Origin of the sequence: Roseibium sp. SCP15, assembly GCF_040329435.1 — a bacterium.
Lineage (GTDB): Bacteria > Pseudomonadota > Alphaproteobacteria > Rhizobiales > Stappiaceae > Roseibium.
The window spans coordinates 970,394-1,026,677 of the sequence record NZ_JBDZYI010000001.1; the positions used below are offsets into that span (position 1 = coordinate 970,394).

At 54.3% G+C, this 56,284-nt stretch carries 53 protein-coding genes, 1 tRNA gene and 1 riboswitch (2 of these 55 cut by a window edge); of the genes, 26 read left to right on the forward strand and 28 right to left on the reverse strand.

All coding sequences use genetic code 11. The annotated features are described in order from the left end of the window. Window positions 1-1,898 carry the 3' portion of a BTAD domain-containing putative transcriptional regulator gene (locus ABLO27_RS04375; RefSeq protein WP_353030730.1) on the forward strand. 52 nt of this gene lie to the left of the window's left edge, so only the last 1,898 of its 1,950 coding nucleotides appear in the window; the start codon falls outside the window, past its left edge; its stop codon occupies window positions 1,896-1,898. 358 nt (window positions 1,899-2,256) lie between these two features. Here the strand turns inward: ABLO27_RS04375 and ABLO27_RS04380 are convergent, their stop codons facing one another. Beyond that, on the reverse strand, window positions 2,257-2,547 hold the full coding sequence (locus ABLO27_RS04380) for a hypothetical protein (protein WP_353030732.1): 291 nt from the start codon (window positions 2,545-2,547) through the stop codon (window positions 2,257-2,259). A 248-nt stretch (window positions 2,548-2,795) separates the two neighbouring features. On the opposite strand from ABLO27_RS04380, the gene ABLO27_RS04385 reads away from it, so the two are divergent. Continuing rightward, window positions 2,796-4,205, forward strand: a complete 1,410-nt coding sequence (locus ABLO27_RS04385) for a YcaO-like family protein (RefSeq protein WP_353030733.1) — start codon at window positions 2,796-2,798, stop codon at window positions 4,203-4,205. A gap of 170 nt (window positions 4,206-4,375) precedes the next feature. Here the strand turns inward: ABLO27_RS04385 and ABLO27_RS04390 are convergent, their stop codons facing one another. After that, the gene (locus ABLO27_RS04390; RefSeq protein ID WP_353030734.1) at window positions 4,376-4,924 is read right to left on the reverse strand and encodes a CAP domain-containing protein; all 549 of its coding nucleotides are present in this window, start codon (window positions 4,922-4,924) and stop codon (window positions 4,376-4,378) included. Then, window positions 4,924-5,760: a phosphodiesterase gene (locus tag ABLO27_RS04395; protein WP_353030735.1), complete on the reverse strand. Its 837-nt coding sequence runs from the start codon at window positions 5,758-5,760 to the stop codon at window positions 4,924-4,926. Before ABLO27_RS04395 ends, ABLO27_RS04390 begins: the two co-directional genes overlap by 1 nt. 178 nt (window positions 5,761-5,938) lie before the next feature. Between ABLO27_RS04395 and ABLO27_RS04400 the strand changes: the two genes are divergently transcribed. From ABLO27_RS04400 to ABLO27_RS04415, 4 genes are read left to right on the forward strand one after another with little or no spacing between them, the layout of a single operon-like run. Continuing rightward, window positions 5,939-7,786: an ArnT family glycosyltransferase gene (locus ABLO27_RS04400; protein ID WP_353030736.1), complete on the forward strand. Its 1,848-nt coding sequence runs from the start codon at window positions 5,939-5,941 to the stop codon at window positions 7,784-7,786. Then, window positions 7,770-8,681 (forward strand): phosphatase PAP2 family protein, encoded by a 912-nt coding sequence (locus ABLO27_RS04405; protein ID WP_353030737.1) that lies wholly within the window; start codon window positions 7,770-7,772, stop codon window positions 8,679-8,681. Before ABLO27_RS04400 ends, ABLO27_RS04405 begins: the two co-directional genes overlap by 17 nt. Then, window positions 8,678-9,439 (forward strand): glycosyltransferase family 2 protein, encoded by a 762-nt coding sequence (locus ABLO27_RS04410; RefSeq protein ID WP_353030738.1) that lies wholly within the window; start codon window positions 8,678-8,680, stop codon window positions 9,437-9,439. The genes ABLO27_RS04405 and ABLO27_RS04410 overlap by 4 nt, the downstream gene beginning before the upstream one ends. A gap of 58 nt (window positions 9,440-9,497) precedes the next feature. Further along, a complete protein-coding gene (locus ABLO27_RS04415) occupies window positions 9,498-9,812 on the forward strand; it encodes a lipid-A-disaccharide synthase N-terminal domain-containing protein (protein WP_352944163.1) in 315 nt (104 codons plus the stop codon). Window positions 9,813-9,977: 165 nt separating this feature from the next. Here ABLO27_RS04415 and metC read toward each other — a convergent pair whose 3' ends face one another. Continuing rightward, on the reverse strand, window positions 9,978-11,156 hold the full coding sequence (gene metC, locus ABLO27_RS04420; RefSeq protein ID WP_353030739.1) for a cystathionine beta-lyase: 1,179 nt from the start codon (window positions 11,154-11,156) through the stop codon (window positions 9,978-9,980). A 465-nt stretch (window positions 11,157-11,621) separates the two neighbouring features. On the opposite strand from metC, the gene ABLO27_RS04425 reads away from it, so the two are divergent. From ABLO27_RS04425 to ABLO27_RS04445, 5 genes are all read left to right on the forward strand, one after another. Further along, window positions 11,622-12,638, forward strand: coding sequence for an amino acid ABC transporter substrate-binding protein (locus ABLO27_RS04425; RefSeq protein WP_353030741.1), 1,017 nt, complete (start codon window positions 11,622-11,624; stop codon window positions 12,636-12,638). A gap of 238 nt (window positions 12,639-12,876) precedes the next feature. Beyond that, a complete protein-coding gene (locus ABLO27_RS04430) occupies window positions 12,877-14,085 on the forward strand; it encodes an amino acid ABC transporter permease (protein WP_417714750.1) in 1,209 nt (402 codons plus the stop codon). A gap of 10 nt (window positions 14,086-14,095) precedes the next feature. Further along, window positions 14,096-15,250, forward strand: a complete 1,155-nt coding sequence (locus ABLO27_RS04435) for an amino acid ABC transporter permease (protein WP_417714738.1) — start codon at window positions 14,096-14,098, stop codon at window positions 15,248-15,250. A 72-nt stretch (window positions 15,251-15,322) separates the two neighbouring features. Beyond that, entirely contained in the window at window positions 15,323-16,126 is an 804-nt protein-coding gene (locus tag ABLO27_RS04440; RefSeq protein ID WP_352944155.1) for an amino acid ABC transporter ATP-binding protein, read from the forward strand. Between the two features lie 21 nt (window positions 16,127-16,147). Continuing rightward, window positions 16,148-16,852: a TIGR02117 family protein gene (locus tag ABLO27_RS04445; RefSeq protein WP_353030744.1), complete on the forward strand. Its 705-nt coding sequence runs from the start codon at window positions 16,148-16,150 to the stop codon at window positions 16,850-16,852. Between the two features lies 1 nt (window position 16,853). On the opposite strand, the gene ABLO27_RS04450 is transcribed toward ABLO27_RS04445, so the two are convergent. Further along, window positions 16,854-17,477, reverse strand: a complete 624-nt coding sequence (locus ABLO27_RS04450; protein ID WP_353030745.1) for a TetR/AcrR family transcriptional regulator — start codon at window positions 17,475-17,477, stop codon at window positions 16,854-16,856. 91 nt (window positions 17,478-17,568) lie between these two features. Here ABLO27_RS04450 and ABLO27_RS04455 point away from each other — a divergent pair, with 91 nt between their 5' ends. Further along, window positions 17,569-18,360, forward strand: a complete 792-nt coding sequence (locus tag ABLO27_RS04455; protein ID WP_353030746.1) for an HD domain-containing protein — start codon at window positions 17,569-17,571, stop codon at window positions 18,358-18,360. A 60-nt stretch (window positions 18,361-18,420) separates the two neighbouring features. On the opposite strand, the gene sseA is transcribed toward ABLO27_RS04455, so the two are convergent. The 6 genes from sseA to ABLO27_RS04485 form a co-directional block, all read right to left on the reverse strand. Next, complete coding sequence (gene sseA / locus ABLO27_RS04460) at window positions 18,421-19,260, reverse strand: 3-mercaptopyruvate sulfurtransferase (protein WP_353030747.1); 840 nt, start codon at window positions 19,258-19,260, stop codon at window positions 18,421-18,423. Window positions 19,261-19,269: 9 nt separating this feature from the next. Continuing rightward, window positions 19,270-19,743 (reverse strand): GFA family protein, encoded by a 474-nt coding sequence (locus ABLO27_RS04465; RefSeq protein WP_353030748.1) that lies wholly within the window; start codon window positions 19,741-19,743, stop codon window positions 19,270-19,272. Window positions 19,744-19,781: 38 nt separating this feature from the next. Continuing rightward, window positions 19,782-20,498, reverse strand: a complete 717-nt coding sequence (locus ABLO27_RS04470) for an alanyl-tRNA editing protein (RefSeq protein ID WP_353030749.1) — start codon at window positions 20,496-20,498, stop codon at window positions 19,782-19,784. Between the two features lie 124 nt (window positions 20,499-20,622). Further along, window positions 20,623-21,519, reverse strand: a complete 897-nt coding sequence (locus ABLO27_RS04475; protein ID WP_353030750.1) for an NAD(P)/FAD-dependent oxidoreductase — start codon at window positions 21,517-21,519, stop codon at window positions 20,623-20,625. A gap of 104 nt (window positions 21,520-21,623) precedes the next feature. Further along, window positions 21,624-23,138, reverse strand: a complete 1,515-nt coding sequence (gene cls, locus ABLO27_RS04480) for a cardiolipin synthase (RefSeq protein WP_353030752.1) — start codon at window positions 23,136-23,138, stop codon at window positions 21,624-21,626. A 24-nt stretch (window positions 23,139-23,162) separates the two neighbouring features. After that, window positions 23,163-24,197, reverse strand: coding sequence for a cysteine synthase A (locus ABLO27_RS04485; RefSeq protein ID WP_353030753.1), 1,035 nt, complete (start codon window positions 24,195-24,197; stop codon window positions 23,163-23,165). A gap of 315 nt (window positions 24,198-24,512) precedes the next feature. Here ABLO27_RS04485 and ABLO27_RS04490 point away from each other — a divergent pair, with 315 nt between their 5' ends. Together ABLO27_RS04490 and ABLO27_RS04495 are read left to right on the forward strand one after the other, a co-directional pair. Beyond that, window positions 24,513-25,169, forward strand: coding sequence for a ChrR family anti-sigma-E factor (locus ABLO27_RS04490; RefSeq protein WP_353030754.1), 657 nt, complete (start codon window positions 24,513-24,515; stop codon window positions 25,167-25,169). Between the two features lie 35 nt (window positions 25,170-25,204). Next, entirely contained in the window at window positions 25,205-26,035 is an 831-nt protein-coding gene (locus tag ABLO27_RS04495) for an SDR family NAD(P)-dependent oxidoreductase (RefSeq protein WP_417714739.1), read from the forward strand. 39 nt (window positions 26,036-26,074) lie between these two features. Here ABLO27_RS04495 and ABLO27_RS04500 read toward each other — a convergent pair whose 3' ends face one another. From ABLO27_RS04500 to ABLO27_RS04540, 9 genes are all read right to left on the reverse strand, one after another. Next, entirely contained in the window at window positions 26,075-27,304 is a 1,230-nt protein-coding gene (locus ABLO27_RS04500) for a cyclopropane-fatty-acyl-phospholipid synthase family protein (protein ID WP_353030755.1), read from the reverse strand. A gap of 19 nt (window positions 27,305-27,323) precedes the next feature. Continuing rightward, on the reverse strand, window positions 27,324-28,175 hold the full coding sequence (locus ABLO27_RS04505; protein ID WP_353030756.1) for a DUF1365 domain-containing protein: 852 nt from the start codon (window positions 28,173-28,175) through the stop codon (window positions 27,324-27,326). Further along, window positions 28,172-29,470, reverse strand: coding sequence for an NAD(P)/FAD-dependent oxidoreductase (locus ABLO27_RS04510; protein ID WP_353030757.1), 1,299 nt, complete (start codon window positions 29,468-29,470; stop codon window positions 28,172-28,174). Before ABLO27_RS04510 ends, ABLO27_RS04505 begins: the two co-directional genes overlap by 4 nt. A gap of 284 nt (window positions 29,471-29,754) precedes the next feature. Then, entirely contained in the window at window positions 29,755-30,351 is a 597-nt protein-coding gene (locus ABLO27_RS04515; RefSeq protein ID WP_353030759.1) for a hypothetical protein, read from the reverse strand. 1,036 nt (window positions 30,352-31,387) lie between these two features. Further along, window positions 31,388-32,845 carry a M81 family metallopeptidase gene (locus ABLO27_RS04520; protein ID WP_353030760.1) on the reverse strand — a complete coding sequence of 486 codons (1,458 nt, stop codon included), beginning with the start codon at window positions 32,843-32,845 and terminating at the stop codon, window positions 31,388-31,390. A gap of 21 nt (window positions 32,846-32,866) precedes the next feature. Further along, window positions 32,867-34,777 carry a beta-N-acetylhexosaminidase gene (locus ABLO27_RS04525; RefSeq protein ID WP_353030761.1) on the reverse strand — a complete coding sequence of 637 codons (1,911 nt, stop codon included), beginning with the start codon at window positions 34,775-34,777 and terminating at the stop codon, window positions 32,867-32,869. A gap of 3 nt (window positions 34,778-34,780) precedes the next feature. Next, window positions 34,781-35,581 carry an SDR family oxidoreductase gene (locus ABLO27_RS04530; RefSeq protein ID WP_353030762.1) on the reverse strand — a complete coding sequence of 267 codons (801 nt, stop codon included), beginning with the start codon at window positions 35,579-35,581 and terminating at the stop codon, window positions 34,781-34,783. Then, window positions 35,574-36,440: a MurR/RpiR family transcriptional regulator gene (locus tag ABLO27_RS04535; RefSeq protein ID WP_353030763.1), complete on the reverse strand. Its 867-nt coding sequence runs from the start codon at window positions 36,438-36,440 to the stop codon at window positions 35,574-35,576. Before ABLO27_RS04535 ends, ABLO27_RS04530 begins: the two co-directional genes overlap by 8 nt. A 4-nt stretch (window positions 36,441-36,444) precedes the next feature. Further along, window positions 36,445-36,831: a RidA family protein gene (locus ABLO27_RS04540; protein WP_353030765.1), complete on the reverse strand. Its 387-nt coding sequence runs from the start codon at window positions 36,829-36,831 to the stop codon at window positions 36,445-36,447. Between the two features lie 87 nt (window positions 36,832-36,918). Here ABLO27_RS04540 and ABLO27_RS04545 point away from each other — a divergent pair, with 87 nt between their 5' ends. The 3 genes from ABLO27_RS04545 to ABLO27_RS04555 are packed head-to-tail and all read left to right on the forward strand — an operon-like array spanning window position 36,919 to window position 40,031. After that, entirely contained in the window at window positions 36,919-37,446 is a 528-nt protein-coding gene (locus ABLO27_RS04545; RefSeq protein WP_353030767.1) for a hypothetical protein, read from the forward strand. Next, window positions 37,443-38,960 carry a M81 family metallopeptidase gene (locus ABLO27_RS04550; RefSeq protein WP_353030769.1) on the forward strand — a complete coding sequence of 506 codons (1,518 nt, stop codon included), beginning with the start codon at window positions 37,443-37,445 and terminating at the stop codon, window positions 38,958-38,960. The genes ABLO27_RS04545 and ABLO27_RS04550 overlap by 4 nt, the downstream gene beginning before the upstream one ends. A 3-nt stretch (window positions 38,961-38,963) precedes the next feature. Continuing rightward, window positions 38,964-40,031: a D-TA family PLP-dependent enzyme gene (locus tag ABLO27_RS04555; protein ID WP_353030771.1), complete on the forward strand. Its 1,068-nt coding sequence runs from the start codon at window positions 38,964-38,966 to the stop codon at window positions 40,029-40,031. An 86-nt stretch (window positions 40,032-40,117) separates the two neighbouring features. Here the strand turns inward: ABLO27_RS04555 and ABLO27_RS04560 are convergent, their stop codons facing one another. From ABLO27_RS04560 to ABLO27_RS04590, 7 genes are all read right to left on the reverse strand, one after another. Next, window positions 40,118-41,245, reverse strand: a complete 1,128-nt coding sequence (locus ABLO27_RS04560) for an ABC transporter ATP-binding protein (protein ID WP_353030773.1) — start codon at window positions 41,243-41,245, stop codon at window positions 40,118-40,120. Between the two features lie 73 nt (window positions 41,246-41,318). Further along, window positions 41,319-42,530 carry an ABC transporter substrate-binding protein gene (locus ABLO27_RS04565; RefSeq protein WP_353030775.1) on the reverse strand — a complete coding sequence of 404 codons (1,212 nt, stop codon included), beginning with the start codon at window positions 42,528-42,530 and terminating at the stop codon, window positions 41,319-41,321. A 34-nt stretch (window positions 42,531-42,564) separates the two neighbouring features. Beyond that, window positions 42,565-43,407, reverse strand: coding sequence for a carbohydrate ABC transporter permease (locus ABLO27_RS04570; RefSeq protein ID WP_353030777.1), 843 nt, complete (start codon window positions 43,405-43,407; stop codon window positions 42,565-42,567). Next, window positions 43,397-44,293, reverse strand: a complete 897-nt coding sequence (locus ABLO27_RS04575; RefSeq protein WP_353030779.1) for a carbohydrate ABC transporter permease — start codon at window positions 44,291-44,293, stop codon at window positions 43,397-43,399. Before ABLO27_RS04575 ends, ABLO27_RS04570 begins: the two co-directional genes overlap by 11 nt. A gap of 9 nt (window positions 44,294-44,302) precedes the next feature. Next, a complete protein-coding gene (locus ABLO27_RS04580) occupies window positions 44,303-45,469 on the reverse strand; it encodes a Gfo/Idh/MocA family protein (RefSeq protein WP_353030781.1) in 1,167 nt (388 codons plus the stop codon). Then, entirely contained in the window at window positions 45,466-46,212 is a 747-nt protein-coding gene (locus ABLO27_RS04585) for a copper homeostasis protein CutC (protein ID WP_353030783.1), read from the reverse strand. The genes ABLO27_RS04580 and ABLO27_RS04585 overlap by 4 nt, the downstream gene beginning before the upstream one ends. Beyond that, window positions 46,209-47,120: an ROK family protein gene (locus ABLO27_RS04590; protein WP_353030785.1), complete on the reverse strand. Its 912-nt coding sequence runs from the start codon at window positions 47,118-47,120 to the stop codon at window positions 46,209-46,211. Before ABLO27_RS04590 ends, ABLO27_RS04585 begins: the two co-directional genes overlap by 4 nt. A 684-nt stretch (window positions 47,121-47,804) precedes the next feature. Here ABLO27_RS04590 and ABLO27_RS04595 point away from each other — a divergent pair. From ABLO27_RS04595 to ABLO27_RS04620, 6 genes are all read left to right on the forward strand, one after another. Further along, the gene (locus tag ABLO27_RS04595; RefSeq protein ID WP_353030787.1) at window positions 47,805-48,566 is read left to right on the forward strand and encodes a GntR family transcriptional regulator; all 762 of its coding nucleotides are present in this window, start codon (window positions 47,805-47,807) and stop codon (window positions 48,564-48,566) included. Between the two features lie 4 nt (window positions 48,567-48,570). Then, entirely contained in the window at window positions 48,571-49,611 is a 1,041-nt protein-coding gene (locus ABLO27_RS04600) for an SIS domain-containing protein (RefSeq protein ID WP_353030789.1), read from the forward strand. Then, complete coding sequence (gene nagA, locus ABLO27_RS04605) at window positions 49,608-50,753, forward strand: N-acetylglucosamine-6-phosphate deacetylase (RefSeq protein WP_353030791.1); 1,146 nt, start codon at window positions 49,608-49,610, stop codon at window positions 50,751-50,753. The genes ABLO27_RS04600 and nagA overlap by 4 nt, the downstream gene beginning before the upstream one ends. 298 nt (window positions 50,754-51,051) lie before the next feature. Continuing rightward, window positions 51,052-51,127: transfer RNA gene (locus ABLO27_RS04610), tRNA-Asn, on the forward strand. Between the two features lie 390 nt (window positions 51,128-51,517). Further along, window positions 51,518-51,868, forward strand: coding sequence for a 4-fold beta flower protein (locus ABLO27_RS04615; RefSeq protein ID WP_353030793.1), 351 nt, complete (start codon window positions 51,518-51,520; stop codon window positions 51,866-51,868). 714 nt (window positions 51,869-52,582) lie between these two features. After that, a complete protein-coding gene (locus tag ABLO27_RS04620; protein ID WP_353030795.1) occupies window positions 52,583-53,104 on the forward strand; it encodes a hypothetical protein in 522 nt (173 codons plus the stop codon). A gap of 11 nt (window positions 53,105-53,115) precedes the next feature. Here the strand turns inward: ABLO27_RS04620 and ABLO27_RS04625 are convergent, their stop codons facing one another. After that, a complete protein-coding gene (locus tag ABLO27_RS04625) occupies window positions 53,116-53,802 on the reverse strand; it encodes an SOS response-associated peptidase (protein ID WP_353030797.1) in 687 nt (228 codons plus the stop codon). Window positions 53,803-54,045: 243 nt separating this feature from the next. Between ABLO27_RS04625 and ABLO27_RS04630 the strand changes: the two genes are divergently transcribed. The 3 genes from ABLO27_RS04630 to cobW all read left to right on the forward strand — a co-directional run. Continuing rightward, on the forward strand, window positions 54,046-55,389 hold the full coding sequence (locus ABLO27_RS04630; RefSeq protein WP_353030799.1) for an FAD-dependent oxidoreductase: 1,344 nt from the start codon (window positions 54,046-54,048) through the stop codon (window positions 55,387-55,389). Between the two features lie 51 nt (window positions 55,390-55,440). Then, window positions 55,441-55,653, forward strand: a riboswitch (cobalamin riboswitch). Window positions 55,654-55,686: 33 nt separating this feature from the next. Next, a complete protein-coding gene (cobU, locus tag ABLO27_RS04635) occupies window positions 55,687-56,238 on the forward strand; it encodes a bifunctional adenosylcobinamide kinase/adenosylcobinamide-phosphate guanylyltransferase (protein ID WP_353030802.1) in 552 nt (183 codons plus the stop codon). Further along, window positions 56,235-56,284 carry the 5' portion of a cobalamin biosynthesis protein CobW gene (gene cobW, locus ABLO27_RS04640; protein WP_353030804.1) on the forward strand. 1,063 nt of this gene lie beyond the right edge of the window, so only the first 50 of its 1,113 coding nucleotides appear in the window; it begins with the start codon at window positions 56,235-56,237; the stop codon falls past the right edge of the window. The genes cobU and cobW overlap by 4 nt, the downstream gene beginning before the upstream one ends.

Sequence of the window (56,284 nt, forward strand, 5' to 3'; positions counted from 1 at the left end):
TCATGGGGTATTTGAGCCGAATGGGGAGCATGAATGCTCCCAGAGAGGCTTTGGCTGACCTGCTTTGGAGCAGCAAGGATAGAACCAAGGCCATGCAATCCCTCCGTCAGGCGTTACGCCAACTGAAGACAGCGGAGCAAGAGGCCGGCTTTGATGTCGTGATTTCCTCAAGCGGACATGTGCAGCTCGATCAAAATGTTTTTTCATCCGACTACATGCAGATCATGTCTTTGCTCGAAAAGGGGCGAGCTGACGACTTTCAGGAAGCGGAGGAACTTTGGCGAGGAGATTTTCTCGCCGGCTACGAAGACATTGATTCGGAATTCTCGGACTGGCTCAGGGTAGAGCGCGAACGGGTACGCTCTGAAGTGACCGGCGCAGCTCTCCGCCATCTCAATCAGATATCGACTGAAGACGGCGGTGTGCGGGTGGAAGCCGGTGGTCGATTTCTGCTGAAAGTGGACCCTGCCTTGGAAGCAGCACACAGGGTTCTGATACGTCTTTACCTGAACCTGGGTCAGAAGGAACGGGCAGAGCAGCAGTACAGAGCATGCGAACGCGAGATGCGATTGCTCCTGGATGCCGAACCTGATCAGGAGACCAGAAACCTGCTCAAGCAGGACGAACCGGTTGCACAGCCCGAAAATGTCTTTCGAAGCCCCGGAGAAGCGAGCGTATCGTCAAACTTTCTTCCAAACAGTGAAGACGTCGTTCTGCTGCCGGAAATATCGATCATCTCTTCGTCCCTTCTGAAGAAAGGGCTCAACGACGCTGTCCACCTGCGGGAAGAAATCGTTTCCGGTCTATCATCCTTTCGTTCGTTCGATTTGTATGAGTCCGAATATTTCGGCGATGCTGACATGCCCAAGCCAATGCGCGTCGAGGGGCATGAGCTCGGGAGTTATCTGCTGCGGTTTCGGCATGATGAACGATCCGGCAAGATCGTAGTCCAGTTCGAAGACCGGACGATCGGGCAGATTGTTTTTAACGAAATTGTGGACCTGAGGCTCTGGGACGGACTTACACCGGCGGCCAGCCAGATCGTCAGTCGTGTCTATGGTCATGTGATCGGCAAGCTGAGAAATCCGGCAAACAGCAACTTGTTTGCGCGTTGGTGCCAGGCGGACGCACTTATGTGGGATTTCACGCCCCAGTCTGATGAAAAAGCCCTGCGTCTTCTGGACGAGATCGAGCGGACAAATCGCTCATTTTCCAAGATATACTCCGCTCGGGCCTCTATCATCATGAAGAGGGAACTGCATTTTCCTCTTCATGAGACGAATTCGGCGGACGGCATGAACAACCTTTTGAGTCTTGCTGAAAAGTCCATCATGCTTGACCCTTGGCAGGCAATGAATCAACGCATCTATGGCTGGGCATTGATCCTTTCGAACTTGCCGGAAGACGCGCGCCGCGCTTTTCAGAACGCAGGCAGACTAAGTTCCTCGGACCCGGCAAACCTCATGTCGGTGGCTGAAGGACTTGCGTTTTCAGGGGACGTTTCCGAAGCGCTCGCGACTGCAGAAAGAGCTTTTTCTCTCTTTGCCTTCGTACCGCGTGTTTTTTACGAGTATCTTGCAAACATCTACTTCGCCGCCGAGGATTACGAAGCCGCGATCTCTCAGATTGAGCGGGGAGCCGGCGTAGGGGTTACTGGATTGACCACTCGCGTAGCGGCTTTGCTGTGCACGGGCCGCGAAAGCGAGGCCTTACAAACGCTTCAAAGGTTTATCGAGCAGGCTTCCAATAACTCTAGTGGAGCATCTCTTGCGTTGAGCGATCCAGAAAGTTGGCGAAAGAAAGTCAATTTCTTCCAAGGCGAGAAAGCGCGACAGGATTATGATCGCGGGGCTGCTTTGGTGCAGCGCTTTTTGTTTGAAGGATCCGGATCAGTTTAGCGAGAAGTTTCTAGAAATACCCGTTAGGTAACTTGAGTCCTCTCGTCTCAACTTTTCTGCATTGAGCTTAAATGGCAAAGCGGTCGCGTTAGGATGTCTATTCTGGTCGACTACACGGAACGTCAGGAGTTCGGTTGTCTGTTTGGGCAATCCAATTTCTGCAAGTCGCTCTGCTGGATTTGCTTGGAGTGCTGAGTTGCATTTTTCGTCCAACGCGGCCATCGCCAAAAGTCGACCGAGTTCTCTTACGTTGCTCCTGTGATACGGAAATCGTGCCATTTTGCACACTCCTCGATATTCGCCCGAGTGCGTGAATGAAGGACGCTACTCGGGCGATATTGTGTTGCTGGTTAGCGAGTTATTCGGGTATGTCTTCGTAGTAGCAGCTACCAAGTGCAGCGCGGCCAAGTTCTTCAAAATAGGCATCGTCGCCGGCCGCGACACGCTCAGCGTCGACATTGGCCGGAATAATCAGGTGCACAAGATCCGAAGTATCGGCAAAAATCGTCACATCAGAATTGATTCCAACCCCGCCCAAAATCTCGGCCGGTTTCTCGATCAACTGTGCTCGAGAATTCGCGTCCTGGATGATCGCGCCAAGTTTTGCGCCGATTTCCAAATCATTTTTTGAAGTAGTGCTGGCGTGCATTGTCAGCCTCCAGAAGTTAAGGTTGCGAGAAAATTTAGCTGGTGGTGGGATGGTCACGCGGCTAAACTGAAATAAGTCAAACTTTAGTAAAAGTATTCACATGAGCGGTATTTACTGATGTTTGACTGCTTTCGATGAAGAGAATAGGTCGATATTTCGACCTTTCTCAATAGTAGTTGCCGAAATCTACGCTGGTTGCAATTGTTGGGTGTGTCTAAGTATTTCGATGATACTTGGGTGGGAAATTCATGAGAGCTGATGAGGAAATGTGTTCCGTCGAAGTCGGAACTGAAGAGGTGCTGTTGCCAACCCGGATGGTGGACGATTTGCAGCGCGTCGGTTTGGTGACCGCTGAACGGAAAAACTCGCGTGCTGTAATGAAGTCGGCGACAGCAGATTTGTTGCTCTTTCTGCCGCTCTTGAGTTCGTTCGATTTCAGACTCGTTCCTCAAGTGCGCGATGGCAGCCCGATCCATTTCTGCACCGGACTTTTAAAGCTTTCCTCTCAAGCATCTGACTTCAGTAGGGGTGATCAGATAAACATCCCGGCCGGCGGGCAATCAGAGACAGCTTCTTATGCAGCTCTTGGTTGTTTGGGTGAACTTGCCGAGCGTATAAGTCTTTGGACTTTGGCTGACACTGATCCTCGTGTGTTTTTGAGGGAGGAGGCACTACCTGAGGTAGAAATGCAGCGTGTGCTGGGGCTTAGCCGGAAACAAGGTGATGCTGCAATGCGTCAGCTCGAACTGAGCGGTGCGTTGCGGACGGACAATGGACCAAATTGGGAAAGTGTTTCAAACAAGCGCATAAAAGTGCGATCCTTGGAGAATGGCAATGAGGCGCAGTTTCCAAGTATCGGGGTTTTGTTCCAGGAACTGGAACGGGAAACCGGTCACAGTCTCTCTTTTGCGTCGAGTGTTGGGTGCGCAGTTTGGCATGACCGACAGGGCGCCAGGGAACGGGCATTGCTGGAGCTGGTTGAACGGGATGCAGTGGCTCAAGCGTGGTACAACCGCCTGGGGATAAAAACTCTACCATGGGTTACTTCAGACAATTTTTTGTCTGCCGAATTGGACGAATTTCTGACGTCGCAGAAACGGGAATGGGCGCTTTTTTCGGTGGCATCAGATTTTGATGTGCATGTCGTCATGGCAGTTTCATTCGAGCAAGGTGGGAGAATGGCTGCTTTTGGGTCGGCTGCGGCGTGGGACATTGAGTCGGCTTGCCAGTCCGCAATTCAGGAAATGCTCCAGTCTGAAAACGCACTGTATTTGATGAACCGGGCCTATGCAGAAGGAAGTGACCGTAGTACCAGCCCGTCAAAGCTTCCCAGGCACCTAGCTTATGCGCGCAACAGATCGATACTGGAAGATCTGCCCCTCAAATCAGCGCCGACGGCAGAAGAGGGCTCCTTCGGTGACCGTTTTGATTACGAGAAACTTCTGCGGAGTTGTCTGAAGCAAAATATCGAAATCTGGGAATTTGATGTGACACGGCCGGATCTCGAAATTCCCTGCATAAAGCTGCTTTCTCCGGATCTGTGCAGTTGGGAGCCGCGCTTTGGCAAAAGACGCCTTTACGATGGCGTGGTTGAACGCGGGCATCGCGAATGTCGGGCTACGGAGGCTGAGTTTAGCGCGCGCCCATTTCCCTTTTAGGTTTTGATATCAATTGGGAAATTGACAGAGCGGATGCCTCACGCTACAAAAACATGACTCTTGCATTCAACTTTATTGAGTGCCGGGTGTCCGGATGATGACTGGGTCATCCGATCTCTGGAAGAAACTTGGGGCGGGGCTTGACCCCGCCCATTTTTCGTCTCGGAGAATTACTGAACGACGGGGCGTCCGTCCGCATAGGGACGCGAAAGCGTCATGACCCAGAAATTTCGCCATTTCCCGTTGTTCCGGTTGGTGCGAGCGATGCCGACGCGGGTCACATAGGGATTGAGAAGGTTTTTGTTGTGCCCTGAAGATCCCTGCCAACCCCGGAAAGCAGCTGGCAGATCGGCGTATCCGGCACCAAGATTTTCAGCGCCTGCGTAGTTTGTATAGCCTGCCTTATCCAGTCTCTGTGACAAACCGAATGCGCTGTGCGCCCAGGTGTCCATACTGTCCCGCTCGGCGATGTGCCGGGCCATCTTTTGGGAGACCGCATCAAGTTCAGGATCATGTTTGAGCGCCGGCAGGCCGTTTTGCTTGCGGTACGAATTGATCATCGACAGCATCTGGCTCTTGTCGACGCTTTGATCGGTCAAGACCACGGCATCTTCAAGATCACTATTGCCTGGCAGGGCTCCGCAAGCTGTCAAAACCAATGCAATAAAGGCAAATATCAGTGCTGTTTGCAGCGATCGCAGGTCAGCGACACATTTCATCAGGTTTCATCTCCAGGCCAGACGACACCTTCATCGGCAAAAAAGTGATGTGGCCCCGGAAAGTTCTCAACATATGCCATATGTGTAACCACTCCCGTCTTTTGGGAATGATAATGGAGGAAATAGGCCGCAGGCTCGAAATTGAACATGGCGGGCCCGTTTTCCGTTAGGTCCAGGACCACCTGGTGACCGGTACTTGGAGCCAAAGTCATGACCTTGCCGGCAAAGCTGGCGATAATCGGTCGGTGCAGATGCCCGCAGACCAGACGTTCAACATGATCATACGGTGCAATGACCTCTGCCAGGGCGTCAGCATCCAGAAGCCCCATATTGTCCATGTGGACGATTCCTGACAGGGCAGGTGGGTGATGAAGCGCAATCAGGGTGGGCCGAGTATTTTTACTCAAGGCGTCCTGAAGCCATCGCAGCTGGTCTTCTCCAACCTCGCCTTGAGGACGTCCCAGGAGATGGGTGTCTAGAGCAACCAGCTGAACTTCCCCTATATCGGCCGTGTAATGGATTTTTCCCGCTGTTGTTTCACTTATTCCGGGGAAGTCTCTCATTTCCCGGCGCATGCCTTCGCTGCTGTCATGGTTTCCGGGCACCAGAAACACAGGCATGTCCAATTGTGAAAGAAGCTCTCTCGCAACGGCGTATTCACGCGGATCACTACGATCTGTGAGATCGCCAGTAAGGACGATCGCATCCGGCTTGGGCGTTTGGGAGCGCAGTGCGCGCACAGCACGTTCCGCGAACATGTTGGTGTCGGAAACCCGATAACACGCAAGGCCTCTTGGTCGCAGGTGCAAATCTGTGATTTGAGCAATTAAGGTCATTGGAAATCCTGAATGGAACGGCAGTCTATTCGCGAGTTTCAGAAGTCTGGACGATAACCGAGCAGCAGAAGAGGGCAAGCACTTGTTTCCCTTTTTGAAAAGCTCATGTAGAGAAACCATCCAGGTTTACGGGAATGCCAGGTGGCAGTCCTGCAGCAGCTATCGGATATGAGAGTTGATGTCAGACAAGTGCGACGATCAGACGGTTCACGCTTCGCAAGAGACCACGCAGGCGGCTGAAGCTTCTGCTGGGAAAGCAGATGGCAATGTCAATGCGCGGTCAGAAGAGAGCGTCGCTGTTCCGGCTATACGCAAGCCGGTCTGGTTGAAGATTTTCGGACACGACTTGACCGCACCCTTATTGCTTCTGTTGCTCTCTCTGGTGCTTTTCGTGCCCGGACAATGGACTGTTCCGCCACTCGACAGAGATGAGCCCAGGTTTACGCAGGCCACCAAGCAGATGCTTGAAACGGATGATTATATCGATATCCGTTTTCAGGATCAGGCGCGTCACAAGAAGCCGGTGGGCATTTATTGGTTGCAGGCTGCCGCCGCGAAACTGACGGGGCAGAATGCCGACGCCCCGCTCTGGGTCTATCGACTACCGTCTGTCATCGGTTCCGTTGTCGGCGTCCTTGCGACTTTCTGGATGGCCAGAGCGTTCATGGGGCCGGCGGGGGCGCTTCTTGTAAGCGGATTTGTCGCCCTGGCGATCATTGTTGGAGTTGAGGCGCGTTTGGCAAAAACGGATGCCGTGCTCTTTGCAACCATCGTCATTGCGCAAGGAGCGCTGGCGCGCATCTGGCTCAAGAACCAGGGTGAACGGATGTGGGGCATGGGGCTGCTCTTCTGGACCGCCCTGGCAGGAAGTGTTCTCATCAAAGGGCCGGTCGGCCCAATGGTTGTGGGCCTGACTGTGGTGGGTCTGATGCTTTTGAGGAGAAAGCTGGCCTGGTTCAAGGCTGCGTCTCCCATTCTCGGATTTGTCTGGTTCTTGTTGCTCGTATCGCCCTGGTTTGTCGCGATCTGGATCGCGACCGATGGAACCTTCTTTACCGAGGCGATTGGCAAGGACCTTCTTGGCAAGGTCGGGCAGGGACAAGAGGGGCACGGCGCTCCGCCATTGACGCATCTCGGAGCGATGTTCGGGGTGTTCTGGCCATTGCCGGCGTTTTTCCTGATTGCATTGCCTTTGATCTGGCGTGAGCGGAAAAGTCCTCTGGTCGTGTTTGCGATTGCCTGGTTTGTTCCCAGCTGGATTGTGTTCGAACTGGTCACAACGAAGCTGCCACACTACACGATGCCACTATTGCCGGCCCTGGCGCTGCCGGTCGCTGCAGCGCTGATGGAAGGAGCCGGGACGACCACAAGAAACTGGCTTCGCTGGATTGCAGCCATTCTGCTCGCCTTGCCTGCCATCGGAGTTGCCGCTGCCTCGTTTGCCGGTCCATTTGTTCTCGGCGTATGGCCTTCTCCTCCCGGAGCAGTTCTTGTTGCTTTGGGCGCCGTGTTTGCCGTGGCTGCAGCGGCAAGGCTTCTGCGCGGTCCGGCGCTCTACGCGCTTCCCGCAGTCACCATGACCGCAATTTGCGTTGCGATTGGTGTTTGGGGCTTTGTCGGGCCGGCACTCACACCGATCTGGGTCAGCCCTCGGCTGGTTCAGGCGCTGGATGAAATTCCGGGATGTGAAGATCGTGAAATGCGCCAGGTTGTTACATCAGGATTTCATGAGCCCAGCTTCATTTTTCTGGAAGGAACGCAAACGCGGATAATTTCGCCGAAGGGTGCCGCGGAATTTCTTGCGCAAGATGACAGCTCTAGTCCCGGAGTTTGCAGGGTTGCGGCGATAGAAAGCCGGGAAGAACAGCCGTTTTTGGACGCGGCAAAGGAGATTGGTCTTGTGCCGGAGGCTCGAAAGAGGGTAGACGGCCTCAATATCAATGGCGGTGACGATGTCGACATCGCGCTTTATCAGAACGCCAAATCAGTCACAGGTACAGAAAACAGCAATGACGAACAGCAATAAAAAGGTCTGGCGGATCCTTGCGCGAATGCGTGGGAATGTTCGGCGGGCTGCGATGCTGTATGCGGGTCGCAAGGAAAGAGCCACCCACAATGTGGATCCTCTTCCTCCAGGACAACGGCCGCAAGACATTCTGGCTATACTGCTGCTGACCGTCGGCATCGCTGTCGTAGCGTTCGATGTGCCGACCTATCCCTGGCTGAGGTCTCTGCCCGGCGAATACCGCTCCGCCTTCAGGGCGTTCACGGATTTCGGCAAGGCGGATTGGATACTTCTTTCCACTGGCATCACGTGTCTTGCTTTGCTCGCGCTTGATGCGGGCCGCTATGCGTTCCGCTTGCGCATGGCAATCGGTGCAGTTTTCACTTACGCAGCCTTCATTTTCTACTCGGTTGCGGCAACAGGGCTTCTGGCCATTGCCTTTAAGTGGACGCTCGGCCGGGCAAGGCCAAAGCTTTACGAAGAAGTCGGTCCAGTAAGGTTCGATTTTCTTGCGTTCGATGGCACCTACACAAGTTTCCCGTCTGGTCATTCCACCACGGTTGCCGCGCTGGCAACGGCGCTCGCTTTTATTTTTCCAACCTACCGTTGGCTGATAATCGTTGCGGCGTTTTGGGTGGCGTTCAGCCGGGTAATGGTCGGCGCTCACTATCCGAGCGATGTGATCGCTGGCACTTTGCTCGGAATGGCCTTTACCTTCTTCACGGTCAGGTCAATGGCGCACCGGCGCATTGGTTTTCACATTTCTTCCTCCGGAAAAATTGAGCCCAACATGAATTTGCGCTCGGCAAAAGCGTGCATGCGGGCGGTCTGGCAGGTACTCCGCGGACAGCGTGGGGCCGACCAGGTGATGCAGGAGAGCCGGGTGGTGGAAGAAACGGAACGGACAGGCTCATGACACAAAGTTATCTGGAAGGCTTGGCAGCCAGCAAGGGAGCACTGGCCGTAACCGTTGTAGTGCCGGCAAAGGACGAGGCGCAAAACCTACCGATTTTGCTCGATGAAATCGAAGCAGCTCTCGAGGGGCGCAGTTTCGAAGTCATCGTGATCGACGATGGATCTTCCGATGGAACGGATATCGTTCTGCAAGATTACGCCGCCACGCATGACTGGTTAAGACCCGTGCGTCACGAGAGTTCCTGCGGTCAAAGCTGTGCGGTCCGAACCGGTGTTCAGCACGCACGAGGCGATGTTGTCGCGACGATCGATGGGGATGGAGAAAACAATCCAGCCTACATCCCCAAGCTGCTCGACGCACTTGAGGCAGCTGGACCGTCCGCGGCACTTGCAGCTGGTCAGCGGCTCGGCCGGAAAGCCAGCCTTGCAAAGCGGTATGCATCGAAATTCGCGAACAAGCTTCGTGGCGCGATCCTCAAAGACAACACCAGAGACAGCGGTTGTGGCCTCAAGGCGTTGCGGCGCGAGGTCTTTCTTCAGTTGCCTTACTTTGACAGTTGGCACCGCTTTTTACCGGCCCTGGTGATCCGCGAAGGGTATGGCGTTGTCCATATTGATGTCCAGGACCGCCAGCGTCGTCACGGCACATCAAAATACGGTATCTTCGACCGGGCACTTGTCGGTGTTCTAGATCTCTTCGGGGTATGGTGGTTGCGCCGGCGCCGCAAGAACATTCCGACAGTAAGGCCGCTGACCTGAAAATTGCATGAGTTGAATAAGGGGCTCCTGGCCCGCAGTAAGCAATTGGACACGCGCGATGCAAGCTCTCTATAATTGGCTATACACCGTCTTCATTGAACAATTCGATTTCTGGATCATCCTGGGGTTCTTTGCCCAGGGGATGTTCATGATGCGGTTCGTGATTCAGTGGATTGCTTCTGAACGGGTCGGCCGGTCAATCGTGCCGGTTGCCTTCTGGTTTTTTTCCATCGCGGGTGGCTCGCTGTTGCTGATTTACGCCATTCAACGCCAGGACCCTGTTTTTATCGCTGGGCAGGGGTTGGGGCTGCTCATCTATTTCCGAAACCTGTGGCTGATCCATAAAGAAAAACGTCAGGACCCGACGATCTGAGTTCGTTCCGCGCGAGTTGGCCGCGCTTCTTGGTCCTTGCCATCCACAATGGACGAATATCTGCATTTCGTGGGGGGATCGACCCGGCAAGAGAAAGAGCTCTCTAGCGGGTCATTACGAGCGCAAATCGTGTGCAGCCGGATTGACCGGCTGCTGTTTAACGCACTAGCCAAACGTTTTCTTGAGTGCCTGGTCCAGATCCTTGATGAGATCTTCCGGGTCTTCGAGGCCGATGTGCAACCGAACCGTCTGGAGATTTTCGTCAACCGGCATTGCACTGCGCATGCCCTTGAGCTTTACCGGAATCGCAAGGCTCTCGAAACCACCCCAGGAATATCCGAGACCGAACAGGTTCAGTGCATCAAGAAATGCGAAGGACTGTTGCTTGGTCGTGCCAGCGACGAAATCGAAGCCGAACAGACCGCAGCTTCCCGAGAAATCCCGTTTCCAGATTTCATGACCCGGATCGGTTTCAAGCGCCGGATACCGAAGATTTCCGATCTGCGGTTGACCCTTCAACCAGTCAAGTATGGCAAAAGTGTTTCGCTGATGTCTTTCAAGTCGGACGGAAAGAGTGCGTAGTCCCCTCAGACCCAGATACACATCGTCAGGTGCAACGTGGCTGCCCATCGCTCCACAAATCGCATCAAGCTTCTCCCAGGCTCTTTCGCTTGCCGCAATCGTGCCAAGCATCGCATCGGAGTGACCGACGATGTATTTGGTCCCGGCTTGAATGGAGAGGTCGACTCCCATGGCGATCGGCTGACAGTAAAGTGGGCTTGCCCAAGTGTTGTCCATGAGCACAGTTGCGCCGATTTCGTGTGCAGCCACGGCGATAGCCGGCACATCCTGCATCTCGAATGTCAACGATCCAGGGGCTTCGGTAAAGACGGCAGTTGTTTCCGGCCTGAACAGCTTTTTGATCTCGGCACCGAGGCCGGGCTCGTAGTATTCGACTGCAACGCCATAGTTCGGCAATACGGTGTCTGCGAAATACCTTGTCGGTCCGTACGCTGTGTCGACGATCAGAATATGGTCACCGGATTTGACGCAGGACAGAATGGCCAGGGCGATTGCATTCAGTCCGGAATTGGCAAGTTTTGCTCCGGCAGCGCCTTCCATCTCACAGATTGCAGCTTCCAGGGAATCGGTCGTGGGATTGCCGCGCCTGGCGTAGGAATACGTCTGGCCTCCTGTGACCATCGTTTCGATATCGGGATAGAGCACTGTTGAGGCGTGAACAACAGGCGGGTTGACGAAGCCATGGAAAGCACGCGAATCCCGGCCCGAATGGGCGAGTTTTGTATCTGGCTTAAGCGGCAGTTTTTTATCTGAACTGGACATTGAAGCTCATTGCTGTGGGTATGAGGAACGTTGAGGGCCGGTTGGCCCGAAATTGGGCACACTTTAGCTGATCGCTTTTTGCCTGCAACAAGGATCTGAACGGGCCTCTTCCGCTTCAATTTCTCGAGAAAAATTAGTTTATCGTTAACGCTGTTTCTTGCCGGATTAAATGGATTGAAGCCTTTTAAGGCATTGAATGATTTCGATTTGGGCATGTTTGCGGATTGGACCTCAAATTTGGTAGTAACCGGCCGCAAACTAGAGAATTTTGACAAGATAAGGGCAGCAAGTACTTGACCCGAACGGTTAAATGCCATCGTATGGGGTCGTTGGGTGGGACTGAGGTTATCTGGAGGAAGCAGCCACCAAGGCTGGCAATCGTCCGATACATGAGGCGAAGAAGATTTCTTCCGGTCTATCCCGACATAAAAATAAAGTATGGGTAACAAAAAAGGCTGCATATCCATGTCCAATAAAATCCTTCCGCTCGTACTCGGCGCTGCTATGGGAGTCGCCGCGACGGCTGCCGGTGCAACGACGCTGGAAGACGTCAAAGCAAAGGGCTTCATCCAATGTGGCGTGAGCCAGGGTCTCCCGGGCTTCTCCAATCCGGATGCTCAGGGGAACTGGACCGGTCTCGACGTTGATCTCTGCCGTGCAATGGCAGCAGCAGTGTTCGGCGATGCGTCCGCTGTAAAATTCACTCCGCTGTCCGCAAAAGAGCGTTTCACCGCTCTGCAGTCCGGCGAAGTTGACGTTCTGTCTCGTAACACCACCTGGACCATGTCTCGTGACACTCAGCTGGGTCTGAACTTTGCTGGCGTGAACTACTACGACGGTCAGGGCTTCATGGTTCGCAAGGACCTCGGTGTCACGTCTGCTCTGGAACTGTCCGGCGCATCCGTTTGCACCAACACCGGTACAACCACCGAGCTGAACGTTGCTGACTACTTCCGTGCCAACAACATGCCGTACGAAATCGTCGCTTTCGAAAAAGCTGACGAAGTTGTTGCTGCATACGACGCTGGCCGTTGTGACGTTTACACCACTGACGCCTCTGGCCTGTACGCTCAGCGCCTGAAGCTGACCAACCCGGGCGACCACATGGTTCTGCCGGAAATCATTTCCAAAGAGCCGCTTGGTCCGGTTGTCCGTCAGGGTGACGATGAGTGGTTCAACATCGCTCGTTGGACGCTGAACGCCATGATCAACGCTGAAGAACTCGGCGTTACCTCTGAAAACGTTGACGAGATGAAGTCTTCCGACAATCCGTCCGTCAAGCGTCTTCTGGGTGTTGAAGGTGCATTTGGTGAAGCCATCGGCGTCTCCAATGACTGGGCTTACAACATCATCAAGAACGTTGGTAACTACGAAGAAACCTTCAACGCCAACGTAGGTCCGGACACACCGCTCGGCATTTCCCGTGGCGTGAACGCTCTGTGGAACAACGGCGGCTTCCTGTACGCTCCGCCGGTTCGCTAATCCTCGTATAGCTTGAGGATTTAAGGGGTTCCGGCGGCTTGCACTGCCGGAACCCTCAATAAATTCCACGCATGAAAAATCGGAAAATACCGATATAGGCGTGGGGGGAACAACTGCTTCAAATGCCGATAGGGGAGCGCGCGAAAGCGTGCAGCAGAAGCAGTCAAGGACGCGAAAGAGGAGAGGCTTCGGGCCGGGCTCTTTCCGTAAAAAACCTGGGCGAGGTTCTATGTCAGTAATGGAGCAGGATTCGGCGGGGGCGCCGGCGCGTGCTTCGCTGGTGAATGATCCCAAAGTTCGCGGGCTGTTCTATCAGCTCGTATTGATCGGGGCGCTGGTCTCCTTTGGGTACTTTATCGTTACGAACACGATCGCCAACCTGGAACGGCAAAACATTGCTTCCGGTTGGTCCTTTCTAGAAAACACTGCCGGTTTCGGCATCATTCAGTCGCTTGCGCCATATTCGGAAACTTCGAGCTATGGCCAAGCGATTTTTGTCGGCTTTCTCAACACGGTTCTGGTGGCAGTTGTCGGCATTTTCCTGGCAACCATCATCGGGTTCGTTGTCGGTATCGCGCGGCTTTCCAACAACTGGGTGATCAGCAGACTGGCCTATTGTTACGTTGAGCTGATCCGCAACGTGCCGCTGCTTCTGCAGATTTTCTTCTGGTACTTCGCGGTGCTCCGCGCTGTTCCGGGGAAACGGGATAAATGGTCGTTCTTCTTCGACAATTTCCATCTCAACATCGCAGGGTTGCGCGGGCCTAAACCAATCTGGGAACCGGGCGCCGAGTTCATCGGTTTTGCACTGATCCTTGGCATTGTTCTGACCTATCTGGTCAACCGATGGGCGCACAAGCGTCAGGACGCGACCGGTCAGCAGTTCCCGATGTTCTGGACGGCCCTTGGCCTCATCATTGGACTCCCGGTGATCACGTACTTCGTGACCGGCATGCCGATGTATCTGGAACACCCGAACTTTGTTGAGACCGGCCCGATTCTGCGGCGCGGGTTTGAGCTGAATGTCGGTTTCAATCTGATTCCGGAGTTCCTGGCTTTGACACTGGCGTTGTCGATTTACACGGCCGCGTTCATTGCTGAAATCGTGCGTGCTGGTATTCAGGCGGTCAGCCACGGCCAGACCGAGGCTGCGCATGCTCTCGGTCTGCGTCAGGGACCGACTTTGCGTCTGGTGATCATTCCGCAGGCAATGCGCGTGATCATTCCGCCGCTGACCAGTCAGTATCTGAACCTGACCAAAAATTCGTCGCTTGCTGTTGCGATTGCCTTCCCGGATCTGGTTTCCGTTGGCGGGACCGTTCTCAACCAGACCGGTCAGGCCATCGAAATCATTGCTATCTGGATGGCAGTCTATCTGTCGCTCAGTTTGATCACTTCGGCATTCATGAACTGGTACAACCAGCGCATGGCGCTCGTGGAACGGTAAGGAGCGCAACATGTCGACGAATAACAACACGTTCAAAATACGAACCGAGGAGGCGCCGCTTCTGCCGGCGCCGGTCTCGACCACCGGTGTCATCGGCTGGATGCGGCAGAACCTGTTCTCATCCATCCCCAACACCGTTCTTACCTTCATCGGTATCCTGATCGCTTATTCGATCATTGCTCCTTTCATCCAGTTCGCATTTGTTGATGCGGTCTGGACGGGTGATAATCGTGAGGCGTGCCTTCCGCAGGACGGTGGCCACAGTGGGGCTTGCTGGGCTTATGTCGAGGCATATTTCCCGCAGTTCATTTACGGACGCTACCCGACCGATGAGATCTGGCGGGTAAACATCGTCTATGCGCTGTTTGCACTTCTGCTGGTGCCGCTTGCTATGCCGAGCGCTCCTTACAAGAGAACAAACGCAATTTTGTTCCTGATCGTTTTCCCGATCGTTGCCTACTTCCTGCTGACCGGCCTGGTCATCGGCGGTACGGTTATTCTCCCGATCGTTGAAACGGCTGTTTGGGGCGGTCTGCTGGTCACGTTGGTCATTGCCGTCACCGGTATTGTTGCCTCGCTGCCACTCGGTGTCGCCCTGGCACTTGGACGCCGTTCGCAAATGCCGATCATCAAGCTGGTTTCGATTATCTTCATCGAATTCTGGCGCGGTGTTCCGCTGATCACGGTTTTGTTCATGTCTTCCGTGATGCTGCCGCTCTTCCTTCCAGAAGGCGTCACCTTCGACAAGCTTCTGCGTGTCCTCATCGGTGTGACGCTGTTCTCCGCTGCATATATGGCGGAAGTGGTGCGCGGTGGCCTGCAGGCAATTCCCAAAGGGCAATATGAAGGTGCAATGGCTCTGGGCCTAAGGTTCTGGCCGATGATGTACCTCATCATCCTGCCCCAGGCGCTCAAGCTCGTGATCCCTGGCATCGTCAATACCTTTATCGGTCTCTTCAAGGATACGACACTGGTCCTGATCGTCGGCATGTTCGACCTTCTCGGTCAGATTCAATCCTCGTTCACGGATCCGACGTGGTCGACGCCAAGCCAAGGACACACAGGCTATCTGTTTGCCGCCATCGTGTTCTTCGTCTTCTGCTTCGGCATGTCACGGTACTCCATCTTCATGGAGAAACGGCTGCATACGGGACACAAACGCTAGGGACATACCCCCGGGGCGCGCGGGTATTATCGCAGCGCCCCGGACAACAGAATTTCTGGAGTAAATAAACTCATGACTGAGAATGCTGTAAACGCGGAAGAGCTTGCCGCCGATCGTTCGAAGATGAAGATCTCCGACACCGATGTCGCGATCGAAATCAAGACCATGAACAAGTGGTACGGCGATTTCCACGTGCTGCGCGATATCAATCTGAAGGTTATGCGCGGAGAGCGTATTGTCATTTGTGGACCTTCCGGTTCAGGCAAGTCCACCATGATCCGCTGCATCAATCGTTTGGAAGAGCACCAGGCCGGCCAGATTATGGTCGACGGGATTGAGCTGACCAACGATCTGAAGAAGATCGACGAAATTCGTCGCGAAGTCGGTATGTGCTTTCAGCACTTCAACCTGTTTCCACATCTGACCATCCTGGAAAACTGCACGCTGGCTCCGATCTGGGTGCGCAAGATGCCGAAGAAGGAAGCTGAAGAGATTGCGATGCACTATCTTGAGCGCGTCAAGATCCCGGAGCAGGCTTTGAAATATCCCGGACAGCTTTCCGGCGGTCAGCAGCAGCGTGTGGCTATCGCCCGTTCGCTTTGTATGAACCCGAAGATCATGTTGTTCGATGAGCCGACTTCGGCGCTCGACCCGGAAATGATCAAGGAAGTTCTCGACGTTATGGTCGGTCTTGCTGAAGAAGGCATGACCATGCTTTGTGTGACCCACGAAATGGGTTTTGCGCGCAAGGTTGCGAACCGCGTGATCTTCATGGATGCCGGACAGATTGTTGAGCAGAACGAACCGGAGCCGTTCTTCACCAATCCGCAACATGAGCGTACGAAGCTGTTCCTAAGCCAGATCCTGCATCACTGATCAGGGTTGAAGGACCAATTCGTGATCAAGTTGACCCGTAAGGTTTTTCTCGGAGTTTTCTTGATTGCGATGGTCGTTGTAGTTGGCATGGGCCTCGGTACATTGGTGCCGAGGCCCATTGCATTTTCTGCAAAGGCAGATGACCAGGGTCGGCCGCAAGGTGAGAGGCGGCGAATACTGGTGCTTTCAAACCCCATCCACACAGACATTGCCTTGCCAGCTGATCCCGATGTCTTGAAGGCAATGAACTTTGTTTCGGACGCCGGATTGGAACTGGATTACCCCGGCGTCTTTTGGATTGTGTTTGGGTGGGGAAGTCGCTCTTTTTACGTCGAAACCCCAACCTGGGCAGATTTGAAAGTAAAACCGGTTCTTGATGCGTTAACCTGGGACCGATCGGTTATGCATGTTCGAAGAGCAGGGGCGATCTCACCGTACCAGCCAGATGTCCGAGCGATTGAACTCACAGAGCAGCAATTCTCAGTTCTGCTTCGGGAGATCCGTAGCAGCTTTCAGTCCGAACACGGATTGCCTCCGCAAGAGATACCGGGCGCAGCCTATGACGCGCATGACATGTTCTTTCCGGCCACAGGTGGTTTCAATGCGCTGATGGGCTGTAACACCTGGACAGCACGAATGTTGCGCCAAGCGGGTCTCAAAACAGGTTTCTGGACACCTTTGCCCTTCACACTCGATCTGTCTCTGGACTTGCACAATTCCCTCTAGATCAGCTCTCGCTGGTAGTTGGAACGATCTTGTCGACGGCGCTTTCTGCCAGAGCTTTCAGGACCTCCGGAGACTCACCTGCTCGGGCACGGATTGACAGGCCGTGCAGGATCAAGGCGAGGTGTTGGGCCGCTTCCTTTATCTCCGTTTCGGCCATGGTGCCCTGGGTTTCATGGCGAATAAGACTGGCGATGCCCTTGTCCATACGAGCAATCACCGCGTCCAGAGCTTCACGGAATTCGGCATCCTGTACAGCTTCGGCCTGCAAGGTTGAGATTGCGAGACAGCCGTAAGGAGCGCCATTCAGTTCGGTTTGCCCTGTATAGAGATCTATTGCAGCTGCAAGAATGGCCTTGAGACGTGGCCTCACACCAGTGGCATTTCCTCCAGCCTCTCTCAGGTAGATGTGCATCCGGTCGGCAAACCGGTCGACGATTGTCAGATACATGTCTTTCTTGCTGCCAAAGGCCGAATAGAGACTAGGTCTGTTTAGCCCGGTCGCCTCAGCAATCTGATCCAGACTTGTCGCCGCATACCCGTTTTTCCAGAACACCTGCATGATCTGGTCGAGGGTCTCATCTTCATCAAATTTGCGAGGCCTGCCTCGCTTCGTTCCCGTTTTCATTTTTTACCAACTCGCATAAAAAGATCGACCTGTCTATTTTTATGCGATACGGTACAAAAAAATGGAAACTGCAATGGAGGCTTTTTGCGTGATGTCTGAAGTTGACGCGCCCATGGGGACGGTGAAATGGGGACGGCGCACCGGGCCCTTCAGCAAAGGTCGGTTGAAACGTTCTGAAAAGGCCAAGGTATTGATGAACCTTGCCCGGATTTCCTCACTTGAAGCAAAGGACACAATCCTCGATCGATTGGGTCTGATAAACACCTATGGAGCTGAGCTTGAAGGTTTGCAGCCGCCTGATACAGCGCTGGTGCGCGACGCATTCGACTTTGCCGATGATGTTCAGGGCGTCGAGCTCATGCGCCACAGCTGGCGGACCTATTACTGGGCAATGCTCTTGGCGGGTTATCGGAAACTCGATGTTGACAGAGAGTTGCTCTTTTCCGCTGCGATACTTCACGATGTGGGATTGGCTCGGGGGAGAACGTCGGAGCCCATAGACTGTTGTTTCGTTGTCTACGGTGCAGAACGGTGCAAGCATCACCTTGTCGGGAAGGGGCATGACAGGCAGAAGGTAGGAAAAATCGCAGATGCAATCGGTCTGCATTTGAACGGCTACGTTTCTAACCGGGTTCATGGCGCAGTAGCACATCTCTTGTCCCGAGGCGCAATGTGCGATGTTTTCGGAATGGGAAGACGGCGGATCGATAAGTCTTTGAGGCGCCGAGTGTTTGAGGAATATCCCAAGGGAGATTTGCGGCAGGAACTCGAGATATGGCCCGGTCACCACCTGGCTGGCACAAGAGGAGATTTTCTTATCCGCCTAGGAGATAGAAGCAAGTCTTCAACCGAGATGACAGGTGTGCCGCAGGCGGGTGACTGACAACCGGTTGACTTGTAAGAAAAAGCCGGTCCGCACATGCGCTGAGGACCGGCTGATTGATTAGCCTTTGATCACGTCTGTGTCGTCTCTAGCGCCCCATTCAGACCATGAACCGTCGTAAAGCGCGAGATCGCGCGCGCCCAGAACAGTCAATCCGAGAGTCAGGATTGCCGCGGTCACCCCAGAACCGCATGTTGTGGTGACTGGCTTGTCGAGATCGACACCAGCTTCCTCATAGATTTCCTTCAACTCGTCTCTGGAGCGGAAGGTTCCGCCTTCGTTGATCAGGTGAGTGAAAGGGAGATTCAGCGCTGTTGGCATATGTCCCGCGCGAAGTCCTGCACGAGGCTCGGGTGCATCACCAGAGAAACGATCCGCGGACCTAGCGTCAAGGATCTGTCTGGAGCCTGAAGAAATGACGTTTCTCACGTGATTGATGTCCGCGACGGCGCCGTGGTTAAGCCGTGAGGTAAAATGGCTTTGCACGCGACGTGGAGCCTGATCTTCAACTTCCCGGTTTTCCGCCCGCCATTTCGGAAATCCACCATCCAGAACAAAGACGCGTTCTGCCCCCATGCTGCGCAAGGTCCACCAGACGCGCGGCGCGGAATAAAACCCGAAGTCGTCATAGACGACGAGCGTCTGGCCGTCTCCAATCCCGAGCTTTCGCATCGCCGATGAAAACACGTGCGGTGCCGGCAGCATGTGCGGCAAGTCGGAGTCCTTGTCGCAGATTTCATTCACGTCAAAGCACACCGCGCCAGGAATATGGGCATGCGGATAAACCGGAGGGGCATCAGGGTGTGTGACCGGCGGCATCCAGGCATTTATGACAACCAGGTCCGGAGACGAGAGGTGGTCGGCCAGCCATTGGGTGGATACGAGTGGGTGATCGGACATTACCTCTCCTTAGTCTTCATACAGGCCCTTGGACTTGTGCCAATCTTCAATGGACAGATCCGGGTATCGTGAAAAATGAATGTGGCCGGGGCCCTTGGGCACTTCGATCCAGTCCGGCTTGTATTCAAGCATGATATGGACGGTCTCTGGTGGCCTTGGCAACACGGTATCGATTGCTCCCGCGTGAGGATGGATCAACTCCGGCCAGCGTGGATCCCAAACCCAAAGATGTGAGCCGCAGGACTTGCAGAAATGTCGTTCCGCCGGGCTGACTTTGCCATCTATCACTGCATTGTACGCCTCTTTCGATTCAGCGCCCTGAATCTTTAAGCTGCCAGCATCCGCCATCAGATTTATGGCATACCCTCCGCTGCCACCGATCTTTCGGCAGATGGAGCAGTAACACCGCATGAAGGGGTGGGGCGTTTTGCTTTCCATTTCGAATTCAATGGCACGGCAATGACAACTTCCAGATAGCTTCATGTCGCTCTCCCACATCAAGCGCCTTTTGGCGTTGGTTGTCAGTCAGTCAATCTTATGCGCACGCGCCTGTTCTGTTTGCCTTTCTTCTCGGTTTTTCCGAGAGAAAGTGGTCCGATCTCAGAGGTCTGAGAAACATGCGTTCCACCGCAAGGCTGCAAGTCGACGTCACCGCCGATACGAACCAGCCTGACCCGGCCGGAGCCTCTTGGTGGTTTGACCGACATGGTCTTTACCAGCCCGGGATTGGCGTCGAGCTCTTCGTCAGTGATCCACTCCGAATTGACCGCGTGATCTCCTGCCGCAAGCGCATTCAGCTTTTCGAGCAGAGCTTCCTTGTCGACCGTTTCATCGCCCATATCGAAATCCAACCGGCCTTCGCTGTCCCCGATCTGACCTCCGGTGACAGGAAATGGCAGAGCGACGGACAGGAGGTGCAGTGCGGTGTGCACTCGCATCAAACGGTAGCGACGGGCCCAGTCAATATGCGCGGTCAGGTTGGTGCCGGGCGCCGGAAGCGCTTGGCCTTCGGTTGCAACATGAACAATCGTGCTTTTGTCGGTGTCGTAGACCGTTGTTGCAATCTCGATCCTGTTCCCGTCTTCAAGTTCAAGGTAACCACTGTCTCCGGGTTGCCCGCCACCCATTGCGTAAAACACGGTCCTGTCGAGTACGATGCCGCCTCGTTCGTTTACGCTCAACACTTCCGCTTCGCACGTCCGGAGGTAAGCGTCGTCGCGAAACAACGGAGTGGTCATAAGTGTCTCCTTTCAAAATAGAAAGTTATGAAAAGCAGATCGGCAGACATCTGGCAATTGCACAAATACCCGAAGGAGTTCTCTCTCTGAAATACGGGAAGGTTTCGGGAGAACTCACCGGTTCTTAAGACCGGAAACAGGCGTCCATGACGATGGTGGCCGCAGCCATGTTTCCCATATGAAGCGCAGTTGGTGTGTTTTGATGACCGCCATAGGTCATGTCACCGGCAGCGTAGATCCCGGGGACGGTTGTCCTGAATCCCTCGTCAATCGCGATGTAGCCCGTATCAGTAAGCGATACGTCAAGCCTGGAAACCAGTTCGACGTGTTTCTGATGAGGAAAAATCAACATGCAATCCAGATCGAAACGGTTTCCATCCGGCAGCTCGACACCAGACAATGTTTCGTCTTCTGTCAAAACTCTGGTCGGCAATCCAGATGTTAGCGTGATTCCCATGTCGGCAAGTTCATGACGGCGTTCTTCAGGTATTGGGATTGACGAATCAAGGAAATAGGTGAGGTCGGATGTCCAGTTTCGATAGATTTCCGCGGCGTCAATGACTTCCTGGCGATGGGCGTAGATACCCCATTTCCGGTCTTTCCACTCATAGCCGTGGCAGAATGGGCAATTGATGACGCTTCGCCCCCAACACTCTTCAAGGCCTTCCAGGGAAGGAAGGGTATCCTGCATGCCCGTCGCCAGCAAAACAACCTGAGCCGTCAGTTGACCGCCGTTGCCGAGTTGAACAACGAAGCCACCATCTTGTGGCTGAATATCCAGGACATCTTCATCCAGAAAACGGGCAAAGGGGTAGGAAAGTACATCCCGGCGCATTTCGGCACGAACTTCCGAAGGCACTTTGCGATCCATTGCAGGCAGTGCGGCGACAAAGGGCGAGGCTTCGTTTCTTGGTGGTTGGACTGTATTGATGACAGTCGTTCTGAACATGGAACGGGACAGGGTCAAAGCCGCCGCCAGGCCTGAAGGACCACCACCAATTATCACGACCTGCGTATCCATTGACTTCTCTCCGTGTTTGCCCGGCGCTCCGCTCGACGCCGGAAAAGAGCGCCCGGATACCCAGAAAACTCCGGTATGAGGAAACGGTCAAAGAAAAATGCAATTCAGAGTATCGGAGACAGCAGTCTTGCGCCTTGAGCAAGTACTCGAAACAGATAGCTTTGCGATTGAAACGCATCCGGCCAGGTGAGCTTTGCGCTCTGAAAATCGGTTTCCAGCATTTTCTCTACGTTGCGGATCATGCGCTCGTGCGTGAACCAGAGAGTGAGCTCGAAATTGATTTGAAAAGACCGGTTGTCGAAATTGACCGTCCCGATCGAAACAAGGTCATCATCAAGGAGGGTGACCTTCTGGTGCAGGAAGCCATCCGTATAGCGGTAGACTTTCACCCCTCTCTGTACGAGCGTGTCTTCATAGGCGTGACTGGCAAGCCAGACTGTCCAGTGGTCTCGTTTTTCAGGCAACATGATGCGCACGTCCACGCCGCGCATCGCAGCTGAACAAAGCGCCGTCTGGACGTCCAGCGAAGGCACCAGATAGGGCGTTGTGATCCAGAAGCGTCTCTTTGCCTGTGCAGCCGCCTCAACAAACGCGATCGCGCATTCTTCCAGCTTGTCGGCGGGGCCCGTCGGCATCACCAGAACGGACTCGTCTCCGGGCATCGGTATTTCGTTGACCTGGGGAAGTTCAATGCGTTCTCCACTTGCCCAGAGCCAGTCTTCGACGAAGGATAGCGCACAGGCGACGGCTGCCGGTCCTTCCACTCTCACATGGGTATCCCGCCAGCGTCCAAACCACTTGTCGCGCCCGACATATTGGTCGGCGACGTTATGACCGCCAACAAATGCCTCGCGGTAGTCCGTGACGACGAGCTTGCGGTGATTGCGATAGTTCAGCCGCATAGGTCCGAGCAGGCGCAGAAACTTGTGGTTCTCGTTGAAGCCACATACTTCGACACCCGCCCGTTTAAGTCTGTCGAGAAACTGGTGAGGCAGCGAATGACTGCCGACATCATCGTAAAGAAAGCACACACGCACGCCTTCTTTAGCGCGTGCGATCAGCGCGTCTGCCATTTCGCGTCCGAGTTTGTCGTCGGCAATAGCGAAGAACTGGAAAAAGATGACGTGGCGTGCGCGTGCGATCGAACCCTTGATCGCGTTGAATGTCGCATCTCCATCAATGAGAAGATCAGCCTCGTTGCCCGCAAGAAACGGTACACCCGCAACACGCGACAGAACCGGCCACTCGCGGGTTTCCTCGTGGTCCGTCAGTCCAAGTTCATCCGCTCTTCTTGCTCTTTCGGTACGCCCAAGAGTGGCCTGGATCTTTGCGTAGTCCGAAAACGAACGCCATCCGAAGACAAAGTAAAGCGGCACCGTCAGATAGGGCAGGAAGAAGAGCGAAAGAAGCCAGGCGACCGAACCTTGCGACGTGCGCGAATTCATCACTTCTCTGACGGCACAAATTCCCGCCGTGATGTACAAGGCCGCAACAAACGCTGCGACCAGACCGAGATTGTTGGCCATGATGTCCAGAATGCCAACATCCGTTACAGCATCCTGGATCACCGCCTTCGCCGCGGCGTCGTCTTTGGCTAGCGTTGGATCACCGGGCTCCATGTTGAAACGGTCTTTTCAGCCAGATCAGGCGAAAGAGGGCTGGATGGTTACAGTCCGCTCCAGCCACTCCGGAACCGGCAGGTTCTTGGAACGCAGGAATTCGGGATTGTAGAGCTTCGACTGAGAGCGTGTACCGTGATCGCAAAGGATTGTGACGATGGTCTTGCCAGGACCCATCTCCTTGGCCAGACGACGGGCGCCGGCAAGGTTGATAGCGGTTGATCCTCCAAGCAGCAGACCTTCGTTCTGCGCGACATTGAAAACAAGCGGCAGAGCTTCTTCATCGGAAATTGTCCAGGCGTGATCGACCTTTACATCGTGCACGATCGGAGTGCTGCGGCCGAGGCCAATACCTTCCGAAATTGACCCGCCTTCAGACGCTTTGGCTTCTCCGGTGGTGAAAAGCGACTGCATCGCCGCACCGCGCGGATCGGCGCAGCCGATGACTATGCCGGGCTTGTTTTCCTGAAGGAAAGTAGAGACACCTGCGAGGGTGCCGCCGGAGCCAACCGCACAGATGAACCCGTCTACCTTGCCATCAGTCTGTTCGAATATTTCAGGTCCGGTGGTGAGATAGTGAGCCTTGCGGTTGTCCAGGTTGTTCCACTGGTCGGCGAAGATGGCACCATTCGGTTCTGTCCTGGCCATTTCCTCCGCCAGACGGCGGGCGACGTGCTGATAGTTGTTCGGATCCTTGAACGGCTTTGCGGGAACTTCGATCAGTTCTGCGCCGCAAAGACGCAGCATGTCTTTCTTTTCCTGGGTCTGGGTCTCGGGAATGACGATCACTGTCCGGTACCCGCGTGCGCTGGCAACAAGTGCAAGACCGATTCCGGTGTTTCCGGCAGTGCCTTCCACAATGACGCCACCGGGTCTCAGGTCGCCTCTTGCCTCTGCTTCGAGGATCATCTGCCTGGCAGGGCGGTCCTTGACGGATTGTCCGGGATTCATGAATTCGGCTTTGCCAAGAATCTCGCAGCCCGTTTCTTCTGACAGGGCTTTCAATCGGATCAGGGGCGTGTTGCCGATTGCGTCGACAACGGAAGCGGACACAGACATGTAATCATTCCTGGCTGATCCGGCCCGTTTCCTTGGAAGGCCGGATGAAATCTGATGAGTTCTGGACGCTAATGGTCCAGTACAATGGGATCAAGCTTGCAATGTAAGGCATCAGCGTCGGAATACCAGCTTCTGAGCACCTGGACGGACCGTTTTCCCGTCCGTTGATTGAAAGTCGTGGCTGAGTTGTTCTGCAGAAGACCTAGACCAAAATTTAAAAAACAATATTTTTGGTGTAAGTGTTGATCTACAGGAAGCTGTTTAACGTATCGGCGTTAGAGCAACTTGAACGCCCGGAGATTAATGAGAGCGGTAATGGAAAAGAACGTGACTGGCATGGATGAGTTACTGGCTGGATATGCGGCCGGGACATTGTCCTTTCCGGCACAAGCGCTTGTCGGAGCACATCTGGAACTGAGTGACCAGAACCGGGGCTATGTCTCATCTTTGGAAGCGATGGCTGGTGCGGGTCTCAATGAAATTGAGCCTGTTGCACTGTCCGATCGCGACGCTGCGCTTTCAGAAATCTTCAATTCCGATGCTCCCATTCTAAGCGAGGTGGACTCTGCCGCATCGAATGCTGGCACGGGGCAGGGGGAAGTACCTGAATCGCTGCGTTCAATTGTCGGGTCTTCTCTGGACGAACTGCCATGGAAGACCCTTCTTCCAGGTGTCAAGGAATGCAAGTTCGGTGAAATCGACGGGTGCGCAAGCAGCTTGCTGTGGGTGAGGGCTGGACGTGCAATGCCGTCGCATACTCACCATGGAACCGAATTGACGCTGGTTCTCAAAGGCGGCTTCCGGGACGAGGATGGTCACTTTGTTGTCGGTGATGTTGCCTACGCCGATGGTGAAGTGGACCACAAACCTATTGCTGATGATGGCGAAGACTGCATCTGTTTTGCAGTTACAGCCGGACGTCTGCAGTTGACCGGACCGGTTGGCCGCTGGTTCGCACCTTTTATCAGATAATCACAAATCCGGTTCATGACCCTGATGCGTAAACAATGCAAAGGGTTAAGGAGACTGGTTTGCATAAGAACGTATTTGTGGCGATGCCGGAAGATGGCTGCGCCTGGGTTACAGGGGCAAGTTCCGGAATTGGAAGAGCACTTGCGCTTGATCTGGCGCATTCCGGTTGGACTGTAGCAGCTACAGCAAGATCAGCGGAGGCGCTTTGTACACTAACCCTGGAAGCACGCGAGCTGCCAGGCTCCATCGAAGCCTTTCCTGGTGACGTGTCAGATACCGGAGCAATGGCGTCCTGCACAGAGATGCTGTGCGAAAGGTTCGGCCAGATTGGTCTTCTGGTTGCCAACGCAGGCGTTTATCTGCCTCAGGACGGTCTGAATGCAGATGTGGAAGCTTTCCGCACAAGTTTCGAAGTCAACCTTATGGGAGCAGTGAACGTGCTGCTACCGACGATTTCGTTGATGAAAAGAGCCGGCAAAGGACAGATTGCGATCGTGTCGTCGGTCGCCGGGTACACAGGATTGCCGACTTCTGCGGCCTATGGAGCGACCAAGGCGGGACTGATCAATCTGGCGGAATCTTTAAAGTTCGATCTCGACCGAAGCGGAATTCATCTACAGGTCATCAATCCGGGTTTTGTCGACACTCCTGCCACGAGTTCCAATCCGTTTCCAATGCCTCATTTGCTTTCAGTCGAGGAAGCGGTGCAGGAGATCCGCAGAGGTTTGGAGCAACGAAACAAGTTCGAAATTGCGTTCCCCCGTTCCTTCGTCTGGAAACTCAAGCTTCTCAATTTGCTGCCTTATCGTCTCTATTTCCCGCTGATTGCGAAAGCGACAGGTTGGAACAAAAAACAGGCCGACTAACGGCCTGTCTGTTACTTGTTCTGAGATTGGCGCGTCTGGTCAGGGCTCTTTCACATAGACCATCTGGCGGACATCGATGTTTCCGGACCGGAATCCTGCTTCACAATAGTGCAGATAAAATTCCCACAGTCGCTTGAACCTTTCGTCAAATCCCAGGGGACTGATCTGAGGCCATGCCTGCCTGAACCTTTGACGCCATTCGGCCAATGTGCGTGCGTAGTCCTGTCCGAAGATCCTCTGTTCAGTGAGGTTCAATCCAAGGGACTTGCCAATATCCCGCAGACGGCCTGGTGGAGGAAGCATGCCGCCAGGAAAGATGTAGCGCTGAATGAAATCAGTCCCGCGACGATAGTCATCAAACATCCTGTCCTGAATGGTGATGATTTGAAGACCGGCTTTGCCACCCGGTTTGAGGCAACGGGAGAGCTGTTTGAAATAGGTGGGCCAGTACTTTTCGCCCACGGCCTCGAACATTTCGATCGATGCTATTCGGTCGAAGACGCCTTTCTCATCGCGATAGTCCTGAAATACCACGTCCACCTTTTCTGTCAGTCCGGCTTTGAATATACGCTCACGGGCATAGTCGAACTGCTCTTTGGAAATGGTCAAGGCGCGGACATGAGCTCCGACCGTTTTGGCGACATGCTCCGCGAAACCACCCCAACCGCAACCGATTTCCAGAACGGTGTGGTTTTGTTCGATCCCGGTTTGACGAACAAGAGACGCGTATTTCTCTGCCTGAGCCTGCTCAAGGTCGTTGGACCCGCTGCTGTAGATCGCCGAAGAATAGGTCATCGACGGGTCAAGCCATTCCTTGTAGAACGCGTTGCCGAGGTCGTAATGCGCCGAGATGTTTCGTTTGGAACCACGTTTGGTGTTTGAGTTGAGCCAGTGTCGGACCGACATCAGAAGGCGCGTGAAAGGACGTCCCTGAAGCGCTTCAAGTGTGGATTCCTGATTGATACAGAACAGCTCCAGAAAGGTGGTCACATCAGGAGATGACCAGTAGCCGGCCATAAACGCTTCGCCGACACCAACGTCTCCTGCCTGGACGACCATGCGAAAAAATCGCCAGTCGTGAATTTTAAGGACGCCGTTGGGGCCGTCTTCACGACCGTGTATCAGGAATGTCCGTCCGTTCGGGAACGTTATCTGCAGTGCTCCATAACGGATTTTCAGTGCCAGGTTCGCCGCCATTCGTGCCAGCCGCGGGAACCCTTTCATTTCATAGCCGAAATTGTCATTTGTCAGAACAATAGGCTCATTCATCGCAGAACCTCTTGAAATGTCATCGGTTTGACGCCAGCGATACCCGGCGGTTTCTTCTTTCCCGTCCCTTGTCCATTGCATCCATTGCGGGCCGGGAGTGAAATGGTACACGCTTCCGCCAGATTTTAAAGGCTTCCCAATGAATTGCCCCAATAACCTTGAAAGTAAGCAGAGGGACGCGAAGGCATTCCCTTAGAATATTTGCACTTGTTGCTTGTCGGCGTTCTCCGGAGAATGTCGCCGAAAGCAGTGGCCCCTCCGGATCTTTTTCCAGAATTCTTACCCTGACCGACCGGCCTGGTGGCAGCATGCGGAAATAATAGTGCTGCTTCATGCTGACAAATGGCGAGACGTAGAAGGACTTGCTTTGATCCTGACGTACACCTGCGTCACTTAGTTGATGAGCTTCAAGCGGAATGGTGTAGGTGTGAATGCCGCCAAAAGTGTTCCGGACTTCGTAAACGATGGCCGAGAGATTGTTGCCTGCATCGAAGGTGTAATAGACGCTCAGTGGATTGAAACCGTATCCGAGGACCCTCGGGTATGCCAGCAGCAGAATACGAGCCGGCGAAGGCAGGCCTTTCTGCATCAGTTGCTCTTCGACATGACGACGAAGATTTGAGCCCGTGCGCTTACCGTGATCTTTTTCGTGGAACGATAGAAGGTTGAACTTGTTTATCGAAAACAGCCAGCTGGTTCTGTTTGCCTCATCCAGTCGGTCCAGATCCAGAAGCATTGAAAAGACAGAGTAGTTGAAGCGGTGCTCTTTCGGCTTCATGCGGTGGTGCATTACCGAGCCGGAGTAAATGTTGACCGCAGTGTCTGGGGCCGGGCCGTTGTCGTGAACTCGGTTACTGAAAATCCTCTTCATTCGGCAGCTTCCAGGAACTGAGGTTGCGATCGGGTTACTTCCCAAGGCAGGCGCGCGCCCAGGGATTTTGCGACCTGAAGGCCAGACGACAGCCCATCCTCGTGAAACCCATGCCCGCCCCATGCGCCGCAGAACCAGGTCCTGTTGACACCTTGAATTTCCTGAAGCCGACGTTTGGCGGCGAGGGAAGGAGCGTCAAATTGGGGATGATCATAAACGTATCTGGCAAACGTCTTCTCTGCGCGTGGCGGGTGATACGGGTTCAAGGTCACGAAAACCGGTTTGCTGTGATCAAGGTTCTGCAGCCGGTTCATCCAGTAGCTCACGGTCACATCCCGTGTTTCACCGGCGTCGCGATCGGACATATAGTTCCAGGAAGCCCAAACCCGTTTGCGTTTGGGCATCAGGTTTTCGTCCCGATGAAGATAGACCTCATTGGGACGGTATCGGATCGAGCCCAGGATTGCCCGTTCCTCTGCACTCGGGTCGCCGAGCATTGCCAGGCTTTGGTCTGTGTGGCTCGCGAGGATCACATGATCAAACTCATCCGTGTTTCCGGTAATGTCCTTCACCTGAACCTTGTTGCCTTTTCTGAGAATTTCCACCACCGCGGAACCAAGGCGGACCTTGCCAGCCAGAGGCTCCAGCAACTTTGAAACGTAGTTCTTGCTGCCACCGGAGATCGTGCGCCACAACGGTCTGTCAAAGCTGAGCAATCGATGGTTATCGAAAAATGCGACGAAACTTTCTGCGGGATAGTCGCGCATCTCGTTTATCGGCGTCGACCAGATCGCTGCTCCCATTGCAAGCAGATAATCATTCACGAAACCGGATGAATAGCCTTCTCGGTCGAGGTACCCGCCGAGTGTTTCACCTTCCAGGGCGCCGGCCTGGAGATCCTTCACGGCTTGTTTGTTGAAACGGAAAATATCACGCAGCATGAAAAGGAAACGCGGAGAAACGAGGTTCTTTCGCTGCGCAAAGAGCGCATTCAACGTGTGGCCGGACCACTCAAGCTGGCCGTTGTCGGCGGAGAGAGCGAAGCTCATGTCACTGACTTCGCTGGCAACGCCAAGGTGATCCAGTAATGCAGTGAAATTTGGATAATTCAGTTCGTTGTAGACAATGAAACCCGTGTCGACAGACATGGGAGTACCGTCATAGTCAATGTCCGCGGTGGCGCTGTGTCCACCGGGTCGTGCTCTCTTCTCGTACAACACCACATCGTGATCTTTGCAGAGCGCCCACGCTGCGCCGTTACCAGAAATGCCGGAACCGATGACAGCAATCCGCATATTCAATCCTTCAAATTAGACTTATCAGCCCCGTGGAACCGGGGCAGGATAAGTAGGGATAGTTCGTATTCTGGATTGCTTACGGCGACCCGCAAGTGGCGGATCACGCAGGTTCATGAATTTAATAAATAAATTTGGCTGGACAGACGCTATTCACTCGCGTCCCGGTGATGGGAGTTGTCATGCAACCAACCCAATAGATCATGTGTGGTTTCGAACATGACCCCAGACGCACGAAAGGTGGCCCGCAAGTTGCGGACCACGATCAGCGAGAAATCTGGCTGTTAAGCCTGGATGGTATCGACCAGCCAGTTCCAGGCTACTTCGACACGCGTCCGTGCAGCGTCGAAAAAGGCAACAATCTTATCCCAAACCAATTGTCCGAAGTCTGCCACCTGAAGCATCGTTCCGCGTTTGACAGGTTCCTCACCGGTTTCGATGAGTTCGACTGTTGTTGCCTCGGATCCCTCATTGACCACCCGACGCGTGACCATCAGAGCACCTTCACTTACAAGCCTGGATTCATCCTTGCCGGCAACGACGGTATCCGTGTCCATGGCACGCACAACGACGGCACGTCCATCCGGAAGCAAATGCGTTTCGTTGGTGCTTACTTCGGAATCGTAAATGACTTCGCCATATGAATCGATCAACTCGACCCAAACGGTCTTGCGTCCTTCAATTTCAATTTCGCCGACCCAAATTGTAAGTTCGCTCTCCAGCGGATCCTTCTGGTCCAAGGATGCCGACGCGACGGTTACTGCAAGCCGGTCCTCAGGCAACGTAATCGTTTCCTGGGGCAATGGGGATGCTGCAGCGCTACCCGCCAAGGCGAGGATGAGGCCAAGCGCAAAAGTTCCTGCTCTGGTATTCCGTTGCATGTACGCCTCCCAAGGCTAATACAACTAATTTTACCGCGTTGGGGCTTTTCGCTTTTGGTCCGTTTCGGACTCTGGTTCATCGTTCTCGATTGTCTTTACAGCGCCCCTTAGCGCAGTCACGATTTTGCCATTATTGCACCATGATCTCCCGATCGGGTGTAATAAAAATCACAAAATGAAGTGATTTTGGTTACTTTTCGATAATAAGTGTGGTCGGTGGGTGAATATTCAAGGTTAATCACTGCGACGTGAACGTTTTTTCATTGTCAAAATTGCCTAAAATGGATGCTAATCATTAGATAGATAGTCATATTAACTATGTCGGGAATTGAGTTCGGGTGAGATTTCGTTTGGTTTCAATTTGTGGTGTTTGTTTGTGGTTTTTGAGAGCTTTCTATCTTACCGAAAGGAAGGGTGGATTTATTTGAGTTTCTTTTCAGTGCGCCCGGTTCACGATTTCCGACACTGCAAATGGTAAAAAAATGCGCTCCGCAGAGAGAATGAAGACGGAGCGCGAACTGCAAAATCAAGTAGTCGATGGGGCAGGTGACTGGAATTCTTGAGAATTTTCCTCATCATCTGGTTAGGGAACTTGCGTTGGGCCTGGGAAAAACACAGCCGGAATGACACACCTTCTGTGGGCAGAAAAACAAGACTGGCAGTTGTTTTCAGAAATTCGCGTCAAATTCTTTCGCAAGTTGCCTACATGCCAACTGAAAACGACGTGAAAGCGTTACTCAACCCTGACAAAAATAACAATTCTGTTTGAAATGTGGCAACTTGGAGGCTTGCGCGTGTCAGTAACGCGCAGAAAAGAAACGGCAATTTCCCCCTTTACTCCGAGAACTGCCTAATTTTGACTACTTAAATAAATAAGGCCAAATATTGAGCTGAAGCGGAATTCTTCAATGTTCTGGCAAAATAAAAGGCATTTACCGGGCGAGCTGTCCGGGACCTTGCCGCAATCCGTTGATAGGACGCGAACGGAAAAGGTGTTTGTTAGCCGGAAAAGCGTCAGTTTGCCTTCTGCCTATATTTATCGGTGTTGTTTGCTCAAAAGCCAGTCAGCTCGCCTGGAAACCCGCGCGGCGGGTGTCCAACTGAAATCCTCTTGAAACGGGAAACTTGGTACCGTGCGATGAAGGTTTTTCAGGGCTGGAATGTCCTGATTAACCGCTCCATCAGTTAGCGCCATTCTGGCCGGATTTGCCAGAGGAGCGAGTTCTGGTGACAGATAGCCTGACTTGACGATGAGATACCGGGCTTCGGCAGGCTCAATACCAAAACGTCTAAAATCATCCAGATTGTGAAATGGACGGCGGCGTTCGGTCAGGATCACCTGGTTCCCGGATATTTGAACGAGAACCTCTCGGTTTCTATCACTCGCACTGCCAGTTTTGCTGCCGACAACAGCGCTGGCTTCGATGAGTGGGCAGGTGCTGCCGAAACCGCCTCCGATCTTAAGTTCGATGCTTTCTCCTTCCGGAGTTTCCCAGGCCATCAATGTTGAAGCAGGATCTGCGATGCCGGCAAAAACTCCTCCTTCGAAACCACGTTCGAGCCAGGCATGAAGAACATCGCTGCGGTCTCCGACACCGCCACCTGTCGGATTGTCACCGCTGTCAGCCAGAACCAGTGGGAAGGACTTCGTACTTGCAACATCGTCCAGGCATTCTGAGAGAGATTTTGTTGGTACTCCGAAAGTGAAATTGTCTCGGGCGGCCCAGTAAGCTGCTGCGATCTCTTCCGTAACTAGAACCGCTTTTTGGGCATCTGTTCCGGTTACCACAGCTGCCGCTGTTGCCCTTCCTGTGTCCGCCCAGACGTAGCCAACCATCAGGTTCGCGTCGCAGATGCCCGGTTCTCGATCTTGGTCCGGCAAAGCAAGATAGAGAGATCTCGTTGGTTCGTCTTCCGTGCTGGTTTTTTCGCCAGGCAACAGGACCGGAATTGGAGCCCAGGCAACGAACCGCCTTGCACCACCGCTGAGTTGATCGATCAGGAGTGTTGCGGCTCGTTGGTGGGTTTCCAGGACGTCGATATGCGGCGCAGTCCGGTAAGCGCAAAAGATGTCAATTTGATCGACGATTTTTTGAGTGACATTCCCGTGCAAATCATAGCTCACGGCAATGGGAACGTCAGGGCCAACGAGCTCCCGAACAGCGGATATCCAGTCACCTTCAGCATCATTCAACCCCTCAACATGCATTGCCCCATGCATGATGAGCAGAACTCCCTCGACTGGCAGAGTTTCTTGCAGAGCGGACAAAAATCGGGACTTTAGTGTCTGATAGCAGGAGGCGCTAACAGGGCCGCCAGGTACGGAGCGGGCGTGAAAAAGGGGCTCGAACGTGGCCTTGGCGAACCGGGCGTCAGTGAGGCCTGCTTGTTTCAGCAAGTCTGAACCGCGGGTGACGGTAAAATCGTCCATGGTCTGCAACAGCGGCGAGTAGGTGCTGCATTCGGTATGGATACCGCCAACCGCGATTTTCATGATGCAATCTCCCAAGGACACTTAGAGGGTTGGAAAGAGCGGCGCCCGATAGGAAAAACGTTGCCAATCCTTGTTTTCGGGCGGTGTCCAGCCGGCTTCGGCAACGGCGTAAAGCCTCGGAAAGACCATGTGATTGAAAATCTCGTTGTTGGTCATGTGTTCACACCAGATGCAGGCCTGAACGCCGCGCAGCAGATTCAGGCTGTTTTCCGCAAGGCCCTCTGAGGGTTCGTATCGATAGCTCGCCTCCGGTGTTGCAATACCGGCCCAACTTGCCCCCGGTTCCTGCCAGCACGACCCTTGAACCATATCCATGTAGAATTTCTGTCCGGGCGTGCAGATGACCTCATAACCCTGATCAATCAGTTCTCTGGTCACTTCCTGCCTTTGCCATGCCATGAGCAACACGCCGTCCGGGTCGATGCCGCCGCCATGCGAGACTTCGTCCCAGCCGGCGAGGTTCTTTCCGAGCGTTTTCAGCATGCCCCGGATACGTGACATGAAGTAGGCCTGTACCTCCATCGTGTCCTTGAGGTTTTCGGTTTCCATCAGGCGTTGGGTCTTCGGGGAGGAAAGCCAGGATTGGGTGTCGACTTCATCACCACCGATATGAATGTACTCGAAGGGAAAAAGCTCCGCGACTTCAGAGAAGACCTGGTTCAGAAAATCGTATGTTCCTTCCAGGGCGGGGTTGAGAGCGTTGTTCGGGTAGCCCTGTATCGAGTGATAGCTTTCCGGCGGTTCAGCCTGGTCTGCCATGTGTGGGTACGTCTTCAGTACTGCAGTGCAATGGCCCGGAATGTCTATTTCCGGCAGGATGTCGATATTCAAGCTCGCTGCGTGCGCCACGATTTCGCGTACCTCTTCCTGCGTGTAATGCCCTTCATGCACTTCTGACGCGAAACCGAGCTGAGGGACCTGCCGACAACCCGGGCCGCGTCTGGAGCCGGTTTGGGTCAGTTCCGGAAATGCCTTGATTTCCAACCGCCAGCCCTCATCGTCGGTCAGGTGCCACTGAAAGATGTTCATCCGTGCCCAGGCAAGGATATCGAGCAAGCGGAGGATGTCACTCACGCCTCTGAAATGTCGGGAAACATCCAGATGTGTCCCACGCCAGGTGAAGCGTGGCGCATCATCGATAATGCCATTGGCGGGGAATTGGTATGTTTCCGGCGCGCTGTAGACGCCAAATGCAATTTGCGCCAGGGCCGTTAGCCCGTAGTCACGCCCGGTCGCGCTGCCAAAGCGAAGAGTGACCCCATCCGCCGACCATTGAAGTTGATAGCCCTCTGTTGCAATGTCGTCTGACATTTCAAATCGGAGCTGTTGCGAGTGAGGCGACTGTCCGAATTGAAACGGGTAGGGGGCGTCAGGAAAGAGGCGGTTCGAAAGCGCGTTGATTTTGGCTGCCGCGCTCTGGTCTTCCTGGTTTGCGTCAGTCAATGAAAACGCACGAGCATATTTGTCGTAGGCGGTGACCTGCACGGAACGCGGCCAGGGGGTTATACAAAGCGGTTCCCCCAACTCTCCGTCCGGAATGGATTTGCGTTCGCCTGTGATCAGGTCTTCGGGAGCCCGCAGGTCTGTGCATTGGACGTCGACAAATCTGCCCCCAGTCGCAACATATCCCGACTTGGGTCCGTCAAGTCTGTGTCTTGCGGAATTGACCAGGCCCTTGATCGCGAATTTCCAGGTTTCTCCAGGCCGCAGTTCCGTGCTTTCCGGTGGTGTAATTTCATGAAAATTCGCAACGCGTTTGAAAGATTGCGCATTTTCCAAAGTGGCATCTGAGCTGGCGCGCGTCACGGATGTGAACGCAACCGTGAAATTTGTGAGAGGCTTGGAACCGATGTTCGTAAGAGCAAGTTCAAGGCGTGAGCCTTCAGATTTTTCAGACGGCAGGTAATAGCTGTCGAGCACAAAACTGGTCATGAATCATGTTCCGTCAAAATCAGGAGATTGGGTGAAGGTTCGGGGAAGCGCAGTGGAACCGGAGGTGAGCCCGCTATCGACAGGAAGACAAACGCCTGTGATGCAGCGGGCAGAGTTGCTGATCAAAAATGCGACCGCGGAAGCAATATCCTCAGGTTCCGGCAACAGCTTGTAAGGATACCAGGTCAAAGCCTCGTCGAAGACACCAGGGTTCTCAGCCTCACGGGCCTTCCAGGCTTGCGTTTTGACAGTTCCGGGGGCGACTGCATTGGCCCGGAGGCCATACTTGCCATACTCGACGGCAATCGCCTGTGTCGCGTGTATCAGCCCGGCCTTTGCGGCACTGTAGGCCGGGTGACCGAATGTGCCGAGACCATTGACCGACGCAATGTTGACCACGTTGCCAGAACCACTGTCTATCAAGGACTCTTCGAGAGCCTTGAAACAGTTCAGCGCCGCAGCCAGGTTCAGGGAAAGATCGCGAGCAAGGCTTTCCGCGGTCATTGAATGCAGCGAAAGAGAGCTTGCTGCCCCGGCGTTGTTGACCAAAACGTTGACAGGACCGGGGCGCATAGCCGTTTCAGCCATACGCGCAAGATCTTCCTGGTCTGTCAGATCGCATTCGATTGCAAACGCTTTTGCACCGTTTTGGTGAAGACGTTTGACAGTTTCCGACAACGCACCACCGTCAATGTCGACGGCCGCGATTTGATGGGTCGCAGAAAGCTTTGATGCGATTGCAAACCCGATGTCACCTGCTGCGCCAGTGACCACTGCAACCGGTTCTAGGATATTGTCAGTCACCGAGTGCTTCCTTGTCATCTTCATCGCGTGAGTTGCTGAGCTGGTGCTTGACGCGCCTCAGGCTTTCCCTTGATTCTTCGCCGCGCTTCATGGCGACAAATGTTGCAAGGAGATCTGTCACGTAAAGGTAGGCGTATCGGCTGGTGCTCGGGCGGAGAATGTTTTCGCCTTCCGGGAGATCGATGGCGATGGTGATGTCAGCCATGGCGGAAACAGGCCGGTCGGGACGGGTGAGAGCGATAACCGTGGCCCCATAAGTCTTGCCCGCCTCGAGGGCACGAACCAGTTGCTGGTTCAAACCGGATACAGAAGAGGCAACGATGACATCACCGTGGCTCAGGGTGGCAGCCTGCATTAGCTGCATGGCGTGGTCCGTAACACTGATGGAACGCAGACCGAGGCGAAACAGCCGGTTCTGCATTTCATCAGCGATCATTGACGAGGTTCCACCGGCTCCGAACGCTGCCACGAGCCCCGCATTGCTGATGACATCCGCGGCACGTGAGGCAGCATCAATGTCCAGGGTCTCCCGTGTCTTGGTCGCAGCTTCCTGCAACTGGATCAGCAAACTGTCGGCGACATCCCGCGGGGCTACAGAAGTCGCATTTGCCTGCAGGTAGCGGGTTCCGGCAAAGGCGACCTGTGCGACCTGAACCTTGAAGGAGGTAAAGCTTTCGCAGCCCAGTCGTCTGCAAAACCGCGTCACCGTGGGCGGAGAAACTCCGGCTCGTTCGGCGACATCGGTAATGCCAGCATTGACAATGAAATCTGCTTCTCCGCGCAAAAGCGTCGCCAGAATTCGTTCCGACTTTGAAAGGTCAGGTTCAACGTCCTGCAAAACCGACAGGATGTCTCGCATTTGCTCAATCCGGTTTCTTGTAAGCGATGCAGTCGATTTCAACTTTGCAGTCGACCATCATGGAAGCCTGGACGCAGGCGCGGGCGGGCGGGTGTTCGCCGAAATAGCTCTTGTAGACACCGTTGAACGACCAGAAGTCACGAGGGTCATCAAGCCAAACACCGACGCGAACCACATGTTCGAGCCCGTATCCCGCTTCTTCGAGAATCGCGATGACGTTCTTGATGGTCAGGTGCGTCTGTTCGACAATCCCTCCATTGACGATTTCGCCATCCTTCATGGCGACCTGACCGGAAACATGCAGCCAGCCATCTGCTTCTACCGCGCGGGCAAAAGGCAGGTTCTGTCCACCAGCTCCGGACTTCTCCGCACCATAACGCTTAATGGTCATCTCGTTCTCCAATTTGAAAATGATTTACATAGTGGTTTGACATTGGTTTTATTTCACTCCTATATTTTTGAAAAAGCAACCATCAAAATGAAAATGGTTTCCGCAATGCAAAATGAAGTCGACAGTCAACTCAATCCGTTTGACGGCAAGGACTCTGATCGCGCCGAGATCTGGAACATGCTGGTTCAGCGCGACATCGATGCGTTCGTTACGAGCGATTGGTCAATGGTGGCTGACGATTTCGACGAAAACGCCTTCTTCGGAGTTGATGCTCGAAAAGTTCCCAACCCTGATGACTGGAGGCTCGGGTTTCCTGATCTGGATACGTACAGGAATGAGTGGCTTCGACAGGCGGCGGAATTTTCAGAAACCGAGTTTGCCGAAGATGCGAGAGCTGCCATTTTCAATGCGACGCGTTTGACTGAAATCGAGATCAACGGTGATCGTGCAATCGCCAGAAAGAAATTTGACGGCAAGATCAAAAAGGCGGATGGAGGTGAGGATCGCCTTCTCTGGCAAACGCTCTATTATTGCGTTCGCAAGGAAGGGCGTTGGCTGATTTGCAGTTTCACGGGATATCTGCCAAATCCCCTCGGCGCCGGGAACGGAGCATGACCCGGCCTCGCGCATTTACAGCGGTCCTTGCGACGGAGACCAACTCCTTTTCTCCGATCCGCATTGACCTGAACGCATTCAAGGCATCTCTGCTCGCGCGTCCGGGGGAGCATCCTGACACGCCGACTTTGTGTTCCGCGGTGATAACCGAAGGCAGGCGTTTTGCGAGCCAGAACGATTGGGAGCTGGTGGAAGGAACTGCAGCCTGGGCAGACCCCGCCGGTCTCGTTGCAAGGTCTACTTATGAAAGCCTGCGCGACGAGATCCTTTCTCAGCTAGAGGCCGAAAAACCATTTGATGTGGTCGTCCTCGGGTTGCACGGCGCGATGGTGGCCGACGGATATGATGACCCGGAAGGCGACCTTCTGTCACGAGTTCGCCGGATCGTTGGCCCGGACACTCCAATCATTGCAACGATCGATCCTCACAGCCATCTGACACGCAAGAGACTGGATGCCGCGAATGTCCTAATCGCCTTCAAGGAATTTCCACACACTGATTTTGTCGAGCGTGGCACTGACGCCTGGAGGATTGCCGGTCAGACCGTCTCCGGTGACGTAAAGCCTGTTATGAGCGTCTATGACCCGAAGATGATTGAGGTTTTTCCCACATCCACCGAGCCTATGCGCAGCTTCGTTGATGATATGATCAAGCGCGAGAAGGGCACGCCAGGCATCTTGTCACTTTCGATCATTCACGGGTTCATGGCAGGGGATGTTCCTGAGATGGGAACGAAGATACTGGCAGTCACCGACAATGATGAAAAACTCGGCAAGGCGGTTTCGCGTGACCTGGGTGAAGCACTTTTTGCATTGCGCGGCCAGGTCAGAAGCACCGAGTTAAGTCCACCGGAGGCATTTGACAGGGCGCTGGCATTCGAAGGAGCGCCTGTGACAATAGCGGATATGTGGGACAATCCTGGTGGTGGAACTGCCGGCGATGCAACTGTTATGCTGAGGGAAGCGATTGAACGTGACTTGTCCGATGTTGCGTTCGGCACCATTTGGGATCCGGTTGCGGTACAGCTGTGTCACGCAGCTGGCGAAGGGGCCTGTATGCAGCTGCGCTTCGGTGCAAAATCAGCGCCCGAAACAGGGATGCCGATCGACGCCGAAGTCAAAGTGATCCGCAACATCAAAAATGCCGAGCAGCGGTTTGGCGAAAGCCACGTGCCGATTGGAGATGCGAGCCTGATCAAGGTTGGAGACATTGAAGTGATCCTCAATTCGACCAGGGCACAGTGTTTCGACACGAGCTTGTTTTCGAATTTCGGGGTCGAACCGAAGGACCGTAGAATTCTGGTGGTCAAGTCAACAAACCACTTTCACCAGTCCTTCTCTCAGGTGAGCCCGCTGATCCTTTATTGTGCAGCAGGTCGACCGTATCCGAATGATCCGAAAACAACGCCCTACAGGAAAGCGCCTCGAGATATTTGGCCGATCTGCGAGAAGGCGCCAGACCCGTCGGAGATACCGGATGTTGAAGTGCATGTGGCTGTTAGGCAGGGAGGCTGAGCGATGACCATTGGACTTTCCATTCATGACCTGCTTACACCGGTGGCCGTGATCGATGAAAAGATCATGGAAACAAACATATCGGTCGCGCAGGAATATTTCGACCGGATAGGTCGGAGCTTTCGACCACATATCAAAACGCACAAGATACCTGCGTTGGCAGCTCAGCAGATTGCATCAGGAGCCAAGGGCATCAATTGCCAGAAGGTGAGCGAAGCAGAAGTGTTTGCAGATGCCGGATTTACCGACATCCTCATCACATTCAACATGCTCGGAAATGCGCGGTTGGAGCGACTCAAGGCGCTTCAAGCCCGCGTTAATCTGCAAGTTGTTGCCGACAACGAGGTTGTCGTCGAGTCTCTTGCTCAGACTTTCTCTGATGACATACCTTTGAAAGTACTCGTGGAATGCGATACCGGCGCCGGGAGGAACGGGGTGCAATCGCCTGCGGCAGCGCTGGACCTAGCGAAGAAGATTTCCGAATCGCCGGGGTTGGAGTTTCATGGCCTTTTGACCTATCCGAAACCGTCTTCCGAGGCTGCGGTCGAAACATTCTTCTCCGAGACACTTGGCCTGTTGCAGCAGGCCGGACTTGAGTGCGCCGTGGTTTCCCATGCAGGCTCTCCCAGCCTGTACGATTCTGACCTGGTACCAAGTGCAACGGAACACCGTGCCGGCACATATATCTTCAATGACAGGTCCATGGTGCGCGCTGGAATGTGCGACTTTGACGATTGCGCGATGCATATCATTGCGACTGTCGTATCGCGGCCGACGGAAACGCGCGCCGTTCTCGATGCGGGATCGAAAGCTCTGACTTCGGATCTTTTGGGTTTCAGCGACCACGGGCTGATCGTTGAATATCCGGATGCTTCGATTGCCGCCCTGAGCGAAGAACATGCCGTTGTCGATTTGAGCAAATCCGGAGCTAAGCCGGAAATCGGCGAACGGATCAGAATTATCCCGAACCACACCTGCGTGGTGTCGAATTTGTTCGACAGGCTGGTGTTTCACAGGGACGGCGTGGTGACGCGAATTGAAAACGTCGCCGCCCGTGGGCAAGTCGTCTAGTCCTCCAGAGGACTTGCCCGCCTATTTGCAGTCCAACTGAAACGGCCGCCCACTAGGCGGCCGTATTTTTGATAATATGTCTGATGTCAAAGATGCATTTCAGCCGGGTCGAGTGCAGAAACGGATAGTTGCCGGTCGAATGCGATTCCCTGTTCATCGAACAGATGGCAATCAGTGCCGTTGAGACCCATGGATATCGAAGCACCTACCTTGGCGGGGGCGGATCCAGGTAGCAACGCGCAGAAAATGTTGCTTGCTCCGTCAACCGCACTGTAGGTCACTGTGTGGATGCCAAGGTGTTCCACAACGTTTGGTATGATTTCTATGGCCGCATCGGACGGTTTTAGCGTCAGGTCTTCTGGACGGATCCCCAAGGTGAGAGTGCGGCCGGCAACGTCACCCGTCGCAGATACCTTTACCTTCAGGTCTTGTCCGGAAGGCAGCGTGACCACGACACCATCATCATTGGAATGCTTGCCAGTGACGCGCAGGAAATTCATCTTCGGATTGCCTATGAAGCCGGCGACAAAAAGGTTTTGAGGCTTATGATAGAGCTCCAGCGGCGTCCCTACCTGAGAAATGACGCCATGATCCAGCACAACGATCCGATCGGCCATTGTCATGGCCTCGACCTGATCGTGCGTGACATAAATCATCGTCGCGTCCAGGTCGTTATGGAGCTTTGCCAACTCGACGCGCATTTCCGCGCGCAGTGCCGCATCAAGATTGGAAAGCGGTTCGTCGAACAAGAAGACCGATGGTTCGCGCACGATCGCGCGGCCGATGGCAACGCGTTGCCGCTGACCGCCTGATAACTCTCCCGGCTTATGTTGCAGTCGTTCAGTCAGTTGAAGGATGCCGGCTGCGTTTTGGACCTTTTCCTCCACCTTGTCGTTGGTAAGGCGCTCGACCCGAAGCGGGAACGCAATGTTTTCATAGACCGACATGTGCGGATAGAGCGCATAGGACTGAAACACCATGGCGATGCCGCGTTTGACCGGCGGTAGGTCGTTCACGACCTTTGTGTCGATCGTAATGTCGCCGCCTGTGATTTCCTCCAGCCCGGCAATCATGCGCAACAAGGTTGATTTGCCACATCCCGATGGGCCGACAAAGACAATGAACTCGCCATGTTCGACTTCAAGGTCAACGCCTTTGATGACTTCCATCTGGCCATAGCTTTTGCGTACGTCGCGCAGCTGCAACTCACCCATGGTCATTCCTTCTGATAAGAGTTGGCCGGGCCCCCGGCGTGGGATGCAAGAGGCCCGGTCAGTGCCCAAGGTCTTACTTGAATTCCTCAAGTTGCTCGGCGGCGATTTCAACGGCTTCAGCCGCCTCTACTTCACCAAGAACGACACCTTGAACAGCCTCGTTGATCGTGTCCTGAAGGCCGACATAGTCGGTAACGAACGGCTCCGGACCACCGGTCGGAATCGCATCGAGGAAGGCTTTCCAGGTCGGGTCTTCCTTCACGATTTCCTGCACCTGCGGCATGTCGCGAAGCGGCGTGTAACCTTCAGCGATTTCAAATGCCATCTGGTTTTCCGGATTGGTCAGGAGTTTCGCCAGAGAAAGAGCCTGCTCTTCCACTCCGGAGCCTTTGAAGACGGCGAGGGAGTCGGTGATCAGCAGGGTTCCGGCACCACCGCTCGGACCATGCGGGAGAGGGGCTACACCCCAGTTGACGTCCTTGACGCGAACACGCTCCCAGGGACCGGAAATAAACATGCCGATCTTGCCTTCGGAGAACAGAGGACGAAGTTTCGCGCGGTCGTAGGCAACCGGGCCTGGCTGCGAGACTTCGGCCATCTTTCCGTAGAAGGCGAGAGCTTCGACGTTGTTCGGAGAGTTGAAGACGATTTCTCCGTCCGCGTTAATGACTTCACCGCCGTTTGTGTAAACGTAGTTCATGAACTGGTGCATGGTGTTGTCGAAGGACGCGGCTGCAAGTCCGAAACCGTCGGCATCGGTTTTATCCTTGACTGCCTTGGCAGCGTTGTACATTTCGTCCCAGGTCTTCGGCGGAGCTTCAGGATCCAGACCAGCTTCTTTGAAAAGATCCTTGTTCCAGTAAAGCGCCTTGGTCGAGAATGCGCGCGGCAGGCCCCATTGTTGGCCATTCGCCGTGATCGTGCCGAGGATCGGTGCGGCGTAGGTGGCTTTTTCTTCCTCAGTCATGTCGACCGGGACAATGAGATCGTTGGCAGCAAGTTGTTTCAGCGTCCGCGAGCCCATGTAGGCAACAGCCGGCGGATTGCCTGCGCTGGCGAGGGTCGTGGATTTCTCCTGGCATTGTCCCCAGGGCACAAACTCGACTTCAACCTTGTAACCGGGATTTGAGGCTTCCCAGTCCTTGATCAGTTTTTCCTGGATCGGAATTCCGGCACCGGTGTTGTCGCCGCAATTGATCATGTGGATCGTCTTGTCTTCCGCCTGAACGGCAGTGACGAAGGTCATGGCGAATGCGCCACCCAAGAGCATTGATTTCAATGTCATCTGTTTCCCTTTCTGGTTGGATTTTTCATTATTGTTATTCTTTGACAGCGCCAGCGGTGAGCCCGGCGACGATGTAGCGTTGCAAGAACACATAGACGAACAGAACGGGGAGGATCCCCACGAGGCTGGCGGCCATGAGTTCGTTCCAGACGACCGATTGCCGTCCGAAGAATTGGAACAAGCCCACCGGAAGCGGATTAAGCTCGTTCACGGAGTTGAAGGTCAGTGCGTAGATGAATTGCTGCGCGTAGGCCGTGATGAACGCGGTAATGGTGACAACCACGATCCCCGGCAGGGCCACCGGAATGATCACGCGAACGAGCGTGTAGATTTTTCCTGCACCGTCGACCCAGGCTGCTTCTTCCAGCTCCTTTGGAATTCGAACAAGATAGGACCGCAGCAGCCAGATGCCGGTTGGAATGACGAACGCCGTGCCAGGCGCAATCATCGCAAAATAGGTGTTCAACAGCCCGTATTGTTGCATCAGTTTGAACAAGGGAATGATCAATACGGCGCCGGAGAACATGTTCACTGCTATGAAGATCCCAAGCAGGGAGTTGCGGGCAGGAAATTCAAACCGGGCAAATGCATAGGCCGCCGGAATGATGCACAGCAACCCGAGTGCGGTCACAACCGTTGCAATGAAGAAGGAGTTCAGCATGTACCGCCAGAGCAGCGGCACGTTCTTCCACATTGAGAAATAGGCATCGAAGCTCATTTCATCCGTGATGAATTTGTACGGGATGGAAAAGAGGCCGCTCAGCGGGCGAAGCGACACGACAAAGGCTTCCACGAACGGGGCGAGCACGAAAGTCAGGAAAACTGCGACCCCGAAATAGATCAGGACGTATTCGTACCAGCGATACTTATGCAGCATTGTTCGGGCTCCTTTTGGCAAGGCGCGAGAGCAGCACGAAATAGATGAAAGTGAAGGACCCGAGGAACAACACGATCATGACCGTTCGAGCAGCTCCTTCGCCGTACTTGAACCGGCTGATCGCAGTCTTGTAGGTATCGATGATCATTGTGGTCGTGGCCCCGCGCGGTCCGCCTTCGGTCAGGATCCAGATGATGTCGAACGAGTTGAAGGTCGCGATTGCCGACAGAAGGGCCATGGTCGCGATTGACGGGAAGATCAGCGGCAAAGTGATCCGGCGGAAGCGATAGAAACGGGAGGCGCCATCCACCCAGGCAGCTTCATAGAGGTCCTTGGAGATCGACTGCATGGCGGCCAGGAGATAAAGCGTGACCATCGGAACACCGATCCACACGTCGGTAACGATTGTCGCCATGAACGCGGAATTCTTGTAGGCGAGGAATTCGAACGGACCGCTCAGGATGCCGAGGCGCTGAGCCATTCCTGAAAGCATGCCGAACTGGCCATTGTACATCCAGCCCCAGATGAACACGCCGATTGCAATCGGAATGACCCAGGGTGGCATCACGAGGATACGAAACAGGGCCCTTCCGGGAACCATCGCATTCAAAAGAACGGCTCCCAATGTCCCGATCAGCATCTTCAGGGCAACTGAAAGGCCCATCCAATAAAAGGTGCGGGCGATCACTTCCGGAAAGCGGCGCGACATGATTTTTTCGTAGTTCGCCAATCCCACATATTCGTAGTTCGGGCTCATGCTTGTGTTGGTGAACGAAAGCCGGAACGTCTCAAACAGTGGATAGGCAACAATCGAAATCATCACGACTGTCGCCGGTACCAGCAGCAGATATGGGAAGTAGTCCTTTTGTTTCGCCGTATGCGCCATGGTTCCCCCTTAAGCCACGCCGTAACTGTCGAATTGCTGCCAGGTGTCTGCGAGGTCGAGCACGGATCGAGTGCGTCTGGCCTCGTCGAGCTTGATGGCTGTCAGTCCGGCTTCGAGGGCGTCCATGACGCCAACCGGCAGTCTTCCACCGTGAATGAAGTAATGATTGACGTCTCTGGCCATGGCATCGTCGGCGCCATAGTGTCCGTTCCGCTCGCCGGGAAGTGCCTTGATGTCAACAAGGCAGTTTGAGGTCAGAGCGTCATGGACTTTGAAGAAGTTGCGAATGAAATCGCCTTCCGCCATGCCCCTGGTGCCCATGACGGCGAACCTGCGGAACTCATCCGGCACATACATGTTTGTATGAAAACAAAGGTTTGCACCGTCCTCGTATTCGATCAGCGCCGTTTGGTAGTCGATCAGATCACCATCTGAATCAAAGTCGGCATTTGCACCGCCCCACCTGGGGGTGAAGGGGTCGACACGGTCCGGATAGTGCGGTTTGGGAAAGCTGTGATCCTGATCCGGCCTGTTTTCCGGCACGAAGCTCTTGCGACCACCGAAACTGGAAACGTATCTCGGACGCGAGCCGACAACACCCTGGTAGAGATCGAGGTCGTGGCAACATTTTTCCAGCATGAAACCGCCGGAATTCTTCTCATAGCGGCGCCAGTCCCGCATGAAGAACGAACCATGATATGGCGCGATATGTTCGGCCGCCTCAATTGAGACAACCTTGCCGATCTGACCGGCCGCAAGGCTCTTTTGCAGCTCGACGTAAAGCGGAGAGTAGCGCAGTACCAGGCCGACAATCACGCGCTCGGCACCATTGTGCTGTTTCATCAATTCCAGCAGTTCAAATGTTTCTGCTTCGCTGGTGACGATCGGTTTTTCGCAGAAGATGTACCGGACATCGGACTGGAGTGCGGTTCGCAGATGCTCCATATGCATGAAATTCGGAGATCCAATCATGAGCAGATCGAGTTTTTCCGTATCCAGCATGCCTTGCAGGTCATCATAGGCGGTAAGCTTGTTGCCGCTCTTTGTTTCGACGTGCTTCAAGCCCGCAGGAGTAGGGTCGACATATGCGCATGGATCGACTTCGGTCGACACGTTCTGCAAACAGCTGCTGACGTTGGCAATGCGTGCACCCAGGCCGACATAACCTGTCTTCATTCTGCGGTCTCCAAATACTGGTCTATTGCGGTTCTGAGGGCTTGAACCCTGATTGCATTGGTGAGCCTGGCACCTTTGGACGGCAAAAAGCCCAGATGAACTTCCGGTGCGCTTGAAGGGAGGGGCGCACAAGGACTGGAGCAAGAGGCATGCAATTCGTTGACTGCGGATACTTTCAGGATCCGCGCGGCATTGTCCTCTGACACGCCGGAACCGGCCATGATCGAAATTCTTCCGGATGCCCGTGAGGCGACGCTCTCAAGAACATCGAGGCCCTGTTCTGCCTTTTCGGCCTGACCGGAGGTGAGAATGCGTTCAAACCCAAGGGAAACTGCTTCCTCGACCCCTGCCACAGGATCCCGAAGGGTGTCGAAGGCCCGGTGGAGTGTTGCCGGCAGTTTCGTGCCAGCAAGAGCCGTCGACAGGAAAGGGCTGTCTAGCTCGTGTTGTTCGGATGTTGCTCCGATGGCGATACCGGCAAGTCCGGCTTGTTCGGCCGTTTGAATGTCGCGCAGCATCAGAGTTTTTTCTGCATCGGAATACTGAAATCCACCGGATCGCGGACGGATCATCGCAAAGACGGGGACAGGCAGCCTGGAAGCGGCCGTCATAAAGCCGGCTGACGGGGTGAGACCGCCTTCAGAAAGTGCTGTGCAAAGTTCTATCCGGTCCGCACCGTTTTCGGCGGCAATCCATGCTCCTTCGATCGTATCGACGCATACTTCCAAGTGAACCGAGGTCATCTATTCGCCTCCCGGAACCGTTCACGGGCGACGATACCGGCACCGTGAAGTCCGCCGTTTTCGGCAAATTGTCCTTTGACGACGAGCGGAGATGCATAATTTGCCAGAACCAGTGCGCGCACTTTTCGATCAACCAGGTCGAGCAGGACGGCATCGTTTGACAGGCCGCCACTCACGGGAATGACATCTGGTCCCAGGGTGTTCACAAGGACGGACAGCGCTCTTGCCAAAAGCGTCGAGAAGGCCTCGATTGTTTCAGTGGCTTGCGTTTCTCCGCGGTGCCAGGCGGCAGTGATTTCTTTGCTTTGGAGTTGTGCGCCGTGCAGAGATGCGTGAATACGCTCCATGCCCCGGGCTGAGCATGTTGCGTCGATGCATCCGACCTGACCGCAGCCGCAAGGATAATGCTCCAGTCCGTTGATCTGACCACCGGCAGTCGGATCCATGACAGGTCCATGTCCCCATTCACCTGCCATTCCGCCGACACCGGTAACAAGAGAGCCGTTTACGACAAGCCCTCCACCGACACCCGAACCAAGAATTATGCCGAATACGACCGGTTTCCCGTTCCCCGTTCCGTCAACGGCTTCAGCAAGCGCAAAGGCATTGGCGTCATTGGTGATGGCAACTGGGCGACCAAGCGCAGCTTCAAGGTCTCTTTGAACCGGGCGCTTGTGAAGGCAGGGAATGTTGGCAACATCCGCAATTCCGCTGCGCTCGTCATAGGCTCCTGCGAGGGAAATCGAGATCGGTACCTTGCTCATCTTCGAGCATTGATCGATTGCCTGAACAAAGGCACGCCAGTCGGCACCAGGCGTTGCAACGCGGCCGGTTTCAAAAACCGTGCCGTCTTCGCGGAGTTCACCATGGCGGATAAAGGATCCACCAATGTCGAAACAGGAGATCATCGCCTGTTTAATGCCTCTGGTTTTATCTATTCAATTTTTCTTGTAATACCAAAATGCAACCAATGAAGCCGATAGTAAACCAAAAAAATAATTGGCATGGTTTTTTTAACGAATTGGGCTCCTGTGGGTGCTGCTGCAAACCGCTGGAATGCGGGAAGAAATTGGAACCCTCAATCGACGAGTTGATTTCAGAAAATTTTTGCTCTTGTGAGCGCGGAAGAGCGACGGTGACCTGATTCTTCTTGTTCCATCGATGGTTCGAAGGCAGCTGCCGTGATGAGGAGATGTTAACGAATGGACGTCGAACGATCACGGTTGAAACGTGTGTTACTCGATCTCCATCGTGCGCTTTCATCGCCGGAATGCCGGTTTGAAGCCACAGTCGGCGGTATTTGGGAGGACAAGAGCAGAAGACGGTGATTGAGTTGAAGAGCGGGGTGGAACGGGAGTTGCCATTTACTTTTTCAGACTTCGGCAGAGAGAAAATCGATGTGCCTGCTGATCGGTTACCGGGGCGTTTTCCCCTTGGCTTGCAGAGGCAAAGCGCAGCAAATTCAGAATTTTGAGGCCTTTTGCGGGAGGAAAATGAAAATGCTGGTGGTTTTTACCACTTGATTTTCGAATTTGGGCGCGTTTAAATTGGTATCTGAAAGGTATTATTTTTATCCTGAGGCGCCATACCCAATGACAGACTTCATTTCCAAGCTGGAAAACGGTGACTGGCTCGCGGGCTCCAGTGGTCCCCGATACCTGCAGTTGCGCCGTTGCATTCAGCAGGCGATCGACGAAGGAGTGCTGAAAGAAAACGAGTCGCTGCCATCCGAGCGTGAGATTGCGGCGATCACCGATTTGTCACGGGTTACGGTCCGCAAGGCAGTTGCCGGACTGGTCGAAGATCAGATTGTCGTTCAAAAGCGCGGCAGCGGGTCATTCGTTGCGCCAAAGGTGCAGAAGGTTGAACAGCGTCTGTCCAGTCTGACATCATTCAGTGAGGACATGACGCGGCGCGGCCTTGTGGCGAGCAGCGAATGGCTGCGGCGCGGCTTGTTTCCGGCGTCTCCCGAAGAAATCTTTGCTTTGGGATTGAGTGCGGGACAGAAAGTAGCTCGTGTTGATCGTCTGCGGAAGGCAGATGATGTTCCGATGGCTATCGAGCGGGCCTCGCTCTCCGAAGCGGTTTTGCCAAACCCGGAAAGAGTATCGTCATCACTCTATGCGGTCTTGCGGTCTACGGGAATGCAGCCGGTACGTGCGATCCAGAGGATTTCAGCGCGCAATCTTGAAGCTGTCGACGCTGAGCTTCTGAACGTTCCGATAGGGTCTGCAGGGCTGAAAATTGAGCGGGTGTCCTACCACGCCTCTGGAAATGTGGTCGAGTTTACCCGATCCGTTTATCGCGGCGATGCATATGACTTCGTTGCTGAACTCCAAATCTCGAAAGAATAACTGGATGACCGATACCACGGGAGCAGTTGCTCCGACCCACATGCGGCGGGAAATTGAAGAGATCCCCGAAGCAGCAAGAAGGTTGCTCGCTGAAGCCCTGCCACTGATCAGGGACATTGCCGGCAAGGCCGGTACACCGGTGTTTCTGGCCAGCGTTGCAAGAGGGTCTTCAGACCATGCTGCTACCTTTCTGAAATACGCATCGGAAATCCATCTCGGACTGGCAATGGCGTCACTCGGTCCCTCGGTGTCTTCCGTTTACGGAGGCAAGGTAAAGCTTGACCAGGCACTTGTGATCGCAATTTCCCAATCTGGGGCAAGCCCTGACATCCTGTCTGTTGTCGAAAACGCAGTGGAGCAGGGGGCATTCACCGTCGGTCTGACCAACACCGCAGATAGTCCGCTCGCAAAGTCGTCAAAGGCAACCGTCAATATCAGTGCTGGACCGGAGCTGAGCGTTGCCGCGACGAAAACGTTTGTGAACTCCGTGCTGGCCGGCTTGCTTCTGTTGGCTCAGTTGGCCGCAGACGAAGATCTTATGCGCGCCTTGCACGAATTGCCGGAGTGCTTCGAAAATGCAATCGGCAAAGACTGGAGCGCCCTCGCGGAGCCGATAGAAAAGCGCGGTTCGCTTTATGTTATTGGGCGAGGGCCCGGGCTTGCAATCGCCAATGAAGCCGCCCTGAAGTTCAAGGAAACCTGTCAGATCCACGCGGAGGCCTATTCTTCGGCCGAAGTGATGCATGGTCCGGTTTCAATCGTTGAAAACGGCTATCCCATCCTCGCGCTTGGTGTCCGCGACGCTGCTGAAGAAGGTTTGGCGCAGGCCGCTGACCGCATGGCAGACCAGGGGGGGAGCGTTTTCGCGACAACCAGAAAAGTGAAGCGGGCCGAAAAGTTGCCGTTCGAAGAAACTGGGCATCCCCTGACCGATGCTCTTGTCCAGATCGTTTCATTTTACGCATTTATCGAATGGTTCGCGCGAAGGCGCGGCTTCAATCCGGATGTTCCGAAACATCTGAAGAAAGTTACGCAGACCGTATGACCGATAGATCCGCCTATATCTGCCGCCGGGTTTTCGATGGTGAAAAAATCCGCTCCAACGCCGCACTCCTCGTTGAAGAAGGCCGCGTTTCGCGAGTGTCATCGCCTTCGGATATCCCGGAGGGGTTCAGTCAGGTGGAACTGGGGGAAGGCATTCTGTCGCCCGGATTGATCGATCTGCAGGTAAATGGAGGCGGGGGCTTGATGTTGGGGGACGCTGAGAGCGTTGCCGACATTGATCAGATTTGCAGCGCACATGTGCGTTTGGGAACGACTGCGCTGACGCCGACACTGATCACCGACAGTCCTGAGGTGACCCGCAAGGTGGTGGATCTGGGGATTGCAGCCTGGAAAGATCGTGTTCCCGGATTCCAGGGGCTGCATCTGGAAGGGCCCCATCTATTTGCCGGGCGCAAGGGGGCGCATGACGCCAGTTTGATCCGGCCTATGACGGATGACGATATCAGGCTCTATCTTCGCGCCGCCGATGAACTGCCAAACCTGATCATCACGTTGGCGGCCGAAACGGTCAGTCCTGATCAGATCGCCACGCTTGCCGGTGCTGGTATTCGAATCAGCCTGGGTCACAGCGGCGCTTCTTATGAAGAATGCAGGGTTGCTGTGAATGCCGGGGCGTCGTGCGTGACGCATCTCTACAATGCCATGAGCCCGTTGCAGCACCGAGAACCGGGGATGGTCGGTGCGGCGCTGGATCTGGGCGGTTTGAGTGCCGGACTGATCGCCGACGGTGTTCACGTTGATCCGGTCGCTATCAAGATTGCGCTGAAGTCGAAATCCGGCCCGGGAAGGATCTTTCTGGTGACCGACGCAATGTCGCAAACCGGAACGGATGTGACATCTTTCTTTCTGGGGGGCAGGGAGATATTCCGCAGTGACGGCATGCTGAAACTCGCAGACGGTACTCTCGCGGGGGCAGATATCGATTTGCCGTCCTCTCTGAAATATCTGACCGGTGTCGTTGACCTTGAGCTTGAAACGGCACTTGCGATGGCAACCAGTTATCCAGCCGGTTTCCTCGATCGGAACATGGGACGTTTTTCTGAAGGTCAGCCCGCTGATTTTGTGCATCTTGGCGATGACTTCACGGTCAAGTCCGTCTGGATGAACGGTCAGGCTGTCTGATGAAACGTCTATCGGCCGACTTTCGTTTTTGAAAAGCTGCGCGTCAATCGTTGCAATCCTGCCAGGAACAAGCTTCTAAACCCGCAGGATTGCATAAAAAGGCTAGCATTTCTGCGTTGTTTTCCAAATCAATGCGCACCTCTAGCTGTATGAAAAATAAAGAGTTTTCCACATGGTCGACAAAAAAATGACGACTGGATGAAAAAAACGCAGCTAGGGGCTTGGCAAACGGATCATGCCTTTGTTATACGCATCTCCATCGACGGGGGCGGTGACGCACTGACCTCCAACGTGGTGATCCCCAGTAGCTCAGTTGGTAGAGCAAGCGACTGTTAATCGCTGGGTCGCTGGTTCGAGTCCGGCCTGGGGAGCCATCACCACCCTTTCTTTCCAATGAAAATTGAGACACCAACTGGCTCTTGTCATGAGCGGTCTTTCCAGTGCAAGTGTCTCGCAAGATGGCTTTGCATTCGCTGGGAGTAGTCCAGAATTTCCATTGCCCTGAATGGAACACTCGTCTGTTTCGTTTCTGCTGCAATCTCTGCAAACATTGCCAGAGAGAATACTCTGTTGGTGGCTAGGCCAAAGACACTCAAGAACTCTCTCAAGCACGGCATTTCTTAGGAAAACCACTTCGCCTTCCAATTATCCGCATAACTGCGTTCAGCACATGAAGGCCGCTTTCAATAGATAACAAGGAAGAGGTATGCTCTTGCGAGTGTCGTGCAGTACCCGCAACTATAGTGGCTGGCACGGGGGAGAGTATGGACGTCTACGACCAGGATGGGAGAGCTGTCGGTTACATCCGTGACGGATATTTCTTGAATTGGAACGGAAGTCCCGCAGCTTACATACAGAACGGCGCAATCTACGACCTCAAGAAACGTCATGTCGGCCATGTGGGAGACGGGTGGATCAGAGACCGAAAGGGCCACGCGGTGGCCTTCTTTGACGAGCCGTCCGGCGGACCGATGCCGCCGATGAAAATGCGGCCGCCACTCAAACCGGTGGCACCAGCGCCTCCTTTGTCGCCTTTGCTTCCAATCCCGCCATTGGCGCCGCTTCCAACTTCGCAGTGGTCGCCATTTCCTCTGATGGATCTTCTGAGCCTGTAGGGCGGTAAAGCGTCTCTAGCCTCCGGCACGACAAAGGAGATGCTGGTTCTGTCAGCTGCGCGTAGAACGGTTCATGTCAGGCCCGGAAAAACACGCAGAAGCATTTGCGCCTTTTGTCGTTTGATCCGCTTGGCAGCAGTGAAGGGGCTCCGAACCCGCCTCCAATAGTTTTTCAGACTGCAGCGAATTGATCGTTTGCTGTTAGCATTGAACTGAGTTCGGCTTAACTGTGACAACAGTCACTGTTGCAAGCGGCCTTTGGAACCATTGTGTCTCAATATTTATGAGGTTCGCACATTCGCGAATAATTCTCTGCGCGAGAAGAACTCATCTCGCGTTTGTATGATTGGAATACGAGTGAAGCATTAGTTCAAAGAGATAGATCATTAAAAGGACGAAACCATGCAGGAATTTTGGAAGCATCCGGCACTGTCCTATTTGCAATCTACATATTTTCTACATAACCCCAACATGTACCCAGCGGATTACGGGAGCCACTACAAGTCGCTACCTGTGCAAACCGGGAGCGGCGTGGTTCATGTGACAGTCGATGGGTATCGCTCAAATTACACTTCCGAACGGAGAAAAGAGTGCAACGCATTTCTCCGAAAGGCGCGAAAGTTCTGCGACCAACCTGACAGCGGCTACCAGCAGGCCGGTGAATGGACCCGGACCTGTCAATCACGCGTGGTCTCCTGTTTTGCAGGTCAGGGAATGCCTGAAGAGATATCGCTGATCTGTTGTCTGGCTGTCGAGAGCAAGTACAAGACCATCGCCGAGCTGCCTCAGTGGGCCTGGACAAACTTCGGCATGGACTGCGTGGGCTTTGTTAGCACCTATCTCATTGCCCTTGGCCAGTTCAAGAAGATGTTGAAATACATACCGAAATACAAGGTCGTTGCAGACGTTGCCACCTCGATTGACGACATCTACTACGACAATGCGATCTTGTGGGCGAATGTTGAGGGTGGCAACGTGAAGGTTCGGCCCAACCCTGGTAACAAGTCCCACATTGCGATCATAGAATGCTGGGAACAGTACGGATCATCGTTCTACGTGGCGCAGTCGGCCGGTTCCAAGAAGGGAGTCGACTATGATCGTGTCTACGAAATTGTCCAGGAGCCCAAGTCCACAAAGCGGGACAAGGCATACTGGAAGATCCGGCAAAAAGGGACGTATTCGACAAGCAAGGTCGTGATTACCAAGAGTGTTCCGCTGTTTGCCGCGGGAGATTGATCGGTCTGCTTCTATCCACCCAGGTCATCTGTTAAAGGCTTGATCAAATCCGGATCATTTTCGGTCCTTGAAGAGTTCACGGCGCGTCCAACTCTGTAGAACGAAAATTCATGCCCCAGATTGTGGTTGAGCAGGGCCTTGGCATCGGTGACGGCGGTTTCCGGACTGAGCCAGGCATCATATGCAGATTGCTCAAGCACGATGGGCATGCGGTTGTGGACCCGGTTGACTGGAGCGACAGCCGCGGCCGTCAGGATCGTGCAGGACGTGACATCGAGTGTGCTGTTATAGGTCCACAGCCCGGCGAAGGAAAATGGTGCAATATCAGCAAGGTGGATGAACCATGGATCCCGGCCACCGTCCTCGCCCTTGGTCCACTCATACCAGCCATCGGCAGGCAGAAGGCAGCGCCCGGATTTAAAGGCCTCCCGGAACGATGGTTTCTTCTCCGCGTCTTCAGATCGGGCATTGAACATCGGATACTTGGATTGCAATTCCTTCGCCCAGTGAGGAACCAGCCACCAGCGTCCGTCGGATACAGTCTGCGCGCCATTTTCGTCCAGGTGAATGAAGAGCACCTCCTGCGTTGGGGCAATGTTGTAGCGCGCTGCCGTGTTCCGGTCGTTGAACTCGTCCGTCAGTCTGTAGAGCCTGACGATCTCACGCCAGGGTCTGATCTGTGTGTACCGGCCGCACATGCTCCCGATGCTCCCTTTCCACATAGGATTAAAGGGCAATCGGATCGTGAATGAAAGTCATCTTCACCCAAGCAATTGATAGCGTGAATGGGGTTTCGCGAAAGACTGTTTGCAGGCAACAGGTTTCTCCAGGTCGTCGTTCAGCTTGGACGTCTGCGCTCGTCAGGCAATCTGGGGGCTTGCGGCACGTGTTGGTTCGACTGGTGCGGAAATGATAAGCTCCACTCAGAGTTGGAGGTAGTCATGCCGTTTCAGCAGGATGTTGTCGTTGTCGGAAGTGGTCCACTCGGTATCGCCACTGCACGCAGGTTGTCGGAAAGAGGGGCGAATGTTCTCGTCCTGGAACAAGGAGAAGCCATCTCCGAGCCTCCTGGGTCGCACTACCGTAATTCAGAACAGTTTCTCAGGGACCCAGACAGTTACCTTCCTGCAGCAACGAAATTCCTGGAATTTCTCGATGACAAGGTACCCCGGGATGCTCTTCCTGGAGCTGCGGTCACGCGTGTCATGGGTGGTCAGGGTGTTATCTGGACAAACCTGTGCCCTCGTGGGGACGCTTTATGGCCGGTAATGACAGACGAGGTGTGGTCAGAACATTATCTGCTGGCTGAGAAGTACCTCGGCGTGCAGACGGATAATCTTGATCGCTCAATCCGACAAACGAGTATTTGTGCGGCGATCAACGCGCGAACTTCGGCGACAGACAGAATTGCCGAGGCACTTCCGGTGGCCGGAAAGTACCGGAATGACGGGAAGCTGCACTATACCGGTTCAATCGACATTCTGAATGCAAGTGCAGACGCTCAAGGAAAAGTATCCATAAGTCATGAGAGGGTGGATCGCATCGTTCATGATGGTCCCAACGTCAAGTGGCTGGAAACGGCATCCGGACGCATCGAAGCGTCGAGTTACGTTATTGCAGGCGGCGCAATTGCAACGCCACAATTGCTGTTCCGGTCCGGCATTCGCTCAAGAGCGTTGGGTCGGTATCTCTCCTACCATCCGTTGGCCGTGTGTCAGGTCGTTGTTAGGCCCGAGTTCTGCCGTACCGACGGTCAGACCGATGTCGATCCGCGCATTCAGATGCGCCCGAGCGTGCAATCGCCCTGGTACACTCTGGTTCTCCATGATGTCTCGCCCTTTACCCCAACCGGCGAGGATGCCGAAATTGAACCAGGCAGATTGGTTGAAATCCAGTCGATTTGTCCTGTCGACAATGAAGAGCACAAACGAGCGATCTTCCACGAAGACGGGCGCATAACTTTCGAAGTCCCACTGTCGGAAGCCGATCTTGCAAGAATGGAGGCGGCGGAAAGAGAAGCGGGTGAGCTTACGGACCTGATCGGGAGAACCCGGGAGAGCTGTGCATTCACCTGGATGCCTTTCGGCTTCGCACATATGACAGGCACGACCCGCATGTCGAAGGAAGATGACGGCACGGGCGTCAGCGATTACCGGGGACGCGTGTGGGGTTATGACAACCTTTACCTTGCCACCAACGGATTGATACCAACGAGGATGTCAGTCAATCCGACACTTACCGGTGTTTGCCTGGCAATCCACGTTGCGGATCAGATCGAGACTTAGTTTTCCCGCAAACGAGCTTTATCTGCCTTCTTGTTTCATTGCTTCAATCCGGTTAGGAAGGGATTTGACGGTTCTGGAGACAGCTTTGCTGAATCCGGATGAAACGGGAATCCGGTAGGGGCATCGAGGTCCTGATCCGGAGCTGCCCCCGCAACTGTGAGCGGTGAGCGTCTGCACATCATCCACTGGTCTCGTCCGGCCGGGAAGGAGTGCAGAACGCGATGAGCCGTGAGCCAGGAGACCGGCCGTCACTGGAGCAACCTCAAGCGCTGTCGGGTGGACGGTCGGGAGAAAAATGTGACGGATAAAAACAGCCCGCGAGCAACGCTCGTTTTTGGCGGAGCCCGCTCCGGAAAGAGTCGTTTCGCAGAAACTCTTGCGGTTCGTTCGGGCCTCGAAAAAGTGTATGTTGCGACCGGAGCCGCGTTCGATGCGGAAATGGCTGAGCGCATCACCGCTCACAAGCGCCAACGGGGCACTGGCTGGTCAACTGTCGAAGAGCAGATAGATCTCACCGGAACGATAGAGCGCGAATGTTCCCCTCAGCGGGTCGTTCTTGTGGATTGCCTGACGCTTTGGCTCTCGAATCTGACCTTTGCGGAGAAAGACGTCGGCGAAGAAACCAGGCGGCTTTGCTCGGCAATCCGGAACTTGCGGGGACCTTGCATTTTCGTGTCAAACGAGGTCGGGATGGGCATCGTGCCGGACAACCGACTTTCCAGGTCGTTTCGCGATGCGCAGGGCCGGATTAATCAGGATATCGCAGAAGTTTGCAGTCAGGTGGTGTTTGTCGCCGCCGGACAGCCGCTGCTTTTGAAACCCAATACTCAACCGGAAATCAGATTATGACCACTCCTACTTTGCAGCCGGGCCAGAAAATTCCGGCAACGATCGT

Excerpts from the sequence above, each read along its gene's own strand:
- ABLO27_RS04620 (WP_353030795.1), top strand. The coding sequence starts at position 52,583 with ATGCCTGAAGAGATATCGCTGATCTGTTGTCTGGCTGTCGAGAGCAAG.
- ABLO27_RS04535 (WP_353030763.1), bottom strand. The coding sequence starts at position 36,440 with ATGCGAGACATCCTGTCGGTTTTGCAGGACGTTGAACCTGACCTTTCA.
- ABLO27_RS04515 (WP_353030759.1), bottom strand. The coding sequence starts at position 30,351 with ATGCAACGGAATACCAGAGCAGGAACTTTTGCGCTTGGCCTCATCCTC.
- nagA (WP_353030791.1), top strand. The coding sequence starts at position 49,608 with ATGACCGATAGATCCGCCTATATCTGCCGCCGGGTTTTCGATGGTGAA.
- ABLO27_RS04555 (WP_353030771.1), top strand. The coding sequence starts at position 38,964 with ATGACCATTGGACTTTCCATTCATGACCTGCTTACACCGGTGGCCGTG.
- ABLO27_RS04435 (WP_417714738.1), top strand. The coding sequence starts at position 14,096 with ATGTCGACGAATAACAACACGTTCAAAATACGAACCGAGGAGGCGCCG.
- ABLO27_RS04410 (WP_353030738.1), top strand. The coding sequence starts at position 8,678 with ATGACACAAAGTTATCTGGAAGGCTTGGCAGCCAGCAAGGGAGCACTG.
- ABLO27_RS04595 (WP_353030787.1), top strand. The coding sequence starts at position 47,805 with ATGACAGACTTCATTTCCAAGCTGGAAAACGGTGACTGGCTCGCGGGC.
- ABLO27_RS04520 (WP_353030760.1), bottom strand. The coding sequence starts at position 32,845 with ATGAAAATCGCGGTTGGCGGTATCCATACCGAATGCAGCACCTACTCG.
- ABLO27_RS04385 (WP_353030733.1), top strand. The coding sequence starts at position 2,796 with ATGAGAGCTGATGAGGAAATGTGTTCCGTCGAAGTCGGAACTGAAGAG.
- ABLO27_RS04525 (WP_353030761.1), bottom strand. The coding sequence starts at position 34,777 with ATGACCAGTTTTGTGCTCGACAGCTATTACCTGCCGTCTGAAAAATCT.
- ABLO27_RS04500 (WP_353030755.1), bottom strand. The coding sequence starts at position 27,304 with ATGAATGAGCCTATTGTTCTGACAAATGACAATTTCGGCTATGAAATG.
- ABLO27_RS04395 (WP_353030735.1), bottom strand. The coding sequence starts at position 5,760 with ATGACCTTAATTGCTCAAATCACAGATTTGCACCTGCGACCAAGAGGC.
- ABLO27_RS04455 (WP_353030746.1), top strand. The coding sequence starts at position 17,569 with ATGTCTGAAGTTGACGCGCCCATGGGGACGGTGAAATGGGGACGGCGC.
- ABLO27_RS04465 (WP_353030748.1), bottom strand. The coding sequence starts at position 19,743 with ATGAAGCTATCTGGAAGTTGTCATTGCCGTGCCATTGAATTCGAAATG.
- ABLO27_RS04550 (WP_353030769.1), top strand. The coding sequence starts at position 37,443 with ATGACCCGGCCTCGCGCATTTACAGCGGTCCTTGCGACGGAGACCAAC.
- ABLO27_RS04570 (WP_353030777.1), bottom strand. The coding sequence starts at position 43,407 with ATGCTGCATAAGTATCGCTGGTACGAATACGTCCTGATCTATTTCGGG.
- ABLO27_RS04630 (WP_353030799.1), top strand. The coding sequence starts at position 54,046 with ATGCCGTTTCAGCAGGATGTTGTCGTTGTCGGAAGTGGTCCACTCGGT.
- ABLO27_RS04545 (WP_353030767.1), top strand. The coding sequence starts at position 36,919 with ATGAAAATGGTTTCCGCAATGCAAAATGAAGTCGACAGTCAACTCAAT.
- ABLO27_RS04470 (WP_353030749.1), bottom strand. The coding sequence starts at position 20,498 with ATGACCACTCCGTTGTTTCGCGACGACGCTTACCTCCGGACGTGCGAA.
- ABLO27_RS04380 (WP_353030732.1), bottom strand. The coding sequence starts at position 2,547 with ATGCACGCCAGCACTACTTCAAAAAATGATTTGGAAATCGGCGCAAAA.
- ABLO27_RS04405 (WP_353030737.1), top strand. The coding sequence starts at position 7,770 with ATGACGAACAGCAATAAAAAGGTCTGGCGGATCCTTGCGCGAATGCGT.
- ABLO27_RS04490 (WP_353030754.1), top strand. The coding sequence starts at position 24,513 with ATGGAAAAGAACGTGACTGGCATGGATGAGTTACTGGCTGGATATGCG.
- ABLO27_RS04590 (WP_353030785.1), bottom strand. The coding sequence starts at position 47,120 with ATGATCTCCTGTTTCGACATTGGTGGATCCTTTATCCGCCATGGTGAA.
- ABLO27_RS04585 (WP_353030783.1), bottom strand. The coding sequence starts at position 46,212 with ATGACCTCGGTTCACTTGGAAGTATGCGTCGATACGATCGAAGGAGCA.
- ABLO27_RS04625 (WP_353030797.1), bottom strand. The coding sequence starts at position 53,802 with ATGTGCGGCCGGTACACACAGATCAGACCCTGGCGTGAGATCGTCAGG.
- sseA (WP_353030747.1), bottom strand. The coding sequence starts at position 19,260 with ATGTCCGATCACCCACTCGTATCCACCCAATGGCTGGCCGACCACCTC.
- ABLO27_RS04400 (WP_353030736.1), top strand. The coding sequence starts at position 5,939 with ATGTCAGACAAGTGCGACGATCAGACGGTTCACGCTTCGCAAGAGACC.
- ABLO27_RS04565 (WP_353030775.1), bottom strand. The coding sequence starts at position 42,530 with ATGACATTGAAATCAATGCTCTTGGGTGGCGCATTCGCCATGACCTTC.
- metC (WP_353030739.1), bottom strand. The coding sequence starts at position 11,156 with ATGTCCAGTTCAGATAAAAAACTGCCGCTTAAGCCAGATACAAAACTC.
- ABLO27_RS04450 (WP_353030745.1), bottom strand. The coding sequence starts at position 17,477 with ATGAAAACGGGAACGAAGCGAGGCAGGCCTCGCAAATTTGATGAAGAT.
- ABLO27_RS04580 (WP_353030781.1), bottom strand. The coding sequence starts at position 45,469 with ATGAAGACAGGTTATGTCGGCCTGGGTGCACGCATTGCCAACGTCAGC.
- ABLO27_RS04495 (WP_417714739.1), top strand. The coding sequence starts at position 25,205 with ATGCAAAGGGTTAAGGAGACTGGTTTGCATAAGAACGTATTTGTGGCG.
- ABLO27_RS04415 (WP_352944163.1), top strand. The coding sequence starts at position 9,498 with ATGCAAGCTCTCTATAATTGGCTATACACCGTCTTCATTGAACAATTC.
- ABLO27_RS04390 (WP_353030734.1), bottom strand. The coding sequence starts at position 4,924 with ATGAAATGTGTCGCTGACCTGCGATCGCTGCAAACAGCACTGATATTT.
- ABLO27_RS04600 (WP_353030789.1), top strand. The coding sequence starts at position 48,571 with ATGACCGATACCACGGGAGCAGTTGCTCCGACCCACATGCGGCGGGAA.
- ABLO27_RS04540 (WP_353030765.1), bottom strand. The coding sequence starts at position 36,831 with ATGACCATTAAGCGTTATGGTGCGGAGAAGTCCGGAGCTGGTGGACAG.
- ABLO27_RS04425 (WP_353030741.1), top strand. The coding sequence starts at position 11,622 with ATGTCCAATAAAATCCTTCCGCTCGTACTCGGCGCTGCTATGGGAGTC.
- ABLO27_RS04505 (WP_353030756.1), bottom strand. The coding sequence starts at position 28,175 with ATGAAGAGGATTTTCAGTAACCGAGTTCACGACAACGGCCCGGCCCCA.
- ABLO27_RS04560 (WP_353030773.1), bottom strand. The coding sequence starts at position 41,245 with ATGGGTGAGTTGCAGCTGCGCGACGTACGCAAAAGCTATGGCCAGATG.
- ABLO27_RS04430 (WP_417714750.1), top strand. The coding sequence starts at position 12,877 with ATGGAGCAGGATTCGGCGGGGGCGCCGGCGCGTGCTTCGCTGGTGAAT.
- ABLO27_RS04440 (WP_352944155.1), top strand. The coding sequence starts at position 15,323 with ATGACTGAGAATGCTGTAAACGCGGAAGAGCTTGCCGCCGATCGTTCG.
- ABLO27_RS04615 (WP_353030793.1), top strand. The coding sequence starts at position 51,518 with ATGGACGTCTACGACCAGGATGGGAGAGCTGTCGGTTACATCCGTGAC.
- ABLO27_RS04485 (WP_353030753.1), bottom strand. The coding sequence starts at position 24,197 with ATGTCTGTGTCCGCTTCCGTTGTCGACGCAATCGGCAACACGCCCCTG.
- ABLO27_RS04475 (WP_353030750.1), bottom strand. The coding sequence starts at position 21,519 with ATGGATACGCAGGTCGTGATAATTGGTGGTGGTCCTTCAGGCCTGGCG.
- ABLO27_RS04575 (WP_353030779.1), bottom strand. The coding sequence starts at position 44,293 with ATGGCGCATACGGCGAAACAAAAGGACTACTTCCCATATCTGCTGCTG.
- cls (WP_353030752.1), bottom strand. The coding sequence starts at position 23,138 with ATGGAGCCCGGTGATCCAACGCTAGCCAAAGACGACGCCGCGGCGAAG.
- ABLO27_RS04510 (WP_353030757.1), bottom strand. The coding sequence starts at position 29,470 with ATGCGGATTGCTGTCATCGGTTCCGGCATTTCTGGTAACGGCGCAGCG.